Source organism: Aerococcus sanguinicola, assembly GCF_008726925.1.
Classification (GTDB): domain Bacteria; phylum Bacillota; class Bacilli; order Lactobacillales; family Aerococcaceae; genus Aerococcus.
Genome location: NZ_VYWO01000001.1, coordinates 114,634 through 171,969, shown reverse-complemented (window position 1 = coordinate 171,969; position 57,336 = coordinate 114,634). Strand labels below are relative to the sequence as shown.

Sequence of the window (57,336 nt, the reverse complement as noted above, 5' to 3'; positions counted from 1 at the left end):
GTAGACATACTTAATTGTTGCCCCTGCTTCAATTAAGCCATTGGTCATCCCGTTAATATGACCGTGGTCGAGGGCTGTCACGCCCACCTGGAATTCTCCAGGCTCTACCACATGGTTTACCTTTCCTTTTGGTGCATAATTCATCCCATCATTTGCGCCCAAACTAATTCCTCCTTCATCTTTGTCTGATTTATTTTAGAATAAGTCTTTAAAGCCTAGTTCGTAGAGAGCGTCCCGAGAATCAGCCAAGCAATCGAAAGGATCGCGTCCGTACAGCATGTCTTGTTCCACTAAGAGGTAAGAAATGCCTAAGTCAACCGCCTTATCGATAATCGCCTTGTAGTCCATAGAGCCTTGGCCAATCTCAGCAAATTCTACAATATTCGTGAAGTAATTATAGAAGGTTGCCACATCTTCCGCTTCCAAAGCTTCAAAAGCTTCGTCAGGAATTTCACCAATGCGGTAGTCTTTAATATGAACTAAGTCGGTGCGGTCAGCATACTGTTCTAAGATTGAGATAGGACTCGCCCCACCCCGTTGAACCCAGTGTAGGTCAAATTCGAAGTCCAAGTCTGGGCACTCTTCCGCAATGATATCTAAGAGGAACTTGCCTTCATAGCGGCGGAATTCCACATGGTGGTTGTGGTAGAAAAGACGGATGCCGTGCTCTTTTAATTGCTTGGCATACTTATTGGCTTCCCGGCAGAATTCCAATGCCGTTTCCTTGTTCTTCATATTCTTAAAGGGCAGCATCCCAATCCGAAGCAAGTCAACATCTAAGGTCTTGCAGTCTTGGACAATCTTGTCGAACTTCGTATCTAAGGCATCATTGCCCCCAGGCACGCCTTCATCAATCACGTTACAAGATAAGGAAGCGATTTCCATCCCGAAGTCTTCCTTAGCTCGTTTAATTTCTTGGACATTCTCTTCAGTCATTGGAATTTGGGAAATTTCAACAGCTGAATAGCCTAATTCACTGACCTTCTTTAGGGTCTCATAGGCTCCCAATTCTTCAAACTTATCTCTTAACATCATTGCTTGAACGCCAATTTTACTCATTTAAATATCCCCCTTATAGATCGTTTCTTTGCTTCTCGATGACGCCTTCATGGCATCGATCATTTCCATCGTGGTTAAGGCATCGGACAGCTGGCAATAGTCTTCCGTGTTGTCAATAATGGCCTGGTAGAAGTTCTCGATACAGCGCTGGTGGCTCGGCCCATAGTAAATCTTAGTCCCGGGCAAGCTTTCATTTTCTGCCAAGCAGTTCATCTGGTCGTCAAAAAGCTTGTCATCTTTAATGGTATAGCGGGACTTTTGGGTAACAACCTGTAACTCGATGGAATCATTACCATAATAGGCATTGGTCGCCGCAAAGAAGCCGTGACTGCCATCACTCAATTCATAATTAGCCATGGCGGAGTCTTCGACTTCAATATCATACTCCAGTAAATTGCCGAGCATCCCCCGGCAAGCGACCCAATCGGTATCCGTCACATAATGCATGAGGTCCAAGGTATGGATGGATTGGTTGATAATGGTCCCTGCACCTGCTTCCGCTTCCCGGCCGCGCCAAGCTTTCATCGTATAGTAGTCCTCAGGGCGGTACCAGGCCACAATTCCCTTGACAGCAATCACAGGCGAGGTATCTTCTTCTGTTAAGATCCGCTTGAGTTCCTGGACGGTTGCATTTAAGCGGTTTTGAAAGCAGATGGCAAGTTTAGTCCCATTAGCCAGATCTTTCTGGGCATCCAAGAGCTCACGCGTCCGTTTGGCATCAATTGTAACGGGCTTCTCTAGGAAAACATGGACCCCTGCCTGTAAACACTTCAGCGCCGCCTCATCGTGGAGGTGGTGGGGCAGGCAAATATGAACCACGTCTAAGTCTTCCTGGGCCAGCATTTCATCTAGGTCGGTATAGAAAGGCGTCCCTTCAACTTGAGATTTCAGGCTTTCATCGAGATCGCAGACAGCTGTTAATTCAGCTGCCTGGGCATTCTCGATAGCTCTCAAGTGGACCACTGACACCGTTCCTAGGCCGACAAGTCCAACCTTAAGCATGTCTAGCTTCCTTTCTTATTGGCGTTGTTCAAACTTACCTTCTTTAGCAATGTGTTCGTTCAACATGCCGAGGAATTTGTCATCATCGAAGTTCTTAATAGAAACTTCTTCGCCGGTCCAACCTGACATTTGGATAGCATTGGCTAAACGAACCCCATTGATGCCTTCATCCCCTGGTGCAATTAAGTCTTTGCCATTGAGGATATGTTGGGCGAAGTTTTCCATTACGCCAGAGTGTTGGGCACCCCAAACATTTTCTTCTTCAATCGTATCTACAGATTCATAGAGGTCACCGAAGACATCTTCGCCTGCCATCATGCGTTTCACCTTAGCGGCATCAAATTCTTTGTTGATTTCTTGCTCGGTTTCTTTCAAGCGGTAAACGGTTGCTGTTTGAGAATTATCAACAACAATCTTACCCTTGTCGAAGTATAATTCTAAGCGGTCTGAACCGGCAATTTCGTTGGTTGAAGTTACGAAGACACCGGTGGCTCCATTGCTGTAACGTAGCATAGCGTGGACTTGGTCTTCCACCACGATATCACGTTGGTAACCTTCTTGAACCATCGCGTAAACCGATTCAGGTACACCAGCGATCCATTGAATTAAGTCTAATTGGTGGGGTGCTTGGTTGACTAAGACGCCGCCGCCTTCGCCGCCCCAAGTTGCCCGCCAGTCACTTTGGTTATAGTAAGCTTGTGGCCGCCACCAAGTTGTAATGATCCAGTTTGACCGGCGGAGGTCACCTAAATCACCGGAATCTACAATGGCTTTAATCTTTTGGTAGAGCGGGTTATTCCGTTGGTTGAACATGATGGCATAAGTTGCCTCTGCCGTCTTGGCATATTCATTTAATTCCTTAACTTGCTTGGTGTATACCCCAGCAGGCTTCTCATTGAGCACGTGAACCCCCTTGCTTAGGGCATAGATAGCCATTTCAGGGTGGAGGTAGTGAGGTACAGTCGTCACAATCGCTTCAACCTTGCCGGAATCGATCAATTCCTTATAGTCAGCATAAGTTTCAACTTGTGGGTAAAGTTCTTTAGCTAATTTTGTCCGTTCGTCATCAATATCACATACAGCCACTAAATCAATGCTAGGAACCATGCCTTCATCAATAAAGCGTCCGTAAGCTGAACCCTGTGTCCCGAAACCGATAATAGCGAATTTTAATTTGTCTGCCATAATAACATCTCCTTATTTCTATTATATTTAATCGACAGTTATTAACGATTGGCCTTGCGAAATTGACTCGGTGTCATGCCCACACTCTGTTTAAAATAACGCGAGAAATGGGCATTGCTCTCAAAACCACTGGCCAGGGCGATCTCTTGGATCGATAAATCACGGCTCATCATCAAATGATAACGAGCCTGTAAGAGGCGGTACTTCATCAGGAAATTGATCACGGTCATCCCTGTCACCTCGCGGAACAAGTGGGAGACATAGGACTTACTCAGGTTGACACCGCTTGCAATTTTATCTAGATCTAATTTCTCTTGATAGTGCTGGGTTAAATAGGAAGCAATCTCCTGGACCCTGAGCAAGGGCTCTTCCTGGCGGGCGCTGACTTCCAGAATCGACTCATGGTCCATCCGGTCCAAAGTCATAAGCAAATCCACAATTTGTAGCTTAACTTGCTGTTCATGGAAGCTATAAGAGGAGTCCAACTGGGTGAGTTCAGCCAAGGCTCGCATCTTCTCCGAAACGACTTCCTTATCTGAAGACTGGGTCATCCGGTAGAGGCTGCCCTGCCCCTCCTTAAAGAGCTCTAGGAGACGGCTCGCGTCCAAACTAGCTAGGAGGGGCTGGATCGACTCCCGGGTAAAATGCACCACATGGCGTCTGTAGACCTCTCCTTGGTCCTTGACGAAAGCCTTGTGCAGGCCCATGCCGTCAATCAGCAAAATATCTCCTGGCTCAAGTTCATAGAACTGGCTACCAATCTGAAAATAACAACAACCAGCGATAAACTGGTAAATTTCAAGTTGGCGGTGAGTGTGAAACTCTAACCACTCATCGCCACCCTGCAGGTTATAGCCCGCATAAATTTCTTCATCCATTCTGCCACCTGCCTCGTACAAGTTTATTATACCTAAGAAAGCGCTTTTAATCATTAGATATGTTTGTTGAAAAGTCTTTTATTTTTGACTGAGCGTGCTATTTGTGATGTTTTGAACATGATTTCTTGCAAAAAAAGACTGGAAAAATCCAGTCTCTATTAACATTTATTTTAATTCAAACGGCAGTCATGCCCTATTTCTGCAATTCCGCATTAGAGGTCATGATATGGTCAATAATCCCATATTCTTTGGCTTCTTCAGCTGACATCCAATTGTCACGGTCAGTATCTTTCTCGATCACTTCGATATCTTGACCCGTCGCTTCGGAAATAATCCGGTTCAAGTTCTTCTTAGTCTTCAGAATATGACGGGCTGTGATTTCAATCTCTGTGGCTTGACCTTGGACACCACCGAGTGGTTGGTGGATCAAGATTTCAGAGTTAGGTAAGGCGTAACGCTTGCCCTTCTCCCCTGCCATGGCAATAACAGAGCCCATGGAAGCTGCTAAACCGGTCACGATCGTTACCACATCTGCTTTTACAAAGTTCATGGTATCATAGATAGCAAGGCCGGCTGTCACAGAACCACCTGGTGAGTTCACATAGATGTAAATATCTTTTTCAGGGTCTTGGGCATCGAGGAAGAGCAATTGGGCAATAATAGAATTCGCCATATTGTCATCCACGCCCCCACTCATCATAATGATGCGGTCTTTTAACAAGCGAGAATAAATATCATAAGCACGTTCACCACGCGAAGATTGTTCGATTACTGTAGGAATTAAATTCATAAATTAAAACTACCTCCCTATACATTGTTTAATTCTATCATACACGGTTGGTCAACAATGGTCAAGCAGAAAGTCTCAAAAAAGATTTGCAATCTCTATAGAAAAATTGTATAATAATCTTGTTGTTAATTTTTGCGCCCATAGTGTAATGGATATCACGTAAGATTCCGGTTCTTGAGATGGGGGTTCGATTCCCTCTGGGCGTATTTTGTGAAAGCTAGTGAGCTTTGAAAGTTATTATATATAAATATCAATGAAGGAGACCGCAATGGCCTCCTTTTTTGTTATCTAATCATTCACAAAAAACTGGAACATCTACACCAAAAGCGTTTTAGATCTTTCTAGTTTGAAACTTGTCAAAACTTATCAGCTCCTACTAATGGTAGCCCAACAAGTTAAGCCTTTTTCCAACAATCCCCCTACCTTTTAAAACAAGGGAATAAGTTTAGATTTTACGTGTTAGTTCTTTATAGAAATTCTCACGACTTCCAACTTGGATAATCTCTACTGTCACAATATCTTCATGGATCGTATAGGCAATTCGATACTGCGATTTTGGATAGCGGATTGGTCGAGTGTAAATATCTTTCAATCCCCCTTTTTTCCTATCTCCGCAATAGGGATCTTTTGCTATGACTTGATAAATTTCTTGCCCAATCAACTTAAGCAGACCTTTGTCTTTCATTTTCTTTAATTCCCGCTCTGCACTCTTTCGGAAAAAGATTTTATAGCCCAAATTCACGGTTGAAATCCTCTTCGGTCATTTGTGTTGCTGGTTCGTCCATGAGTTCATCTAAACGTTTCTCCATGAGCTTCTTTCGGCGTTCCATCTCTTGAATAATGGCCTTGCCGTCTTTGTAACCCTCATTAACAATCTCTGTTAGTAATAGGTCATCATAGTCATCAAGAAAGCGCGGGACACTTTCTACTCGTTCAAAGAAAATCCCATCTTCCTGTAAGTGGGGCTTAAAGCTCTCCCCTTCACTAATATTAAAAGCTTTTGGAATAGTAATCATCAAAGAATTTCCTTGCCTTCTCGCCTTAACTACCATAATCTCATCTCCTCTTTTGTAATTATTTTAGTAATTACATTATATCTTGATAAGGCCTGATAGTCTAATACCTTTTACCCTTGTCCATTCATTTGCTAAGACTTAGTCGCTTTTCGGTCGAATATGCCTTTTTGACTTCTAGATGCCTACCTCACGATACCTATCCGTTCAATTAATTAATATGTGGAAGACTTTAACTCATTCATTTTAGACATTGGCTCACCTCTCGAAATTAACCATAAGAAAAGCACCTAAGCTGTTTATTGATTGGTGCTTTTAACGGATGGGTTCAAGATCTTTAGAAATTATTTGCCATTCTTTTTCTGCTTCGATTGCCTATTGTTGAAGTAACAAAAACCTCAGCAAAGACTTCAAATTTTTGCTTTCTGAAAGCTTTTCTTGTACATATTTAGTGAGATCATCACTTAAATTATAGCTAGCGTTATTCATTATTTCAATTATATCTATCAAATTAACGCCTACCAGTCATCACTTGAAGTCCGCTTACACTCAATTCCTTGATCCACATGCTTCTTCAAGTTTTTTTAAATTAATTCTCAATCAGTAGGCTCGTAATCCGATGCTCAGACTCTTCTAATTTCTTTACGATCACTCAGTTAGTCTTTACAAAATAATTTATCGCATCTCATTTGAATCAACCGCTTTAATCCATTAATTTAGCACAAATTAGTTGAGACTTTCATCCAATCATTTCTCTTCAATAATGATTAAAAAAATGCTAAAATAAGTTTGTGAAAACATTAATTAACTTTAAGGAGGAATTCTTATGAATCGCGTTTTCGCTAGTCCATCACGCTATGTCCAAGGCAAGGGTGCCCTCAAGTCAGGCATTGATTACATCAAATCCCTAACCGAGCGTCCACTCCTACTCTGTGACGATACCGTTTGGGAAATTGTAGGTGAAGCCTTCAACCACTTCCTCACTGACCAAGGCTTAGAAATTGAACGGGTAGCCTTTAATGGTGAAGCTTCTGTTAACGAAATTGACCGCGTTTCTCAAATTGTCCAAGATAAAGGCTGCGACGCTGTCATTGGCTTAGGCGGTGGCAAGACCATCGATTCAGCCAAGGCCATCGGGGATAATACAGATATTGCTGTTATCGTCATCCCTACTCTGGCTTCGAGTGACGCTCCAACCTCTGCCCTATCCGTTATCTATAGCGATGAAGGTGTCTTCGAAGGTTACCGCTTCTATGACAAGAACCCTGACCTCGTCCTAGTGGATAGCGCCGTCGTTGTCCAAGCTCCAGCCCGTCTTTTTGCTGCAGGTATTGGCGACGCGATGGCTACCTGTGTGGAAGGCCTCTCTGTCATTAAAGCCCAGGGTAAAACCATGGCAGGCGGTAAAGCGAGTTTAGCCGGTCAAGCGATTGCTGAAAAATGTCAAGAAACCCTCTTTGAATATGGCGCGCTCGCCCTAGCTGCAGTGAAAGAACACCGCGTTACCCCTGCCGTTGAAGCAGTAATCGAGGCCAATACCCTACTCAGCGGCCTGGGCTTCGAAAGTTGTGGCCTAGCAGCCGCCCATGCCATCCACAATGGCTTCACTGCCCTCACTGGTGACATTCACCATATGCAACATGGGGAAAAAGTCGTCTACGGCACCCTGACCCAGCTCTTCCTTGAACAAGCGGATAAAGCAGTGATTGACCGCTTCATCCACTTCTACCAATCTGTTGGCTTACCTACCACACTAGCTGAACTCAAACTTGACCAAACGTCTTATGAAGACCTGGTCAAAGTTGGGGAACTGGCTCTCCAAGATGGCGAAACCATCCACGAAATGGTCGGTGACTTCAGCCCAGAAGACATCGCAGATGCTCTCATTGCCGTAGATGCCTATGTGACCAGTCTCGATTAAAGCATCCCCTTAACAAAAATTAGCCCCTTAGTAAAAAGCTAGGGGCTAATTTAAATTACCAACAAACAAATGGGCTAAAATAACCCCTAAAGGAGGATTAGAATGTCACTTGCTAACTATGTTATCTATCCTGCTATCTTTACCCCTGATGAAGACGACCCTGAACTTTTAAATGTGGAGTTTCCTGATGTACCTGGCGCTTTAACTTGCGGGAAGGGCCTTAAAGAAGCCATGTTTAACGCTTCTGAAGCGCTAGCCCTCATGCTCTATGACGAAGTCGAGAAGCCCCAACCATCCTCTCTTTCAGACATTCAACAACCGTCTCCCGGAGCTCAAGTACACTATGTAGGTGTTGACTTAGACCAAGCTGCCAAAGACATTACAACACCTACTGTTATGAGAAACACAACTATCCCTGCCTGGTTGAATGCTGAGGCGACTAAACAAGGTATTGACTTCTCACAAACTTTAACTGAAGCCCTCAAGGAAAAACTAGATATTTAACGCTCAAAAGCCCACTTTTTGCTGGGCTTATTTTTTAAGCTTCAGCGACCTATATGTCGTTATAACGAATAAAATTTTCTTAGCCTCCAAAGCGACTGGAAGAACTTTTAGGATTCCCCCGGTCTGGGCGGATCAATGCATTCGCCAACACTATCTCTGTAGAGGATCTGCCTCCACCTGCCGCCTAACTTCCTCCCCATAAGCCCCCATCAGGTTGCGCGTCAGAGGCCCCACTTGATAAGCCGCCTGGCCGACTTGGCGGACAGGCATAATCCCCATCAAGGCATTGGTCACAAAGACCTCATCAGCTTGATAGAGAGCTTCTAAGGGGATGTTTACTTCCTTAATTGGGAAGTTGTCGATCAAGTAGGAACGGACGGTGCCGGGGAGGAGGCCCGCGCTCTTCTTGGGTGTGTAGATCTCACCCGCCCTAACCATAAAGAGATTAGAAGTGGCGCCTTCACAGACCAGGCCCTCTGCATTAGTAAAGACCGCCTCCCTGTAGCCAGCCGCCTTAGCCTTCCGGAGGGCATAAAGATTGTCCCCGTACTGGAAAGTCTTATGGTAGATATAGGGCGAGCTGGGGTTGCGCTGGATTTCACTTAAGCAGCAGCTGATCCCTTCTTGATACTGATTGAATGTATAAGGATTGGGGCGTTCTGAATAAATGATATTTTTCTCTGAGACTGCTATCTTCAAAGCATGGTGGTCTAAGGGCTGGTCTGCCAAATAGGCCAGCACATCTTCTGCTTTAAGCGAAAAATCAATTCCTAAAAAATCTACTCCTGCCTGTAGACGGGCCAGGTGGCAGTCGAGAAAGAGTGGACAGCCGGCTTCCACTGCAATCGTTTCAAAGACGCCCAGTCCATAATAGAAGCCGTTATCGAGTTGAATCATGGCTGACTCCTTTCCCACCTTGAAAGCTTTGGACGAGGGCTTGGCCTTTGAGCACCGTTTCTTCATATTCGGCTCGTGGATTGGATTCACAGGTGATGCCTCCACCTAGGCCGACTTCATAAGTGCCAGACTGGTGAACTAGGCTGCGGATAATTATATTGAGCTTCATATCCAAACCAGGACTAATATAGCCCAGACAGCCGGTATAGATGCCACGGGCAGAAGCCTCCAGTTCGTCAATAATCTCCATGGTCCGCTGCTTGGGTGTCCCAGTAATCGATCCACCTGGGAAAGTGGCTTCTAAAATTTGCTTTAAATCAGTATCAGCAGCCAGGTGACCAACAACGGTCGATACTAAGTGATAAACCGTAGCATAGGCCTCCACTTCAAAGAGTCGGTCTACTTTGACCGTCCCTGGTTGACAGATCCGGTTGAGGTCATTGCGCTCCAAATCGGTCACCATCAAGAGCTCGGACCGCTCCTTGTCTGCTTCCAGCAGCGCCTTACAGTAGGCTTGGTCGACCTGGTCATCCCCCGTCCGTGGGCAGGTTCCCTTGATGGGCCGAGTGGTGACTTGTCCTGATTCCACTTCTAGAAAAAGCTCAGGCGAGGAAGATAGGACTTGGAAATCACCAAAATTAAAGTAAGCCGCATAAGGCGCAGGATTGACCTGGCGCAGGGTTAGATAATAAAGTAGAGGATCCTGGTCACAAAGCAACCAAATCCGCCGCGTGAGATTGGCCACATAGCTATCCCCTGCTTCCACATAGTCGATAATTGCTTGGACTTTTTGCACATAGTCTTCGGGGGAGCAGTCCGTAATCAGCTGGTTGATGGGGTTTCCTGCAGGCAGAGGCCCAGCTTCTTCCAAAATTTCTTCAAAAAGGCTCTCCCAGTCGTTAAAAAAACCGTCCGCTTCCTGCTGATCCCGCAGTGTGATTAAGCTTAATTGACCCTTAACATGGTCCTCGACCAGGTAAGTCTCATAGAAGGTCCAGATGGCATCAGGATAGGCCAAGCGCTTCTCATGTTGGCTAGCCAGTCCCTGCAAGCGGCAACCAAAATCATAGGCGAAGTAGCCTAGTGCTGGGTTGACAGTCGGCAGACCTTCAATCGACAGAATAGCTTGCTCGTCCAAGCAAGTTTGGAATTGGGAGAGAAAGTCTCCCTCAACTGCCTGGTCATTCAAGAAAACTTGCCCCGCCAAATCTTTTAGAATGATCTTAGGGTCTAAAGCCAAGATGGAATACCGCCCTTGCTTGTCCTGGCTTGAAGAGTCAAGGAAGGCACAGGGCCCCTGGTCAGCTACATGGGAAAAAATTTGAGTCAGTTCGGGATAGTCTTGGTAGTGTCTGTAGTGCATTTTTATGCCCTCCACTCTCTGGCAATTCGGATAAAGCGGGCTAAGATGTCGTGGCCGTGTTCCGTTAAAACGGCCTCAGGATGAAATTGGACGCCATAGATACACGTATTGGCATCAGCCAAGGCCATCAAGCAGCCGTCCGACGTCCAAGCCTCAACCGTCAAGTCTTCCGGTAAAGTGGTTGGATCCACAAGCAAAGAATGGTAGCGGGTGACCTGAAAAGCTTGGGGCAGTCCTTCAAATAAGCCCCGGTCCTCGTGCTTGAGGGCGTGGAGCTTGCCATGTTGAGGACGGGGTGCGCGAACGACCTGGGCCCCGCTGGCATAAGCGATCACCTGGTGGCCAAGGCAAATGCCTAAGACAGGCAGTTTCCCTCGAGCTCTACGAAAAAGCTCTACCGAGGCTACCGCATCCTCGGGGCGCTTGGGACCTGGCGAGATAATTAGGCCTTCATAAGCCATCAGGTCAAGCTTAAGCCCATCCCTCTCTAAATCGCCAGCTGATACAATTTCTAAATCAGCCCCCAGCTCCTTAAAATAAGTGGCTAGGTTATAAACAAAAGAATCGTAATTATCAATCATTAAAAACATGGCTTATCTCGTTTCTATTTTTTTCAATGATAAAGTCTTGTCTAGCTGGAACTGCTTTGAGCCCATCCTAAGCAGCCAGACAGGATCAAAGAAAAGGACGCCCTAGCTTCATCATTTTGAATCAATCGATTTCTGATAAGCTGGGCGTCTTCTTCCAATCTTTTTAATTTTATTTAGTATACCATGGTTTAAGCTAGGTCACAATGTATCTTTCAATCAAAAAAAGGCTGGAGAATTTGCCCCAGCCTCAGTTCGCCCCAATATGGACCATGATCGTATCCAGGACGTCTTGGTGCAGGTCTTCTACCAAGTGGTCCACCACATGGCCATTGCGACTTTCAAAATCCAGGCAGCGGATTTGAACCGTGTCAACGATGCCCTGGACTTCATTTTTCTCGGTCTTTATTTCCAGGTCCATGGGATATTTTGGGGGACGTTCGGTAATCGGCATAGCCCAGACAAAACCGGCACTCTCCGTCATCATCGGGCTACTGACTATGAGTACAGGCCGCGTTTTGCCTTTTTCATGGCCGCGTGCCGGGTCGAGGTCAATGACTGCAATATCAAATTGTTCTACCATTCTTCACCTGCTGTTTCTCCATAATCCACCAAGCCTTCTTCATAAACACCGCCATTTTGGTAGAAGGCTCTGATCCGCTCTTGTCGCTTACTTGGCTTCTTGGTGACTAGGATCGCGTCAGGGTGGATTTCTAAATCCAGGCGGTCGCCCACTTGCAAGTGCGAGAGCTCCAAGGCCCTCTGGTTCAGACTAATCCCTTGGCTATCCCCACACGCAATCACTTGAGCAGAAACTTGTTTAGCCATCATAACCAATCCTCCCTTATTCATCACATCAACTGTATCCTAACACATGAGCGGACAAATGTCATCGTTGTCCAGGCCAAGCAAGGGAACTTTAAACTTAGTCGCTTGTCTTGCCATGGTAGAGGAAGTATTGGAAGGCTTCTTCCTGGTTAAAGCTGAAGGGTGGGTCCGCAATTAACCCCTTGTAGTCGTAGAAGCTAACATCACAGTCGCTATCGGTATGGAGGATGAAGTCATCTACGCCATGGTCGCGGAAGACTTCCAGGCCTGCCCGCCAGAGCTTACCCCCGATCCCCTTGCCTCGGGAGGCCGCACTCAGGATGAAGAGTTGGAGGACAGCTTGATAATCCTGCTTATGACGATGGTCTAAACAGCTATTCGCCTCACGCTCACGATCTAAGACTTCAAGCACTGTCGGGTCATTTATCCCCAGTTCTTGGATATAGGCGTCCCAATCAAGAGGTGCCTGGAGCTTATCTTCGCCCTGGACATCCCCGATAAAGATTCCCAAGCTCTTACCATCATAGTCCGCTACCAAAGCAAAAGTCCCCATCCCAAGCCGCATCTTGGCATCGATATCAGCCAGGCGGTCGGCGAGGTCGGGATCCTCTTCCATCACTTCCGGGTACCAGGTCTCTTGGATCATAGCCTTGACGGCATCATAGTCCGTTTCTCGGTAGGATCTTATATTTAATGACATCGTTCTCCTCCTGTATTTATTATTTATTCTCATCGTAAAGATACAACCTAGTCTAACAGAGGCTAAGCTGAAAAACAATTCTCACGGCTTCATATAGAAAATCAGTTTTATTAAAGCAAACCATTTCATTAGCATTCATCCCTTTCATTAGCATTCATCCCTCGCTTTATGAAATGAGCAAAAGAAATTACTTGCTCATGTCCAAAAATAAATAAGATTTATTTTATACTAGTCGCTAAAAGTTATCCACACTCCATAAACTAGCTTTCCTACATCTTGCTTTTCAAGATCTAGAAAACCAAGATGCTTAAAACCACTGGCTACTAAGGACTAAGTAACAAATAACTAATTAAAAAAAGACTAAATAAACAAATAACGAATTTACAAAATAAATTAAATTAATTAAAAACCCGCGTGCGCGCGAGAAAATCATTCCTCAAATTTAAATAAAATCAACAAGCAAAATATCCGCTTTCCTCGCCAAAAGCTTGTCCATTCAACATCGCGGGCACTTGTCAAGGCTGATTTGCTCCATCCCATGCTCACTTTCGACGCATTGCTGCTCACTAAGAACGAATGCAAAATAACCTGGGATGGCTTATAGTGGGGATAGCCCCCATCCGATTCCTCCCAGATAGCCTGGTTGGTCGCCGCTCTGTCTTTTCCTAGCTTGCCATAAAAATCAAAATTGCCTGTAAGAAATCGCCCTTAGTCCGTGTATTCATAGTGAAAGGAGGACAGCCCATGTTTAAAGACTTTTGGACCATCCAACAAATCAAAGGCCGCAAGGAAAGCGGCATCCGTGCTGTTATTGACCACTATGGCGGACTTCTGATGGCCGTTATCCGGCGCCATTCCCATGGCTATGAAGCCGACCAAGAGGAGTGCTTTAACGACACCCTCTTGGCCATATGGGACCATATTTTTGACTATGACCCGAAGAAATCTTCCTTCAAGAATTGGGTCTGTGCCATTGCTCGCTACAAGGCCTTGAACTTGGTGCGGGCCAAGGGACGAACCAAGCAGGAAGAAGCCTATGATGACCACTACTCGCCACCTGACAAGGGAATCCTGGACCAGCTGATCCTGAAAGAAGACCTGCAAGACCTGATTGCCAGCCTGTCTGAAGAAGACCAGGCCATCTTCCTCGCCCTCTTCTACGAAGGCCAGGAAGTCAACGAGGTTGCCCGAGCCCACCAACTGAGCCCCAATGCCCTCTACCAGCGCGTCCACCGAGGCCGAGAAAAATTGAAAGGAGAAAGAGACCATGACTAAGAATAAGCTTTACCAATTGCTCAACCAGACCCAGATGCCCTTATCCGACTACCCGCAAGACGACCTATCGGATGACCAAAAGGACCAGTTGTATGCCCAGTTCAAAGCGTCTATCGGTAGCCAAAAAAGCAAAGTCCCTCAGCTTATTTTAGGCTTAGGGCTCGTCGCTGCCTTAGCCCTAGCCGTCCTCAGTCCCTGGGGGCAACAAGCCTCTGCTTCAGTCAAGTCGCTCATCGATACCAGCCATTTCTCACTCAGCGCAAGTCAGGGTAACTTAGACGGACAGACTTACCCCGTCGGCCAGCTCATTGACATGGGGGACCACCGTGTCAAGTTGGAGGACGCCCTCTTGGATGAGGAATCAGTCACCGCATCTTTTCTGGTCGAGTCCCCGCAAGCTTTAACGGTGGAAGACACTTATGACTTTGTCGGCATGGCGATCGCCGTCAATGGGGAAACCACTCGGATTAGTTCAGCTGCAGGCTCTTCCCGCTTGCTAGCTAACGGCCTCTACCAAATGACCATGACCTATCGCTTCGACAAGCCCCTCCAACTCCAAGCGGATAACCAGATCTACCTGCAAATCTCTGGCCTCGTGAAAAATATCCAGGAGGTCATCTCCATGACTGACGCCGCCTTTGACTTGAGTGGCCGGCCGGAGGACTTGAACGGGGGCAGCCGCTACATCAACCTGGACCATAGCGCGCCCAAAGACCCAGACCAAGTTCAGATCCAAGCCCTCAAACTCCACCCCCTAAAAACACAAATCCAGGCCCTCATTCCAGAAAAAGACGCCCAAAATAGTCTAATTGAAGCGGACCTCATCCTCCCTGATGGGCGGCGCCAAAGCTTGACCGGCGCCTCTGATATGATTCCGTCTACTTCCCCTGGCATGGTGGCCTTCCACAGCAACTTCGACTTTTCGAGCGCGACTTCAGACGACTTGACCTATGAGGACCTCCTTCAACAAGAGAGCCTCCAAGTTCAACTCTTCAAGATCCCACTGCCAGAAAGTTCGGGTAAGATGGACGCGAGCCAGAGACATACCTTGGGCGAACCGGTGACCCTTGACTTAGACAAGAAGGATTAGACTGGCGTTCCATTGTCACCGCAAGATGCGCTCCAAGACAGGAAAGAGCCTTGCCCAAGAATGCTCTGAGATTCTTTAAGTTAACAAAATACCTAGCCTCCTAGGGACTCAAACGGAAAGTTTCTGTTAAGTTCCCTCAGGAGGCTCTTTTATTTCATGTCTGTCCCTCTCGTCCCACTAACCGACAAGCCCAAATTCTAAAAGCCAAAAAATTTACATAAAATTTACATCTTTTTTACAAAAAAAAACAATCCTCAGGTATGATGTTAACTGATCATATTTAAAGATTATTTTGGAGGTTATTTGTTATGAAAAAATGGCTTAAATCTGCTGGGGTCTTATTAACTTCAGCCCTTATGTTAACGGCTTGCTCATCTGGTGGCGGTGAAAGTTCAAGCGCTTCTTAAAGTGGTGGCGAAGAACAAGCTGATTCCAAGTTGGTCATCTATTCCAACTCTTTGAGCGACGGACGGAGTGACTGGCTGCAAGCTAAAGCAAGCGAAGAAGGTATGGAACTGGAATTCGTTGATGCGGGGGGTGGCGATATTTATAACCGTCTCCTAGCTGAGAAGAATGCCCCACAAGCTGATGTAACTTTTGGGATGGATGAAGGCTACTTCAAGAAGTTAGATGAAGAAGGCATTCTCCATAATTACACCCCTGACTGGGTCGCTGATATTCCAGAAGAAATGCTTCAAAATAAAGAAGCCTATGCCCCTCTGGTTGAACAGCGGATCTTCATGATTGCAAACCCTGAGTATATTGATGAAGCCGACCTTCCTAAGACCTGGGAAGAACCGGCCAAGGATGACGCCTTCAAGGAAAAATACCGTGTACCAGCTAGTGTTGGGGGCGGGACAAACCAAAAAGCGGCCATGAGTGTCCTCTTCAACCACCGCGATGAGAATGGTGATTTAGGGATTTCTGAGGAAGGTTGGAACACGCTCCAAGCATGGTTCGACAATGGCTATATGCCTTCTGAGTCCGAAGAAGCCCTGCAATTGTTCGCCGATGGAACCACTCCGATCTCTTTCTACTACTCTTCAGGCATCCCAGCTGCTGAAGGAGAGTACGGCTTCAAAGCCCAACCGATCGATACAGAAGGCGGCGTCTTCTCTATGTCCGAACAGATCGGTATCGTCAACAAAGGCGATGACCACAACTACGAAACAGCTGAGAAATTTGTCAACTGGTTCGGTTCTGCTGACATCCAACGGGAATGGGCCAAAGAATTTGGGACCTGGCCGGTTAACCCTAATGCCCAAGATGGTGCGTCTGACCGCATGAAAGAATTGATGGAACAAACCACCCCGAAACACGTGGACTGGGACTTCATCAATGAAAACATCGATGCCTGGATCGAAAAAATTGAATTAGACATCTTACCATAAGCAAATTAAGAGGCTAGGACCAAGGCGCTAGCCTCTTTAAAAAAGGAAGGATTCCTGACGAATCGATTCCGCAAGTTAGCCCTGATAGCCACTTTACGAACTTGGAAGAGCTTTGACGAGACGCTTTCCGTGTTTGCACCAGTGATTCAGGGCTAATTAACTTTTGTCACAGTTTTGACACTGATTAAAAAGGAGAAAAATATGTTATTAGTAGAAGATTTACAAGTGAAATATGGTGACTTCGTTGCCATTGATGGGGTCAATCTCGAGATTCAGGATGGCGAATTCTTTACCCTGCTCGGCCCATCTGGCTGCGGGAAGACGACCACCCTTCGAGCGATTGCCGGCTTCCAATTTCCTTCTAAAGGAAAGATTATCTTGAATGACCGCGACCTCACCCATGTCCCCGTTGAAAAACGCGAACTAGGTATGGTCTTCCAATCCTACGCCCTCTTCCCTACCATGAGCGTCTATGACAACATTGCCTACGGGTTGGAAGTCAAAAAAGTAAACAAAGCAGACATTGAAAAGCGGGTTATGGAATTAGCTGAACTGGTCGATATGACCCCTGAGCAACTGCAAAAGAATGTTTCCGAATTATCAGGAGGCCAGCAGCAGCGGGTGGCCATCGCCCGGGCCTTGGCCATGCGCCCCGACGTGGTCCTCTTTGACGAACCCCTGTCTAACCTCGATGCCAAACTGAGGAAGCAATTGCGGGTGGAACTCAAACGCATCCAACGGGAGACAGGGATGACAGCTATCTATGTGACCCACGACCAGGAAGAAGCCCTAGAGCTCTCCGACCATATCGCCGTCTTTAATAAGGGCTTTATCGAACAAATCGGCACGCCGGAAGAGATTTACAATCATTCGGCAACGGAATTTGTCTGCGACTTTATCGGAGAATCGAATCGATTAGATGACGCTCTCGTTCAAAGCATCAATGAACAAATCCCCGGCATGCTGGATCCCAAGCAACGCCATTACATCCGTCCAGAGAAAATCCGCTTCTACACTGTTGATGGCGACCAGGGCGCCCGGCTGACAGGGACCGTCCAGCGAGTGGGCTATAAGGGATCCTTCAGTAGTCTCTTTGTCGATGTCAATGCCGGAAAGCTCGTCGAAGTCATCAACAAAGAGGACCGGAATGCCAGCTTTGGCATCGGCGATCGCGTGGACTTAATCCTTCATCCAGAAGACATTTTAAGTTATGAGGTGGTCTAAGATGGATAAGTTATTCAAGAAACAATCGAATGGGCTAAATCTCTTTAAAATCATCTTTATTGCCTTTTTAATTTGGTTTGCCCTGACCTTCTTAGTCTATCCACTGGTTGGTGTCTTTTTACAAACCTTCGTCCAGGATGGCAGTTTCTCTTTTACCGCGATTGATAAGATTTTGGATTCCGAACGTGCCCTCAAGTCTGTCGGCAACTCCTTCTTATTGGCAGTGGTTCTGACCTTCACCGTGAATATCGTGGGTACCTTTATCGTCTTAGTCACCGAATACTTTGACATCAAAGGGGCCAAAATCCTGAAAGTTGGCTTCATGTCAACCTTAGTCTTCTCTGGCTTGATTGTTGCCAATGGTTGGCTCTATCTCTATGGCCAAGAAGGCGTGATTACCCAATTCTTAACAAACTTCTTCCCGGACATAAATAGGGAATGGTTTACTGGCTTTCCAGCAGTCCTCCTGGTGATGACCTTCGCCTGTACCTCTAACCATATGCTCTTCTTAAGTAATGCGGTCCGTTCCTTAGACAATAATACCATTGATGCCGCTAAGAACTTGGGCGATAGTCAGTGGTCCATCTTGAAAAAGGTTGTCCTTCCTACTTTTAAACCGACTTTCCTCACGCTAATTGTCATGACCTTTGCGACTGGCCTGGGTGCCTTCTCTGCCCCCTTAATGGTAGGTGGGAAGGACTTCCAGACTATCGCCCCCATGATTCTAACCTTCTCGGGACGCCCCGCCTCGCGTGACATCGCTGCCTTGCTGTCCATTATCCTCGGGGCTGCCCAAATTATCTTGCTCTTTGTGATTACGGCTAACGAACGCAAGGGGAACTACCTGTCGATTTCAAAAACGAAAGGGCGTTTAGTGAAACAGAAGATTAACAACCCAACCGCTAATTGGATTGTCCATATCCTCTCTTGGCTGCTCTTCGTCATCTATACCCTGCCCATCGTCTTCGTTATTCTCTTCTCCTTTATGGATACCTCATCCATTGCGGCCTCTAAGCTTTCCCTTTCAGGCTTTACTTTGGAACACTACAGCAAGATTATTACCAACCCAGCCACCTATGAGCCCCTCTTACGGTCAGCAGCTTTCTCTGCCTTTGCCGCCATCGGTTCTGTGCTCTTAATGCTATTACTGGTTCGCTGGATCATGCAGAAGAAGGCTGGAATCTTTAGAACCGCTATGGAATACACTTATTACATTCCTTGGCTCTTCCCCACCATCATGATTGCTTTGGGTTACATCCTTACTTACGACCGGCCCCATCCCCTGCTCTTTGGGCAATCGGTGATCGGCTCGCAATGGATTCTCCCTGTCGCCTATATGGTTATTCTTCTGCCGAATACCATGCGCTACCTGAAGAGCGCCTACTATTCCTTCGATTCGAACCTAGAAGATGCTTCGAAGATCCTAGGGGCTTCAAGCATGCGGTCCTTCTGGAAGGTCATCCTGCCGGCCCTCCTACCGACCGCCCTTGCTTTAGTTGCCCTGAACTTCAACAGCAACCTGGCTGAATACAACATGTCGGCCTTCCTCTTCCAACCCGGTAGCGAAACTTTAGGGATCATCATCCGGGCTAACTCCGACCCCTCCTCCACCATTGACGCCAAGGCTATCAACTTGGTATACTCAGTACTCTTAATGGTGATTAATACCCTTGTCATCTACTTCGTTTATGGACGAGGTGCCAACCGTGCAATGGGAGGAAAGAAGTAAAATGAAAGCAGCACCTGAAAATAAATTTAGCGATTGTTTACAAAGCAGGGATTTCCTGATCATGGCCCACCGCGGTTTCTGGGGTGGCAATGTGATCCAAAACACCCGCCAAGCTGCCATCCTAGCTAAGCGAGCGGGTGCGGATGTGATTGAAATCGATGTCTGCCGGTCCAGTGATGGGGTCTATTATCTCTTCCACAATGAGAATGAGCCGGCCCTCCTCGGCATGATGGGCCGGGATTTCTCTGAGCTGCCGGCCAGCTTGATTGACCAATTGGAATATATCAATTCGGTAGGTGATCCCTCCGGCTTCTATCCCGAACGCTTGGCCGACTTCTTGGCCTGGCTGCCTGAAGATTACTTGGTCAACATTGACCGGGCCTGGGCCTACTTTAGAGATGACGCCTTCATTGGCCTCATCCAAGACTCCGGCAAGGCAGACCAGCTCCTCTTCAAGTCCCAGGTCGAAGCGGGACCCCTCGAGGCCTTGAACCAGCTGGATGAACCCTTGAATTATATGGCCATTATCCAGAAGCGGGACCAGCTGGCAGAACTTAGCCAGTATGACCAGGTCCGACTAGTTGGCTTGGAATTGATTGTTAAGGGGGAAGCCAATGACCTCGTCGATCCCGACTGGCGCCAGGACTTATTGGCGAAGAACTATCTTCTGACGGTCAATTCAGAGAAGCTGGGCAAGCAGCCCCACCTCTACCTCGAGCTCAGTGATGAATCCGCTCTCTTATCGGAGGCTGGTTATGGCGACTGGGAGGACATGGTCCAACATGGCAGCAACGCCTTCATCACGGACTGGCCCAACTTTATGGCTGACTTCCGCAGACAGCGGCAAGGCATGTGAGTCCATCCATGCAGATCATTGAACAATTCGTCCAAGGCAAGGCGGGGCCCCGCTTATGCGAAGACATCATCTATACTTCCGATGCCTTCATCGCGGTCATCGATGGCGAATCCGCTAAGGCCAGCATTCAATTTGACGGTCAAAATCCAGGCAAAGTCGCTGGCCAAATCATCCGCCAGGTCCTAGCTGACCTGCCTCCCAAGGCCAGCAGCGACCACTTCATCCGAGAAGTTAACCTGAGCATCCGGGACTATTATGCCGCTAAGCAGCTAGACCCCAAACTCAAAGCGGTAGGTCTCCAAGCCGTAGCCGTGATCTATAGTCTCCAGCGCCAAGAGATCTGGTTGATTGGGGACTGCCAAGCCTTAGTTAATGGCCAGCACTACCAGAAGCCCCGACCCGCCGACCAGGTCCTCTCCGACATGCGCCGCTTAATCGCTTATACCGAAATGCGGATCGATAAGCAGGACCCTGCCAGCTACTTCGCCCAAGAGGACAGCGCCCGCCTGCAAATCCTGCCCTGGTTGGTCCGGATGACAACATTCGCTAACCAAAGCGACAGCCCCTATGGCTATGCCGTCCTCAATGGCAACCCTATCCCCAGAGACCTCATCCAGATTATCCCGGTCACTTCCGACAGCCCCAGCGAGATCGTCCTAGCCAGCAACGGCTATCCCGAACTTGCCCCGACACTAGAAGCAAGCGAAGCCAAGCTCCAAGAGCTCTTAGTAGCCGATCCCTATCTCATCGACCATTGGCCAGCAACCAGGGGGCAAGCCCACTTTGCCTCCTTCGATGACCGGGCTTATGTGCGCTTTCGGATTTAGGACCTACTGGCCGAGCTTGATAAAAAACAGCCAGTCCTTCCCCTTTACTCCAGCTATTGCTGGGTAGAGGGATGGGCTGGCTTTTTCTGCGGCTTTTTCTTGGTTTTGATCGGGAATTTAGTTGATCATTATGGGGATAAGGCTAGGGTCACAGAAGCTTCCATAATGCTTGCTAAGCTTTAATTAAGATAATTGTCTAAAGAAGTCATGGTAAGCTGGATCGTAATTGAGAATATAGATACCTTTTTTGGCACGCGTGATGCCTGTATAGATCAAATCGTGTCGTTTAACTCGCTCATCTTCGCTTAAATTCTTTCGACTTGGAATCACGAGCACAACATAAGGCGACTCCCAGCCTTTAAAGCTATGAATCGTACTCATCTTAACAACCCCAGTATTTCGATAGAATTTCATCTTATAGGGTTTATCGTAATCCGTTTTCTGATCAAGATTTTGATACTTGGAATCGTCAATATCACTTATGGGAGGAAAGGTTGTCGATATGTCTTTAAAAATTTCCCCCATTGCTCGCATCTTATTTTCTAAACTGCGCAATAACTTGCGATCAGTCGATAGAACAGCTAAGTCATTGATAGAAAAGTTTGAATCCGCATTACCAACTGCCTCCATATATCTATAGACTTCTCGAGCTGCAAGATCCGCATCAAAATCATGGGCACTATAATTATAGATAATTTTTTGACTAGCTAATGTTTCATCTTCATTAATAAATATACCGTCATCACTAATAGAAATGGTCTTATCTAAATAAGCATCTACAAAGTGATTAGCCAGTGTTGTAATCATGGGATTACTGTGGCGGTGACTAATATCAAAGGAATTCCAACGTCCAGGGATAGGGGTACGGGGTAATTGGTAAGTCATACTTGTATCATCAACCTGCTGCTCCATCTTTTGCCCGTAAATATTTTGGTTTTGATCAGCAAAGATAACAAATTCACCGTCGCCAGCTAAATAACTAGCTTCAAGGACTTTAAACCACTCATACTCAAAATCTTGGCCTTCATCGATAAAGATGGCTTGATATTTTTTATCAATTTCTTTTAACGAAGCGATCCAATAACGATTCCCATCTCTTTTCCAGCGAAATAGGCTATTGAAATGTTGTAAATCGACGCCTAATTCATGCAAGTTCTTACCTGCTTCAGCTACAATTTTGTCGTGTAAGTAATTGCCAATTGTAATGTTGAAGTAAGTCACTAGGATGGCCTGGTTGGTCTCTAAACGCTCTGCAGCATTAGCTACCCTTTTAGCCAGTAAGGTCGTTTTCCCGCTACCAGCACTCCCTCTTGCCTTTTGCTTGCCGGGGCGACTTTGGACAAAATTTCTATATTTTATATTTTTAAAGTCTTTTTCTGGTTCATTTTTCCCATTTTCGCCTGGATTTAATATCATACGAAAGTCACAAGTCTCTCGGGAGGAGAGGCAAAGATTTTCTTTATAGATGGGTTCAAAGAATTTTTTGAGACCTGACTGGTTCTGAAGAATTTCTTTACCCCAGACTTTAATATATTGATTTTTTATTTTTTGCTTAGCGATGTCAGCCTGACTATAGTTCGATAAAAATAAAGCACTTCTAATCAGGCAACCAAATCGCTGTTTACCCTGTTCGTCTTTCGAATCAATACTTTGTTGGGTTAGAGGGCTGGCATATTCCAATAAATCTCTCCGATACTCTTCTACTTGCCTAAACGGATAGGCATGAACCCTTTCATCTTTTCTAAGTCTCCAAGTCATCTCCCCATTATTATCTATAACCATATATGAGGATGGTTGATAATCTTTCACCTCAATAATCCAAAGTGACCGGTTGGGTTCCAAAACAACAATATCTGGTCTCTTAAAGAAAAGATTTGGTTGGACATAGATCTCAAAATCTCTATAGGGAATGCTTTCTAAATAGCTGACCAAACAATCTACCATTTGTTTTTCCCCAGTCGTTAAAGGGACTTTGAATTTTAAAATTTCATTATAGTCAGGAATCAATTTAACAGTCATTTGCCATGCTCCTCTTCTAAATCTAAAGATTAAATTAGATAAATTCTAAAATAATTCAATAATTTAAAATTATCTTATCATAGGAAGTCATCCAATTGTTTATTCACTCCTGAATAGTACGATTGAGCTCCTTATTAGAAGAATTGAAGATTTTAAATTGATCTGGCTTTAGCTTAGTTCTCAATTCTTTGTAACAAAATATGTTTGATTGTTTGATTTCCGCTATCTTTATTCACTTATCCAAACAATTAAAAACATTTTACCCGCTTATCTATTGAATAAAGCGTTTTCATATGTTAGTTTAATAACAGTATGTTATTTAATGTTTGAATGAATAAGGGAGGAAATCCATGATGCTTTCATCACGTAATTGGAAAGAACGGAAGAATCGGTCACAGCGGCAAGAACCCCGCTATGCCCTGCGCAAGACCTGCTATGGCTTAATCTCTTGTACGATTGGGCTCATGATAGCGAGCCAGAGCCAAACAGTAGTAGCTGCTGAAGATTCGGCCAGTGAGACCTACTCGACAACAAGTCAAAGTCAAGACACCGCGTCTGAAGACTTAAGAGAAGCAGAAGCAAGTTCACGAGAAGCAAGCAGCCCTGCCCCTGAACAGGCCAAGCCGGAGGAGACAGTTAAGGAGGAAGTCGACCCCACTTCTGCAGAGGGGGAGACGGAAGCTCGTGCTAGCAGAAGTGCGGATACAGAGAGCTTAAGTCCAGAAGAGCAAGCAGCTAATGAGTGGCAACAAGTTACTGAAAAGGGCAATAAAGAAATCGTTGAAGAGGAAGGCACGCGCTATCTCCGACTGAGCACGGAAGCAGAAAGTCTCTACGTTAAGGAAGGCATGAAGGCCAACGAAGACGGCAGTGCCAATTATACCCTCAATTTTGTGGATCGGACGGAAGGCCCTGGGACGCAATTTGGGCTCTTCCTAGGCCGTGACCAAGCAGACCATCACCTCTACGTTGGTTATGATCCAGAAGGTTGGTTCTGGTCCTACCGAAGCCCTGAACGTGAGGATAAGCTCGTCAACCACCGCACAGAAGCCCCCTCAAGAGATGAGAAGAACCAAGTCCTCATCAGCCTTAAAGCCGATGGGCAATTAAATGCCAGCAACAATGGGGTCAAACTCTTCGACACCATCAACTTACCCCAGAGTGTCATGGACAATTTGAAGGCCAATCCCCAAGCCTACCTGCAAGTCAAAGCAACTGACCAAGGTTCAAGTATCATCGATGTCAAAACTGATAACCAAGAAGACGTGTCTCTACCAGTGGATGAGGAAATCGAAACAGGTCCTGCCATTGCTGATGAGGATGTGACCTACGATACCCTAGAATCAGAAGACCTACAGATAAAGATTGACCAAGCCTTTCCCCGGATTCACTCTTACCACTACAAGGGCGGGCAATTATACGGACAAGTTCAGCCCACCAATGTCATCCGCATCAACCACCTGGACTTCGTTCCTGAGGTCAGCTATCAAAAGATTGATGCCAGCACCGCGCAGTATGTTTTGGATGTTCAATCAGAGGATCGTTTAATTGATGCGGCCATTACCTATCAAATCAAGGTCGATGACAACAAAGTACACTTTGACGTTGTAGATATTCATAACCGCCACAATATTATGCCTGGTCAATCGATCGACCATCCCCTGCAATTAATTTTGACAGTTGATCTTCCAGGCAATTATTTAGTTTCTGCCTCCTCCAAGGAAGCCGGATCCCGCTTTGATGGCGCCCGGATGTCAACCAATACCCACCAGTCAGGAGATGTTCACCTGGATGTGACTAATCCGATGATCGATGTTCCCTCGACGGGCTTCATGTACGGATTTGTCTCCAATCCTAAACTCGCCGCAGGAGTCTGGAGCAACTCCCAGTATAACTACGGTGGAGGTGGTAATGACTATACCCGACTGACTGTCGGCAAAGAAACTTATGGCGATACAAACTATTTAGGCATCACGAGTTCACCCTATATCTACCAACTTTCCTATGGCGACAAGGTGCTCCCTGAACGCACTTGGGATTTACCTAAGGCTACCATCGTCCTCTCCACTGACCGCAACGATGACCAAGTTGTCGACTGGCAGGATGCAGCGATTGCCTACCGAGATGTAATGAACAACCCCCAAGGATGGGAAGATGTGCCGGATCTTGTTGCTTACCGCATCGCCATGAACTTCGGCAGCCAGGCCCAAAACCCCTTCCTTATGACCTTAGACGGCATTAAGAAAGTTTACTTACATACCGATGGCCTCGGCCAATCCGTTCTCTTAAAGGGTTACGGGTCAGAAGGTCACGACTCTGGGCACTTAGATTACGCCAATATCGGTCAGCGGATGGGTGGCGTGGAAGACTTCAAGAAGCTCCTCCATTGGGCTAAAGATTATGGGGCTAAATTAGGCATCCACGTCAACGCCTCAGAAACTTATCCTGAATCTAAGTACTTTGAACCTGAACGCTTGCGCAAGAATCCTGATGGCTCCTATGCATATGGCTGGAATTGGTTGGACCAAGGCGTTAACATTCAAGCGGACTATGACCTAGCCCATGGCCGCTATGACCGCTTCAAAGATCTTAGAGAACTCATCGGTGATGACTTAGACTTTATCTACGTTGACGTCTGGGGCAATGGCCAGTCAGGTGATAACTCCGCTTGGGCCACCCACCAGTTAGCCAAAGAAATCAATGACTTGGGCTGGCGGGCTGCCTTCGAATGGGGCTATGCCGGAGAATACGACTCGACCTTCCAACACTGGGCAGCCGACCTCACTTATGGTGGCTATAGCTTGAAGGGCATCAATTCTCCGATTACCCGCTTTATCCGCAACCACCAAAAAGATGCCTGGGTCGGCCACTTCCCAAGCTACGGCGGCGCTGCTGTCGCTCCCCTCTTATTCGGTTATGACATGATGGACTTTGAGGGTTGGCAAGGCCGCAGCGACTACAAGGGCTATATCCAAAACTTATTTGAAACGAATGTGCCAACCAAATTCATTCAACACTTCAAAGTAACACGTTGGGAGAACGGGGAGCCCGTTAAAATGTCAGATAACGGGGAAACTTATTATTGGACCCCTGAGATGCGCATTGACTTAGAAGACGATGATAAGAACCATTTAACCATTGAACGGGCCTCAAACGATGTCAACCACCCCGACTACCAACGGCGTATCATGACCTTGAATGGACGGAAGATCTTAGATGGTAACAGCTATCTAATCCCCTGGAAATGGGATCAAAACGGCCAATTACTTCCAGCAGACAAGCAAAAGATGTATTACTATGCTGGCCAAGACCAGGCTACAACTTGGACGGTCGCTGACACGCTAGCTGCTGATCAAGTCTATGTTTACGAGCTCACTGACCTCGGCCTAGCCAATCCGCAAAAGGTCGACGTATCTGCCGGTCAGATCCATCTCCAGCTCAAGGGAGGCACACCCTACGTCCTCTATACCCAGCCCCAAAAACCGAAACAAGTCACTTATGGACAAGGTGAGGCTGTTATTGACCCCGGATTCAATAGTGGGACCCTCTCCCACTGGCATATCGAAGGGCAAAGCGATGGGGCCAAGATCGAGCGTTCCCAAGGTGACAACCCCATGCTTAGCTTCACCAATAAGCAAGAGGGCGTTAGCCTAAGCCAAGAGCTGACCGGCTTGAAGGCAGGCCAGAGCTATGCTTTGAGCCTCGGTATCGATAACCGGAGCAACCAGCCTCTAGAAGTCATTATCCGTCAAGGGGATAAAACCTGGCGACAAGTTGCTGGCCAATCCGTCGCCCCTAATTACGTCAAGGCCTATGCTCACAATACACTGCCAAAGAATGCTACGGTCAACAACACATCCTATTTCCAAGACGCCTTCCTCTACTTCACCCCTGCCGATGACGTTAGCCCAATCTACTTGACCCTAAAACGTCCGGCAGCAGATCAGAAGACCTATGTCGATGACATCCGAGTAGTTGAGAACCAGTCAAACCTATTCGACAACCAGCATGACACAAAAGATGCCCGTGTCTTCTTCCAAGACTTTGAGCAAGTAGCCCATGGGATCTATCCCTTCGTCATCGGACCAATCGAAGGTGTTGAAGACAACCGCACCCACCTTTCCGAGAAAAATGCCCCTTACACACAACGTGGCTTTAATGGGAAGGTCATTTCGGACGTAATAGATGGCAAGTGGTCCGTTAAGACCAATGGCTTAGTGGGTGCCAACAACTTGGTCTACCGGACTATTCCGCAAACCCTTCGCTTTAAGCCAGGTCGCGATTATGAAGTGAGCTTCCAATACGAAGCCGGTTCAGATGGAACCTATGCCTTTGTCATTGGGAACGGCGAATACAAGGGGCCTGAAGACCTTATCATTCATCCGCTCAGCAACACTTGGGAAGATTCCTCCGAGCCAAAAACGGTAACGTTCTCCTTAACAGGTGCTGATAACGGCCAGACCTATATTGGGATCTTCTCAACAGCCAAAGCAGCAGATACTAAAGGTAAAAGCGGTGGCGAAGCTAACTTCGCCTCTTACAAAGACTTCATGCTAGATAATCTAAAAGTCACTGCATTATTGTCAGAAGAAGAATTGAAAGCAGAAGTCCAAGAACGCATCCAAGATCGCTTAGACCAAGCTCAAGTCCACAATCCAGAAGCCTATACTCCAGATTCCCTAGCAGCTTACCAAGAAGCCCTGGAAGCTCTCCAGCAAGCCGACATCGATCAACTCTCGCGCGACCAAGTCGACGCGCTCATCGAAGAACTTGACCGAGCTGAAAGTAATCTGGTCCGTCGCCCTGTCACTGAGGAAGAAGATCCAGGCAGCGCAGACGGTAGCGAAGACCAAGAGCTTGAACCTCGTCCGGATGATTCCTCCTCTGACCAAGAGATTGAGAACGAAGACACAGATCAAATGCCTGACCAAGATCAAGCAAGCGGCGACCAAGTTGATCAAGAAGCTTCGGAAACAAGCGACTCAGCTGCAAATGAAATCAAAGACCAAGCACACCCTTCACCTTCCCCTGCAGTCAAAGCAGAAGATGAGCCGACAAGCGACCCTCTTAAGGAGAGTCCAGAAAGCTCAAGGGACCAAGCTAAGGAGCCAAGAAAGGTTAAGGTCTCCAGTCGCTTAAATACAGAAGGCCAAAGCAAAGGCCTTAAAGGGTTAGGATCCCCACGGACAAGCACTCCGTCCCCTGCCTACCAGCTTGCAGGTGACAAGCAAGGCAATGAATTACCCGCAACAGGCGCAGGATACACTAGCCTGCAAGTCCTCATCAGCGGACTGAGCGCCCTCTCTCTCGGTGCCTTCTTCCTTACTAGAAAAAGTAAGGAAAGAAAATAGAATAGGAAGATTAGCTGAATAAGAGATTAAAGCCCGGCTCATGGTTGAGTCGGGCTTTTTGAGTGAATATTATTTCTCAAACAAACACTTATACACGAATAACAAAGCTAAAAGAATTAATATCCCCTCGATACTTGGACTTGGAATATTCAATCGCGGTATTGTCTTCTAGGCGAGCTACTGATTTAAAGTAATAGAGTGGATCTTCGGGAGCAACATTGAGCAAAGCCGCCTCTGTTTCTGTTGCTTTTGTAATTTCTAAGTGGCGTTTGATTTGGGTAATTTCTTTGTCCATTTCTTTAAGTGTATGGTAGAAACTCTGGCTAGTAAAATCAACGTGTTCTAATGCTTCATTCCCTTCATAAGGAATATAGGTAGTCACCAGAACGACTGGCATTTCATTACTGAAACGAAGACGAATGAGCTTAATCACAAGTGCTTGATCAGGTATTTCTAGTGCTTCAGCAACTTCTTCGTCAGCGGAAACAACCATCTGACTAATTACCTGAGTCGATGGATCAAGACCTTTTCGTTTCATTTCATCATTATAGGATTCAATAATATGAGTGAAACTTTGATCAATTTTATTGCTAATAACCTTGGTGCCCGCCTTCTTCTTACGATGGAGATAGCCTTCATTAACTAGGGTTTGGATAGCTGTCCGAATAGTTGTTCGGCTGACTTCATACTCCTTCACTAAGTCCAATTCCTTGGGGATTAAAGAATTTTCTGGATAGGTCCCATTTTCGATTTTCTTACGCAGGTCATTGGCAACTTGTTCGTGTAATTTACTCATAGAATCTCCTTTTTCTGGTCAAAATAAAAATCGATGAACGCATGCTCATCGATTTGTTATACCGTTAAATTTCGATTTTGTCAATCTTTTCTCTTTCTAACCGGTCTTTTAGCTCGTCAATAATATGAATTCCAGAACTGCAACCGATTCTTTCTGCCCCAGCAGCAATCATTTCAAGGAAGCTATCAGCATCACGAATTCCTCCAGCAGCCTTAACTTTTACTGTGTCCCCAACTATTTCTTTCATCAAGCGTACATCTTCAACCCTTGCACCACTGGTACCAAAGCCTGTCGACGTCTTAATAAAGTCAGGCTTAACCTCCCTGGCGATTTCCGCTACTTTTCTTATTTCATCCTTAGTTAAATAACAATTTTCAAAAATAACTTTAGAAATAACCTGTGCTTCTCGACAAATGTCAACAATTGCTTCCATTTCTTCCTGAATATAAGCATAATTTTTATCTTTTAATTCTGTGATATTAATAACATAGTCAATTTCATCTGCCCCATTCGCAATAGCGTCCTTAGTTTCAAAACACTTTGCAGCTATCGTTGTTTGTCCTAATGGGAAGGCAATTGCCGCTCCAACATGGATATCTGTGCCTGATAAGACTTCAGCACAGAGCTTAGTTTGAGTTTGATTAATAGCCACCATCTTAAAATGATAGCTTTTAGCCTCTTCACAAAGCGCTTTAATAGCCTCTGAATCAGCATAAGCTTTTAAATTTGTATGATCAATCAAACGGCAAAGTTGGTCAAGAGTATATTCAGCCATAGTTAATCCTCCTAGATATGTAATTACATAATAATATTAAAATCAATTATACAAAAAGTCAACACTAAAAATAAAAGCGCATACATTCATTTAAATTAAGTCTTTTAAAATTTACTTTTATTTAATAATCAGATTGACATTCCTCTTATTATGTAATAACATAAAATAAAGATAATTTTTGAAAGGGGTTTCTTTATTATGAAATTACTACTTGCAACACATGGAAACTTTGCTGAAGGTATCTTACAGAGTTATGAAATGATTGCTGGTGATAGCACTGGTATTTCCACTGTCATTTTAAATGATCTAGGGATTGATGACTTCCGTAACCGTCTCCATCAAACACTAGATGAACTCCTAGCGACTGACGAAGTACTGGTACTTGTTGACCTACCGGGCGGTACTCCCTATAACGAAAGTTTAGCCTACCAATTCGAACATGGCCAGGGCCTAGGTGTCATTGCTGGCTTGAACCTTCCCATGTTAATTGAAGTTGGAATGGGACTACCCAGCTTATCTCTAGAAGACTTAAAGGCAACTGCCCTAGAATTTGGTCAAAATGGTATCCAATCAACGGATGATCTACTTGCTGACTAAGAACAACAAGCCTTAAAGGAGGAATTCCCATGACAATTTCACTTGTACGTGTCGATGACCGGGTTATTCATGGCCAAACCACAACCCGTTGGACCAAAGCCCGTCCCTGCTACGGTATTCTCGTAGTTAGTGATAAGATTCATGCTGATAAATTACGCCGCCGTGTTCTAAAAGCAGCGGCAGGAAAATATAAATTAGGCATTTATACAGAAAAACAAAGTCCAGATCGCATTCAAAAAGCCATTGATTCGGATAAAAATTATTTCTTAATCAGTGATTCACCACAGAACTTTGCTAGTTTACTTAAAGCAGGCGTTCGCTTTGGTGATGAACTCAATATTGGGCCTATGAATACTCGCCCTGGGACCAAGGTTTTAGGGCGAACGGTTGCCATTGATGAGGAAGATTATGCAGCCTTTGACTATATTGAGTCACAGGGAGTTAAGATTTCCTTCCAATTGCTCCCAGATGATGAGAAGAAATCATGGGCAAGCATGAAGAAAAAATTTGATAGCTTATAGGAGGGATCATAATGGATACAAGTTTATTTCTACCCGCGCTTCTCACTGCTATATTTTGTTACTTAGGTGCCATTGAGTCCTCTCTTCTACTAGGGATGACAGGTGGCTTCTACATTGTCGGACGACCTCTTGTAGCGGGCTTATTAGTCGGTCTAGCTTTTGGTGATGTTCAAGCTGGCGTTCTCTGTGGTCTAGCTGTTCAAGGCGTTTTCATCGCTAACCTATCAACCGGAGGAGCCACCAACTCTGAAATCACCTATGCTTCTTACGGTGGGATTGGCCTAGCCTTAGCAACCACCAAAGACCCAGCCATTGCAGTAACCTTATCTGTTTTAATCGGACAAACTTTCGGCCTCATCTTCTACAATACCCGGATGGCTCTCTACTCCTTCTGGAACAACCGGGCGCAAAAAGCTGCTGAAGAATTAGACGACCGTGGAATAGTCCTAAACCACTTTATTTTGCCACAGATTACCACCTTCCTTATCCGTGCGGTGCCTATTTTCTTAGCAATCTACTTTGGTCGCGACCTCGTTGATGCCCTCTTGAAGAGTGTTCCAGAAATTGTTACTCATATTATTTCAGTTCTCGGTGGCGTTCTTCCTGCTCTTGGGATTGCGATGCTCATGGCCATTGTTATCAAAGAAAAACTCCATCTCATCTTCTTCTTTGCAGGCTTCGTTCTCCTAGCCTTTGCAGATTTAAGTATGATTGCTCTCGTCTTCATTGCTGCATTGGTCGCTTACTTAGTTTACCTCTCCTCACAGAATAGTGGACAAGTAGCCAGTGCTGTTACAGAGGAAGCGACGAGCAGGCAGGAATCGTCTGCTAGCTCATCAAGTTCGCCAGTTAGTATAGAAGGTGAAGATGACTGGTTTGAAGATGACGATCTCTTTTAGAAAGGAGTGTACAAAATGTCTACCGATATCCAACAAAAACTAACTAAAAAAGAATTACGACAAATATGGAGACGCTGGGCCTTTACCCACCTTTCCTCCATGTCCTATGAGAAGATCCAAGGGCATTCCTGGGCTTTCTCCTATCTGCCCTTCGCTAATAAATACTATGCTAATGACCCCGAAAGCAAGCGCCGCTTACTCGTCCGCCACTCCATGTTCTATAACACAGAACCTCAAACGGGCCAGCTTATCAATGGGATCGTTACTTCTCTTGAAGAACAAATTGCCTTAGGTGAAGATGTTGACGAACAAATGCCGGTAAATATTAAAACCTCTCTAATGGGTCCACTAGCCGGGATTGGGGATTCGATCATTCAAGGGATCATTGTTCCTCTGCTCCTCTCCATTGGTATGGGACTCGCAGCCAACGGGAGCGCCATTGGGCCAATCTTCTATATCATTGCTTATGGCATCGTGGGGACTGCAATCTCCTACTTCAGCTACATGTACGGCTACCGTCTAGGAGTTAACGCCATTGATGCAATTATCGGCGAGAATGCTTCACGCATTACCGAAGCTTTCAACGTCTTAGGGATCATGGTCATTGGTGGCTTATCTGCTTCGACTATCCACCTCACCACCCAACTCAATATCCCAATGGGGGAAGAAGTCCAAGCCTTACAAGAAGTCCTCGACGGTATCTTCCCTGGTATCCTTCCTCTTGTCATGGTTCTCTTTGCATGGTGGCTCATCTCTGCTAAACAAATGACCGCAACTAAAGTCATCTTAATCTTAACAGCCATTATTACAGTAGGCTGTTTAATTGGTATTTTCTAATAGGACTGAACACTTGGTCCGGATACCTACAAACATAAAATAAGCCAGCTATACTTCTGACTATCTTCTCTTTAGAGAAAATAGTATAAGAAGTGTAGCTGGCTTTTAGATTCTAACGACCGCATCCAAGTAAAAGGTACATTCCCAACTTAGTATTTTTTCACTTTCATAATTTTCCGCTCTTCTATCATCAATTTTTTAATTTATTATGTGTCTAATTAAGGTCAAATAGAGCTCTCAGCATTTGGCGTCTCATAGAGCCGAAGCACAGGCAGCTTTTGTCCGCTAATCTACCAGAGAAAGAATCAATAACATTTTATAGGGGCTTAGAGCTGTCACACTGTGAGTCACACCTTTTGGGAAGACAATTTGTTGTCCTACTTCAATGTTAAAGGCTTCTTCACCAACTTCGACTTTTGCCTTCCCTTCTAAAGGAATAACGAGTGCATCGCCTGGCGCACAATGTGGTTTTAGCCCTTGACCTTCATCAAAAGCTAAGGCCATCATTTTATGTTCTTTACCAGAAACAAAATCAATATTAGCAATGCCGCCTTCAAGATAATCAATCGTATTTTTAAGGGAAATAACTTGGCCTTTTTCAATATGTTTCATTTGCTTCTCTCCTTAATTTTCTGTAAATTCAAAAATAATACTATCTTTCACAGCCTCAATAGCTATGGCTTTGTTCTTAGGATACAAGACGGCTTGTCCCTTTTCCACTAGCTGATTGGCTATCTGTACCTGTCCGTTTATACAGAAATATAATTTATTGCTGGGATAAGACTCCCCACTAATATCAGTTTCCTCAGCCAAACTCAATAAGACTAAGCTCCACTCTTTCGATTGAGCAATAATTTTACTAAGGGTTTGGTATGGTCGAATAGGGATTAAGTCTTCCTGATTAAGTAAACACGCTTTTTTTAAAGCAGTGAACATTGTCTCACTCTTTTCTTCATATTAAACTTTTTGATGAACCATGACAAGATAATGGATACCTGATCGCTGACTCAATTCTTGCATCATTTTAAAACGTATTTTATTTTCGCCTTTCATGCCATTACGAAAGAAGTCAGCAGCACGACTAGGACCTTCATCTCTAATAACCGTTTCTTTATCTAAAAGAAGCATGTTTCCTTCTTCTTCTACAAGTCTTTGGAAACCCACTTCTTGAAACTGCTCATGCCAGGCCTCCACAGTCAATGGATGTACGTGCCGATTGGCAAACTTGCTAACGATTTTTTTAGCTAGACTTTGTTCCTTTGCTATAGCTACATCATGCGTTAACAACAACCCACCTTTTTTTAGGATCCGGTAATATTCTTTGAGACAGGCTGATTTATCTTCGTCATTTAGCATAGTCAGCATGGCTTCATTAATTACCACATCGAAAGAATTATCTGCAAAATCAAGTTTCTTAGCATCCATCTCTAGCAGGTTAATGACTGCATCCAGACCTAAAACATTCAAATTGTCTTGAGCTTCTTGGATGACTTGAGAATCAATGTCAATCCCTGTCACTTGGCAGCGGTGATCCATATATATTTGGACAAGGTTATCCGCTCGATTGCATGCTACTTCAAGTACTTTTGTCTCTTGTGTCCAATCGACTTGATTCAACAACCAATCTGTTTTTTGACCTCCACCTGGTCTTAATTTTGTGCGACCCAATTTTTTTAAGAAAACATGCCCAGGCATTGTGTTAATTTTCTCCATAGAAACCTCCATAAAGTTCTTACTTGATCATCAATTGTACTCATATGAGTCATAACTATTGGGCTGGTTAATTTGATGTGAACGCCTCCTAAAATTTTAGTTTAAATAACTCACAAACAGTTTTTATTTTTATAACTTAATTATACTTTCTAATTTTTACACAATCCACACAAACTTTTAACCTCTTATCAACATCCATTTGCTATATTAAATGTAATCATAGCGCTTATTTTTTTAGGAGGTTCGTCCATGCATACACCCCAATTTTTTTGCACCAAGTCCAGTCGCTTTCTACTCAGCTTGATGGCTTCTGGGGCCATTTTTGTTGCGGCTAATGAGGTTCAGGCAGCTGAGACTGCAAGCCATCCAGGCTCAGTAGATAGTCAGACAAGTTCTATTCTTAGTTCGGGGGCTGAGTCCCGAAGCTTGCCAGCGTCGTCAGTAGAAGCGCCGGGGCAGATTATTGATGATCCTGCGATCCCTAATCAGGGGCGGTGGACCAGTGGCGAGGTCCACGTACACACCACGTCTTCTAATGATGCGAATGCGTCCTATAATGAATTTGAAAACATTCTAAATGCAGCCTACCGAGAAGATGTCGACCAGATTCCAGCTGCCGGTCAAGCAAGTCTCGACCACAATGGCGGCTTCGATTATTTAATGGTGGCGGATCATTTGCGCAAGTCTTCGCGCAATCCTCAAGGCCAGGAAGAAGTTACGCCCCAGTACAAGGTGATTGAGCAACAAGTGGAAAGCTTTAACCAGTTGAAGGAAGCAGGCAAGTACAAAGGGAAGATCTTCTATTCCGGCTTTGAATGGGATATGTTCCAACTCGACCATGGGACAGTGGGGATTATAGAAGCGGGAAGCAACCGCGTCCCGATTGAAGCCATCCAAGAGTTCGAGTGGAAGTTTGCCTATGATACCCCAACCGAGGTCTTCCATAACAATGAACAGGAGAAATTCGGTGACCGTCAGAATGAGAAGGCAGATATTAATAATACCTTCAAGGGGCTCCACTGGCTGCAAGAGAACTATCCTAAGTCTATCGTCATCGCCAACCACCCTTCCCGCCACGCGGAAGGTAGTGGCGAGGTGCGGATTGAACACCTGCGCAAGATGCACGACACAGCACCCGATGTTTTTATTGGGCTCGAGGGGATGCCGGGCAACCAGCTAGGCTACGACCGGGCTGAACTCCCGAACGGTTATACCTTAGGGGGCGCGGATAAGATGATTGCAGAAGTCGGTGGGGTCTGGGATGCCCTCTTAGGAGAAGGCCGCCACCTCTATAATTTCGCCAATTCCGATTTCCACTTCAAGGTGAGTGACAACCGGTTCTACAGCTCGGGCTACTGGCCCAGTGAGTATTCACGCACCTACACCTATGTCGAGGGGAATACTTTCGAAGATGTGGCAGATGGCATGCGGGCCGGACAGTCCTTCAGTGTCTACGGGGATTTGATCACAGGCCTTGAATTCAGCATCGAACAAGCCGACCAGAAAGCAGTCATGGGCGGTGATTTGAAGGCCCAGCACGGTCAAGACGCCAGGCTCGTCATCCGCTTTAAAGAAGGTACGGTTAATAATTACAAGCCCATCACGCCTGACCACCAGTCAGTTGTGACTAACCAACCTCAGCTCGACCATATCGATGTGATTTCTGGGCGCATTTTGGGCCCGAGCGCTGATAAGACCCAGGCGACCAATCCAACAGCAGAAGTTATCTACCGCATCGACCGCGACCAATTTGGTGAAAAGGATGCAGAGGGTTACTACACAGTGATTCTTCCTATCCAAGTGGACCAAGACCGCTATTACCGACTCCGGGGGACCAACCACGGCTTGAATGTACCAGGTGAAACAGACGCTGAGGGCAACCCCCTCCCCGACTACCACCTGACCAAACCGCAGCAAGAGGAAGGCGAATCGGATGCTTCCTACGTGGAACGGATGGCTGTCCACCTCAACGAGGTCAACGACCGCAACTATAGTGACTTATGGTTCTACTCCAATCCCATCTTTGTCTGGGCGCAAGCGCCCGAAGCCCCTACTGAACCAGATAGCGGCTCAAGCTATAACCCCTCTCAAAGCAGCCTAGGGACAGATACGGCTCCTAAGCCAAGTCACGATCAGCCAGCTCCTCAGCAGACCGATCTCCAACCAGAAAAAGCAGCGAAAGCAAAGCAAGACCCTACCAATCAACCAACGCTTGGCCAAGGCAAACAGATGCCAACTTCTATCGAAGAAGGCAAAGCGAAGCCTGACCATCAAGCTAACAGCCAAGCCCCTCATGGCATGGGCGCCTTAGCTACAGCAAGTCATCAGCCAGCTGAACCCACTCAAGTCGCTAAGAAGCCATCCACTCAAAGCAAGCTTCCCCAAACAGGGGCCTACACCATTGCCGGACTCGGACTCAGCTTGGTCGCTATCGGCAGTCTGCTCAGCTTCAAGGCTAGAAGGCATTAGGACTTTAACAGTATAAATTTTTCAAAAACTTAACCTAGCAGCTTCACAACACAAGGGTGAAGCTGCTTTTACCTTTCTCCCACAAGAAAAAAACCGCCAAGCCTAGTCCTATAAACTAAACCTGACGGGTTCTGATCAATCTGTCTTAAGTTCTAAAATAATCCAATAGGTGCTGCCACACCTCAGCGTCAAAGACCTTCAAGAAGAAGTGATCGCTGCCTATGCCATAGCCCAGCATCAAGCCAATGACAAAGAGGCAGACCAGGGCCAGGAGATAGAGTCCCCAGCGTTGAACTTTGCTGAGACGCCTTGTATGCTTAGTCATCGAAACACCTAGTCGAAGAAGTCGGCGGCTGGGCGGCTGCGCAATTCATCAGCATCGATCCGCTTGATATCGGCGCCTAGGGCATGGAGTTTGTCTTCTAAGTGGTGGTAGCCCCGGTCCAGGTACTGCAATTGGGAGACCACGGTGGTGCCTTCTGCAACTAAGCCAGCAATAATCAGAGCGGCAGCGGCTCTTAAGTCCGTGGCTTGGACATTGGCGGCCTGGAGTTGGCTGGGCCCCTCGAAGCTTACCGTATCCCCGTGAATCTTGAACTGGGCATCCATGCGGCGGAGTTCTTCCAGGTGCATGAAGCGGTTCTCAAAGACGGTCTCCTCCATAATAGAGTTGCCTTCTGCCCGGATTTGGGCAATGGTGAAGGGAGCCTGGAGGTCGGTTGGGAAGCCAGGATAAGGCAAAGTTTTAACATTAGTTGCCTTCAAGTGGCCGTCTGACTTGATGAAGACAGCGTCCATCTCTTCCACAATTTCGACGCCCATTTCCCGCAATTTGGAGATCAGGGGCAGGTTATGTTCCACCAGGGCATCCTTGACGAGGACTTCGCCCCCAGCGACTGCTGTAGCTAGGATAAAGGTTCCTGCTTCAATCCGGTCAGGAATCACACAGTGGTCGGTGCCATGCATGGTTTGGACGCCAGTAATCTTAATGGTGTCCGTCCCCGCCCCTTGGACTTGGGCGCCCATGCGGTTGAGATAGTTAGCCAAGTCAACGATTTCGGGTTCTTTAGCGACGTTCTCAATCGTCGTTACCCCTTCTGCCAGGACGGCAGCCATCATAATATTCTCTGTAGCTCCGACACTCGGAAAGTCGAGGTAGATATCGGCCCCCACGAGCTGGTCAGCCTGGGCCTCCACATAGCCGTTCGTCATCGACACCTCTGCTCCTAAGGCTTCGAAGCCTTTGATATGGAGGTCAATCGGCCGAGTCCCAATCGCACAGCCACCGGGCATGGCCACCTTGACATGGCCAAAGCGCGCCAAGAGAGGCCCCATGACAACAACAGAAGCCCGCATCTTGCTGACCAATTCAAAGGGGGTTTCGGTCCGTAATTGGCCGGCTGAAACCACTTCAATCTGTTGCTTGCTTTCATCGAATTGAACGTCAGCATCCAGGTAGGACAGCACTTCTTTCATAATGTAAACGTCCGACAAGAGCGGGACATTGTTGATGACATTCTTCCCTTCAGAGGCTAAGAGGGTCGCAGCAAGGATGGGTAAGACAGCATTCTTTGCCCCATCAACCTTAACTTCTCCCTGGAGGGTCTTGCCTCCCCGCACAATTATATTCTCCATGTAACTGGAAACACCACCTTCATCAGTATTCAATTAACTATTATACACAAAAAAATCCAAGTGATAAAGCCTTCCCCCTTATGTGGGAGAGACTGACTTGGATTTTTTGAACTGGCTTAGAGGGTACCGAAGAGACGGTCACCCGCATCCCCGAGACCAGGGACGATATAGCCGTGCTCATTTAGTTTTTCATCTAAAGCAGCTGTATAGATATCAACTTCTGGGTACTTGTCTTGGATGGCCTTGACCCCTTCTGGAGCAGAAACCAGGCAGACAAAGTCAATGTGAGCAGGGTCAACATCACGTTTGACCAAGGAATCGATGGCCATGAGGGCAGACCCCCCAGTTGCTAACATGGGATCGACAATAATCACTTGCCGGTCTTCGATGTCATTAGGCATCTTGAAGAAATATTCTTGGGGTTCCAAGGTTTCTTCATCACGGAACATCCCAATGTGGCCTACCTTAGCAGCGGGAACTAGGGTCAGAATACCGTCTACCATGCCCAAGCCTGCTCTCAGGATAGGGGCAATGGCAACTTTTTTACCAGTGATCATTTTTTGTTTGGTGACAGCGACTGGCGTTTCCACTTCCACTTCTTCCAGTGGGAGATTGCGGGTAACTTCATAGCCTAAGAAGACCGTAATTTCATTAACGAGTTCACGAAATCCCTTACTGCCTAAGTCCTTATCCCGTAACAAGGTCATCTTATGTTGAACCAATGGATGATCAATCACGTGTAATTTTCCCATTTTATGCCTCCAATAATCTAGTTTCGTCGTCATACTTCTCTAATTACTTTACCACTAATTCAGTTTATTGCAAGGAAAAATAGCTGGCTTTGCCCCTGAAAATGTGACCTAGTCAAAGACCTGTACGCTAGCCTTCTTTAGGCGGTTGCGGTAGCCAGCTGAGCTTTCGCCTTCATCGATCCATTCGACGAGGATAAGGTCGATTCCCTGGCTGTCATCGGCCACCCGTAAGGCATCGAAGAGGCGCTGGGTGGCCGTCTCTAGGCTAGGCCCCAATGAATAGGTCTGGGCCAGTTCTGGAAGACCTGCCAAGCAGGCTTCTCGTCCCGCACAGAAGATAGCCTGGTCTGCATGGTCCTGGATCACTTCCGCCATACGGTCAGCTGTTACCGCATAGACCGTCTGTTGGGGGCTGTAGTGGCGGTATTTCATCCCAGGGGCCTTGGGTTGTTGGTCAGCTTCGACTGTTAATTGGTCGGGATAAGACACCTTAACGCCCTCCAAGACCGCTTCGATCTGCTCCTTGCCGATCTGGCCTGGGCGCAGGATGAAGAGGCCGCGTGGGTCAGACAGGTCGAGAACCGTCGATTCCACCCCGATGCGTGTCGGCTGGCTCGCCAAAATACCTGCAATCTTGCCATCGAAGTCGTGGCGAACATGGTCTAACTTGGTCGGACTAGGTTTTCCAGACAGATTGGCAGAGGGCCCGACCAAGGGGAAGCCAACCGCTTTAATCAATTTCAGAGTCAGGGGATGGTCTGGCATCCGCAGGCCGACCGTATCCAAGCCCCCCGTAACAGTCGGCGCAAAGACCCCCTCCTTGACCGGCAAGATAAGGGTCAGAGGCCCTGGCCAGAAGGCAGCCTGGAGTTTTTTGACCCAATGGATTTGGTCAGCAGTCAGGTCTTGGACATAGTCGAAGAGGTCGGACGGCTGGGCCAGGTGGACAATCAAGGGATTATCACTCGGCCGGCCTTTCACCCGGTAGACAGACTGGACGGCTTGGTCGTTATTAGCGATAGCCCCCAAACCAAAGACAGTCTCCGTGGGGAAGGCCACGAGTTTGCCTTCTCGTAATTGTTGGGCCGCTTCATCTATGCGGTCACTTTGGTAAATTTCCGTCATTTCTTGGCGCTCCTTCCTTAGACACCACCAGGAAGCGGTCGTGTCCGGCAAAATCTTTTTCAATCTGAGCCTGGTAGTTAGCAGGCAGTTGGTCCTTACAATAGGCGAGGAGCCGGTCCCCCTGCTGGTAGCCAATTTCCGCGATCAAGTAGCCTCCTGGTCTTAAATAAGTATCGAGTTCATCAATTAAGCGGTAGTAAATGGCATAACCCTCTGCCTCCGCAAAGAGGGCCAGATCGGGCTCATAGCGTTGGACGTCCTCAGCGACCTCCTCTAGCTCCTGGCAGCCGATATAGGGCGGGTTGGAAACAATCAAATCAAAGCGTTCGCCTAAGACGGCCTGGTAGAGGTCACCTTGGACTAGGCGCAGGTCTGCTTCCAAGTTTCTGGCATTAGCCTCTGCTACAGCTAGGGCTTCTTCAGAAAGGTCTGTGGCTGTTAGGACTAGGTCCGGACATTCCTTCTTCAGGCTAATGGCAATGGCGCCTGTCCCCGTTCCAATATCCAAGACTTCCGCCTGGCGCGGAATAGCCCCCCGACAATAGAGGGCCTTGGCCCGGTCGACCAAGAGTTCCGTCTCCTGGCGGGGGATTAAAGTCGCGGAAGTCACCTTAAACTTATAGCGGTAGAAATAAGCCTCTCCTAAGAGATACTGATAGGGGTAGTGGTCCCTAGCGATACGCTGGATGCCAGCTGCATAAGTCGCATAATCGGCTGCTGGCATGGCTTGGAATTGCTGGCGGTACCAGTCACTGGCCTCCCAGTCCATCAGCCCCAGGAGATAGTGGTAGGCAATGGCTTCTTCAAAGCCCCTCTCCCTTAAAAAAGAAGAAGCCCCTAAGAGAGCTTCTCGGTAGGAGCCATTAAATACTTTGTTCATTGAGTTCCTCTAATTTCTGTGCTTGGTCAGCCAGGATGAGGGCATTGATGATTTCTTCCAGTTCACCTTGCATGATCCGGTCCAGCTTCTGGATGGTCAAGTTGATCCGGTGGTCCGTCACCCGGTTCTGAGGATAGTTATAGGTCCGGATCCGTTCTGACCGGTCCCCTGTCCCTACCAGGTTCTTCCGCTGGCTATCATATTCACTCTGTTGCTCCGCTTGAACGTGTTCATAGACCCGTGAGCGCAGGATCAGCATAGCTTTCTCCCGGTTCTGTTGTTGGGACCGTTGATCTTGCATGGCAACCACAATCCCCGTTGGAATATGGGTCAGGCGGACAGCTGAGGCCGTCTTGTTGACGTGCTGGCCCCCGGCACCTGAGGCATGGTAGATGTCGGTCCGGATATCGTTGGCATCAATTTCAAAATCGAGGTCTTCCAATTCTGGCATCACGCCCACCGTAGCGGTTGAGGTGTGGACCCGGCCCTGGGATTCCGTCTTCGGTACCCGTTGGACACGGTGAGCCCCACTCTCGTACTTGAGCTTGGAGTAGACCTTGTCGCCCGTAATTTGGAGGATGATTTCCTTGTAGCCCCCAATGTCATTGCTGTGGGCTTCCACTACAGAAATCCGCCAACCCTGGCTCTCTGCATAGCGGGAGTACATTTCATAGAGGTCAGCTGCAAAGAGTTGGGCCTCATCGCCCCCAGCAGCCCCACGGATTTCCATGATGATATTCTTGTCATCATTAGGGTCACTTGGCAGCATGAGGACACGGATTTCCTCTTCTAATTGCTCGCGTTCTTCCTTGAGGGCCTTGAGTTCTTCCTTGGCTAATTCGAGGAGTTCCTCATCCGATTCATCAGCCAGGATTTCTTCCGCGCCTTCAATCTGGTCCACGACATCCTTATAGTGTCTGAAGGCCTCAACTTTAGGTCTCAGGTCGGCTTCTTCCTTGGACAGGTCACGGAAACGCTTGGCATCATTGATGACATCCGGGTCGCTCAATAATTCGGCCAATTCCTGGTAACGGTTGATAAAAGTATCAATTTGGTCTAATAGCATGCAATCTTCACTCTCTTTTCCTTTTTATACTCTCTTGACAATCTTGCCATCCTGCATGGGTGGTTGCTTGTAGTGCTTGCGGCAAACAGGATAATAGGACTCATTGCCGCCAATTTGGACCTGGTCACCGTCATAGCAAGGCACGTCATTGTTCACACGGAGATTCATGGTCGCCTTCTTCTCGCAGAACCAACAGATGGTCTTCACTTCTTCAATTTTATCGGCTAGAAGCAGGAGTTCTTCCGACCCGCTGAAGAGTTTATTTTGAAAATCATTCTTCAAGCCAAATGCCATAACAGGGATATTTAAGCTATCCACAATCTGAGCGCACTGGCGGATGTGGTCCGCGCTCAAGAATTGACTCTCATCGATGAGAACACAGAAGACAGCTTCTTCCTGGTTCTCCTTAGCCACATAGTCATAGATATTGAAGGTCTCGTTAATGGCCACAGCTGGTCGTTCATGGCCCACCCGGCTAGCAATTACGCCCTGGCCGGACCGGGTATCCACTGCACTCGTCATCACGATCACCCGCTTAGCCTGTTCTTCATAATTATGGGCTACCTTGAGAATTTCAATCGATTTCCCACTATTCATCGCCCCATAGCGAAAATATAATTGTGCCAAAATACCACCTATTCCTTCCCGACTGATTATTTCGTCAGATAAATACCTTATTAATGATACTTGGCAGCCGGCACTTAGTCAATATTTGCCCCCAAGTTATTCCACTCAGATGGCACTAGCGAACGCTTAAATTATAACATGTTTGCATAAATTTATACATTTTGCCCCTTCAAACTATGGTATCATAGGAAAGAAACAGGGCCTAAGACCCGACACTCAGACAGAAAGGAATTTATCCATGCGTTTGAAAACTCAATTGGCTGCTTTAGCCGGCCGTGCCTCTTACTGGGGGCTCCATACCTTTACCAAGGGCGGGTCGAGTTTGCCTGGCAAGATTGCCAAGAAGATCGATTCGAATGTCTTAGAGGAGCTCGCTAAAGACTACCGCATTGTGCTGATTACAGGAACTAATGGGAAGACGGTAACGACTGCCCTAGCAGTCAATATCCTCAAGCAGGTCTACCCTAATATCTTGACTAATCCAACAGGGTCTAACATGATCCAAGGTATTACCTCAACCTTCGTCAGCCAAGCTTCGACCAAGTCCGGCCAAGAAAAAATTGCCATCCTCGAGGTGGATGAGGCGAGCCTGCGCCATGTGACTGCCCAAGTGACTCCCGAATTGATTGTGGCGACCAATATCTTCCGCGATCAGATGGACCGCTATGGGGAAATCTATACCACCTATGACCTGATCCTAGAAGGGGCCAGCAAGGTGCCCCAAGCCCAGCTGCTCTTGAATGGGGACGCCCCCATCTTCTCTTCTAAGGAGACAGCCAATGACCGCGCCTATTTCGGCTTTGCCAACGCCAATAAGGAAGAAGATTTCCTGGCCCATTATAATACCGACGGGATCATCTGTCCCCAGTGTGAACAGGTCCTCCACTACCACATGGTCACTTATTCCAACCTGGGCGACTTCTTCTGTCCCCATTGCGGTTTCAAGCGGCCCGACCTCCAGCATGCGGTGACGGCCATCCATAACTTGACCCCAGACCAGGCCAGCTTTGCCATTGACGGTGAAGACTACAGCATTCCCGTCGCCGGCCTCTACAATGTTTATAATGCCTTGGCCGCCTATTCGATTGCCAAGCACTTTGGCCTTGACCATCTAACGATCAAACGCGGTCTAGCCTCCGCCCAGCGGATCTTCGGCCGGCAAGAAACCATTCAAATTGAAGATAAAGAGGTCCGGATCAACCTGATCAAGAATCCAGTAGGCCTTAATCAAATCATTGAACTGATCAAGCTCGAGCAGGATGACTTCGACCTCATCACTATCCTCAATGACCAGCCGGCTGATGGCCAGGATATTTCTTGGATCTGGGACGGCAACTTTGAAGACTTGGCCCAGCTGGACAAGGTCCAAGACACAGCCTATGCCGGCATGCGGGCCGAAGATTTGAAACAGCGCTTAGTTGTTGCAGGCTTCGACAAGGACCAGCTAGACCCTGTCGCAGACGCAGTTAGCCTGATTCAGTACATTAAAGACTCATCATCTCACACAGTTTATATCTTAGCCACCTACACGGCCATGCTCGAACTCAGACGGGCCCTGGCTGCTAGTGGCTATGTAAAGGAGCGGATGCAAGCATGACCCTTAGAATCTGCCATCTCTACGGCAACCTTATGAATACTTACGGCGACAATGGCAACCTCCTCATGCTCCAATATCTGGCCAAGGAGAAGGGAGAGACCGTCGAAACGGACCTGGTCTCCCTCAATGACCCCTTCGATCCTGAAGCCTATGACCTGGTCTTCTTCGGAGGCGGCCAAGACTATGAGCAGTCCCTAGTCGCCAAGGACATCCAAAAGAAAAAAGCTCCCCTGACCCAGTACATTGAGTCAGGCGGCGTGGTAGTGGCCATCTGCGGCGGCTTCCAACTTCTAGGCCACTACTACATCAATGCCCAACACCAGCGTTTGGAAGGTCTGGGAGCCATTGACTACTACACCGAAACTGAAGCCAACCGCTTGATTGGTGACATCGAGATTTACAATGACCGCTTTGACCTCAGCCTCAAAGGCTATGAAAACCATGCCGGTCGGACCTATCTCGGCCCCGGTGTCCAAGCGCTCGGCCAAGTCCAATCTGGCTTCGGCAATAATGGTCAAGACCAAACAGAAGGCTGCCTCTATAAGAACACCTTCTGCTCCTACTTCCACGGTCCCCTCTTGGTCCGTAACCCCCAATTAACAGACATCATTATTGACCTCGCCCGTTCTGGCAAATAAAAAATGCCTTAGCCCAGCTTTTTAAGTCTGGTCTAAGGCATTTCCTTTAAGAGCTATTCTTCTGAATCCCATTCCGCTAGGAGGTCCTCTTCATAGAGGCCGGAGACTTTACGGTACCATTTGAAGAAGTAGGTAAAGATCAGCTTAAGGATGGCATAGCTTGGGATAATAATGATAATGCCCAGGATACCGAAGAGTTTCCCCCCAGCGATCAAGAGCAGCATGATGGTGACTGGGTGGATGTCCAAGTTAGAGCCCAAGATATGGGGTGAAATCACCCGGCCCTCAATGGTTTGTTCAATCATGAAAACGACAAGGACCTTGACCACCATGATGGGACCCTGAACAATAGCAATAATCACCGCCGGAATCATGGCTAAGAAGGAGCCGAGATAAGGGATTAAGTTCAGAAAGCCTGCGAGGACACCCAGGATAATACCGTACTGGAGCCCGATAATCGAATAGCCCAGCATGAACATAATAGCTACTGAGATACCGACCATAATTTGCCCGCGCACATAGGCTGACACTTGTTGGTTCATCTCAAAGAGCAGCTGCATGGTCGATGACCGGATGGGATTAGGTACCACCAAGGCCAAGTTTTGCTTGAGCTTGGGCCCATCCTTTAACATATAGAAGAGGATGAAGGGGGCTGTCACAATCGCCAAGATAAAGTTAGAGAGGACACCCACAATCGATCCGATCGAATCAATGGCCGAGTTAAAGATCGTCGACCAGTTAATGGAATTGCCCTGGATGAAGTTGAGCCCCCAGTCATTCAAGAGCTTGACCCCCTCTTCGAATAAAGGATTGTGGTAGAAGCGTTGCAGGGGCTGGTCATAGCTAGAAATTAACTCATCCCAATTAGACACCAAGGACTGGGATTGGGCAAAGAAGATTGGCGTAAGATAAGTTAGGATGAGGACCACAATGGCCATAAGCACGAGGACCAGGATGGCCCCCCACTGCCGCTTGAGCCCCCGCTTCTCCAAGTGGTTAACGATCGGTACGGTCAAGTAATAGAGGATGGCTGCCAGAACGATTGGCAGGGCAATCACACTCACAAAATCGATCACCGGATGGAAGAGATGGGCGATCCGACTAAAGATCAATAGGAATAAGGCAATTAGGATGAGTACCAGCAAGAGTTGGAGCCAGCGGTTACTCAAGAAGGAACGGAAGGAGTGGTAGTTAATCTTCTGCAATTGGTCACTCCGTTCCTGCCAGTACTGGTTCATTTTATCATTTGGGCTTCGCTTATCAGCCATCAAAGTCCCCCCTTAAGGAATCGATTTACTTTTATATATTTAAGTATACAATATTTTTTGAGGTCAGTGAAAAGCCAACCATTAATTTATAGTAAAATTAAGATTGAAAGGTGGATTTAATATGGATCAATTTTATCTCGGGGCCTATACGGATGGCTCCAATACCGGCATCCATAGCCTGACTGTGGATCCTAAGTGCAACCAGCCAGTGTCTGACCGGCTTCTTCTTGAGGAAGCTGACCCCTGCTATTTTTGCTTATCAAGAGACCAGCGCTCGCTTTTTACCCTGTCGAACCAAGCAGGAGCGCCTGGCCTTAGCCACTACCGCTGGACAGCGTCAGGCTTTGAACAAGTCGACCGGCTTGCTTTTCTCAGTGAGCCGGCCTGCTATGTCAGTCTGAGCGCAGATGGGCACTACCTGCTCTGTGCCTCATATCGTGAAGCTAGTCTTATCTTAATCAAAGTCCAGGCAAATGGCAATCTTGAACTAGCTGATATTGTGCATCGGTCTGGCTCGGGCCCCCACCCGAACCAAGACCAGCCCCACTGTCATTACTTTAAGCAGTACCGAGACAGCCCCTTCTTCCTCGCCTGCGACCTGGGAACAGATGAGGTCCTCGTCTATCGGATCCAAGCGAATAAGCTCCAAATGGTGGACAGCCTGAAGCTGACAGCAGGCTCGGGGCCCCGCCACCTTGTCGCCCATCCTAGCCTGCCCTATCTCTATGTCCTGAGCGAGCTATCCTACACGGTGGATGTGGTCCAGATTGACCAAGAAGTCGGCCATTTAACCCCCTTGAAACGTTACCAGACCTTAGACCAAGCGCCCCTGGGCTTCAATTCCAGCGCTGCGATCCGGATATCTTCGGACGGCCGCTTCCTCTACTGCTCTAATCGCGGTGAGAACAGCTTAACCGTCTTCGCTATTAATAAGGATGGCCAAGGCTTGGAGCGCATCCAAGTGATCGCTAGCCAGGGAGACTTTCCACGGGACTTCAACCTATCGCCCGATGAATCCTACCTCCTCGTGGCCCACCAGAATGATGGCCACTTGCGCCTCTTCGACCGGGACCCGGCATCCGGCCTATTGCAAGCCCGAGACTTTGACTACCAGCTCGACCAAGTCGTCTGCGTCCAAAGTATTTCTTAAATTTTCATCAAATTTAAGCCAGGAAGCCTTCATCCAGCTAAAACTTTGATATATTGAAGACTGCTTATTTTATCGCTTAGAAAGGAAAAGCTGCTTATGCTTGAACTCTTAAAAATTATCTTAATCGGCCTCATTGAGGGGATCACCGAATGGCTCCCTATCTCAAGTACGGGCCATATGATCCTGGTAGAGGAATTTGTCCAACTCCAAGTGCGTCCTGAATTCTGGGATATCTTCATTGTCGTCATCCAACTCGGGGCCATCCTGGCTGTTATTTGGATTTACTTCAACCGGCTCAACCCCTTCTCCCCGCAAAAGACCAAAAAAGAAAAACAGGAAACCTGGGAGACCTGGTTTAAGGTGGCAGTCGGTTGTATTCCCGCCGCTGTCCTCGGTCTCTTAATCGATGACTGGATGGAAGCCCACCTGATGAATTGGTTAGTGGTCGCCCTGGCCCTCATTATTTATGGGATTGCCTTTATCTTGGTGGAAAACTATAACAAGACACGGAGGAGTCAGGTCAACAGCATGCAAGAGCTCACCTACCGTCGGGCCTTCGAAATTGGCCTCTTCCAGTGCCTGTCGCTGGTACCAGGGACTTCCCGGTCAGGCTCTTCCATCCTCGGGGCAACCATCCTAGGAACTTCCCGCCCCGTAGCCGCCGACTTCTCCTTCTTCATGAGCATCCCTATCATGTTCGGGGCCAGCTTCCTCAAATTGGTCAAGGCCTTCTTCGAGGGCTTCCGCTTCACTGGCACCGAACTCGGCTATCTGGCAGTAGGCATGGTCGTGGCCTTCCTCGTTTCCGTTATCACTATTAAGCTCCTCCTCCGTTACATCCAAAGCAATGACTTCAAGCCATTTGGTTGGTATCGGATTGTGCTCGGGCTTATCGTCATTATCTACTTTGCTTGGATCCGTTAATATCAGAGTCTTAGCCGCCCAGCTCAGCTGGGTTTTTTTTCATGCAAGAAAAAAGGGAAGACCCTGCTTCCCTAATGACTTGTTTTATCTAATTCTTGGATTCGAAGAATTCCTTGTAGATGGCTGCCACAGCGCGCTCTTCTTCTTTTTCGTTGATGCCAAACATAATGGAATTCTCGGATGAACCTTGGTTAATCATGTCGATATTGACCTGGGCTTCGCCAAGGGCCTTGGTTGCCCGCGCCATGAGTCCAATCTTGTGTCGCATATTCTGCCCAACCAGCATGACTAAGCAGAGATTGTCTCGTTTTTCGACAACGTCAGCAGCCGTCTTGACCTTGATTTCAACTAGGAGGTCTTGGAATTGCTTGGCCGTGATCATTTCTTCTTTGAAGACAATGTCAATGTCGTCGATACCAGAAACAATGTGTTCCAAGCTGATGTTATAATCTTCGAGCACATCCAAGACCCGGTTAATGAAGCCCACTTCCCGGTTCATCATATACTTACTGATATAGATGGAGGCAAAGCCCGACTTGCTGGCAACTCCGGCAAGCGGATATTCCGACTCCGACCGGGTCCGAGTGATCTTAGTCCCTGGGGCAGACGGATTGTTGGTGTTCTTAACCACCACTGGAATTCCTTCTGCGAAGGCAGGGTAGAGGGCCTCGTCATGGACCACGGAGAAGCCAGAATAGGAGAGTTCCCGCATCTCCGTATAGGTGAGGTCTTCAATCGGCACCGGATTTGACACAATATTAGGACTGGCTGAATAGATACAATCCACGTCGGTGAAGTTCTCATACAATGTGGCCTTGACCCCATTGGCGAGGATGGCCCCGGTCACATCGCTTCCCCCGCGTGAGAAGGTCACCAATTTGCCTGTCTTGGTGAAGCCAAAGAAACCTGGGAAAATAATAATTTCATCATAGTCTCTCAAAGCAAAGAGATTTTGATAGGATTCAGGTAGGATTTGCGCATTGCCAGGCTCATCTGACAAGTAAAGCCCTGCTTCTTTGGGGCTAATATAGCGGGCAGGAATCCCTTCTGAACGAAGGTAAGCGGCAATTAACTTGGCGCTGTTGTCTTCCCCGCTCGCCTTCAAAGCGTCCATGAAATAAGATTCTTCTGTCGTGTCCCCTTCAATTAAGGCTTGTAGATTATGAGAAATCTCACTCACAATATCTTCGTCAATGGCCAAGTCCGTTGCGATTTCCTTGTAACGGTTGACAATTTGATTAAAGACATGGGAGACTCCCTTGTTCCCATTGAGCACCTGGGAAGCCAGGTCAATTAAGAGGTCGGTCACCTTGGTGTCTTCAGGGAAACGTTTACCAGGGGCCGAAACGACCACGATACGTCGGTCAGCGTCACTTACAATGATATCTTTAATTTTTTTAATCTGCTCGGCACTAGCAACCGAACTTCCACCAAATTTAATCACTTTCATCAGCATAACCTCATTCATGTTTAATTTTCTCATTTCCTTATAATATAACACAGCTAAACTTCCTAGACAAGAAACTTTCATTGGCTTTTTCAGGAAAGTATTGTTTTTGATCGGGCTTTAGGCTATGGTAGAGGTATTATATTTTCGCCATAACTAGAAAGGAAGACATGACAATGACTGGGGACTTAGAGGCTTTATTAACTGCGGTTGATGACTTGGAGGAGGAATTGATTCAATTGCGCCGAGACTTCCACCAATACCCTGAGACGGCCTGGTTGGAATTCCGGACCACCGCTCGAATTATTAGCTATTTAAAAGCACTTGGCATCCCCGTGCATTACGGACCGGACCTGGTCGATCCTCAATTTGCCTGGGGTCGGCCCGATTATGCGACCCGGCAAGCGGCTATTGAGAGAGCGATTGACCAAGGCGCTGACCCCCAGCTGGTTCGCCAAATGGCCGGCTTTCCCGGGGCTATGGCCCAAGTCGATACCGGACGCCCTGGTCCCCATCTGGCCTTCCGCTTCGATATCGATGCCAATGACCTCCAGGAGACCCTGAAAGCTGACCACTTCCCCAACCAAGCAGGCTTCCGCTCCAAGAATAGCCAGGCCATGCACGGCTGTGGTCATGATGGGCATACAGCGATGGGCTTAATCCTAGCCCGCCTCGTCCACCGCTACCAGGAGGCTTTTACTGGCAAAATCTCCTTTATCTTCCAAATGGCAGAAGAAGGCGTGCGCGGCGCCCGGGCCATGGTAGAGGCAGGCCTGCTCGAGGGGGTCGATTACCTCTTAGCTTGCCATATCCTCCAGAGTCCCCACAATGAGCTGGCCTTCTACAGTGACTGGTCTGGCCTCTATGCCACCAGTAAGTTCAATGTCACCATCCACGGACGGTCTGCCCATGCAGGCCTCGCCCCAGAATCCGGGCATAATGCCATTCTGGCAGCCACTTCAGCCATTGCCAATATGAACATGTTCTTCCAAGATTCCCATGGCAATGGTCGGCTCAACATCGGGACGATCAATGGAGGGACTGGACGCAATGTCATCCCTGATTTCTGTTATTTTGAGGCGGAAACACGGGGACCTAGCCAGGAGGTCAACCAGCACCTCTATGACAAGGCGGTGACTTCCATCCGGGCCGCCTGCGAGATTTACGACTGCCAGTATGACCTGGAGATTGTGGGCGGTTCCATCAATGCCCAGGCCAGCCCCGAACTTGTAGAAGAGGTCTACCAAGCCAGCCAGAAGGTCCCTGACTTTAAGGCCTGCTACCGCCACTATGCCAACCACGGCGCCACTGATGACTTTGCCTATATGATGCAGGCCGTCCAAGACCAAGGCGGCCAGGCCACTTACGCTGTCCTCGCTTGCTCCCTGGCTGCGGGCAACCACAATGATGCCTTCGACTTCGACGAAAGCTGCCTCAAAGCTGGCGTCAAAGCCTTCCTCTCCACCCTCTACCAGATCAGCCGCCGCCCATAAGATAAATGAAAGGCCCTGCTCCAGAACGTCACTGGAGGCAGGACCTTTTTCTTTTTTAGTGTTCTAAGAGTGACTGGTAGAGCTGGATATAGTCTTCGGCCGGACCACGCCAGCTAAAGTCCCGGCTCATGGCCTCTTGGATCAGACCTTGCCAAGCCTTATCATCGTGCTCATAGACATCCACAGCGTAGTTAACAATCTTCAGGAAGTCGCGGCCAGTAAACTGGTTGAAGCTAAAGCCGGTCCCTTCCCCTGTAAAGTGGTTATAGGCTTCGACTGTATCCGCCAAGCCCCCGACTTCATGCACCAAGGGCAGGGTCCCGTAGCGCATGGCAATCATCTGCGACAGGCCACAGGGCTCAAAGGCACTCGGCATCAAGAAGAGGTCAGAGCCGGCATAGATTTGCTGGGCCAAGTGGACATCGAAAGCGATATAGGCACAGAAACGTCCCGGATACTTGTGTTCAAAGTAGCGGAAGGAATGTTCAAATTCATCATCCCCCGTACCCAGAACTAAGATTTGAACCCGGCGCGTATTCAAAAGTTCTTCCGCCTTCTCTTGAATCAGCTGCATGCCCTTTTGTGGCGTCAGTCGGGAAACTACTCCGAGTAAGCAAGCATCTGGATCCTTAGCCAGGCCAACCCTTTCTTGAAGTTTGAGCTTGTTCTTCACTTTGGCTGTCTTGACCGTCTTGGCATCATAATTAACTAGCAGATTAGGATCTGTCTTGGGATTGTTCAAGTCATAATCAATTCCGTTAATAATGCCCCGGATTTTAAAGTGGTTATCCCGTAAGCAAGCATCCAGCCCTTCGCCAAATTCCGGTGTCTGAATCTCGCCGGCATAGCGAGGGCTAACGGTGCTGACAATATCAGAGAAGTTAATGCCTCCCTTGAGGTAATTGACGGCGCCGTAGTGCTCACAGCCCTTGTCATGGAAAGTCGCATCCGTGGTATTGAAATAACGGTAGAGCGCTTCCTTGTCCGTCCAACCCTGGAACTGAATATTATGGATGGTAAGCACCTTGCGAATATCTTGATAGGCCTCCAGCCAGTGGTACTTGTCCACTAAGAGGGCTGGAATCATGGCGGTTTGCCAATCATTAACATGGATAATATTCGGGATAAAGTCTATCTTCTCCATCATTTCAATGACAGCCAAGTCAAAGAAGGCAAAGCGCTCGCAGTCATCCTCATAACCATATAAGCTAGGCCGGTTAAAGTAATCCAAGTTATCCACAAAGTAATAGGTCAAGTCATCCAATACTAAGCGCTTGATTCCTACATATGCCTGGCGCTGGTAGCCCATCTCCACTTGGAAGTTCAAGAGGTCTTCGCAAGCTTCCTTATATTCTTCTGGCATGAGGGTGTAATAAGGAAGAACAACCCGCACATCAATTCCTTGAGCTTTCAGCGCCTTGGGCAAGGCATAGGATACATCGCCCAAGCCCCCTGTCTTAAAGAAGGGGGCCGCTTCTGCTGAAGCAAATAAAATTTTCATTTCTGTCTCCTTTAATGCATGTCAACCGATTAACTTAGGCTTTAATTCGCGTATTCTTAGCCACAACTAGAGGTTTTTCAGGACTGCCCTCTAAGACAGCTCCAGCCTCAACATAGACCCGCTTATCCAAGATGGCATTCTTCACCCGGGCGCCTTCTTCAACCACACAACCCTGGAAGAGAATTGAATTCTCCACTTCAGCCTCTTCATGGATTTGAACCTTACGCGAAATTTGCGAATGGCTAATCTTACCCCGAATATTGGTATGGGTAGCAATCTGCGCATTATGAACCTTAGCATGGGCCCCATAGTAGCTCGGTGCCCCATTATGGGTCCGGGTAATAATGGGCAACTCCGTATGGAAGAGACTGGTAAAGGCCTCGCCCTCGAGCATGGATAGGCTGGTATCGTAATAGGCTTTCACTGAATCAATATTAGCCACAAAGCCCTTATATTCATAGCCTTGAACCGTATAGTCTAAGAGGTATTTTTCGATAATTTGGTCCAAGTTATCGTTGAGGTTTTCCGCATTGGCCTTGTCGATGATTTCGAGCAGGATATTGGATGGCATAATGGTCATATTCATATCGAAGTTCACTTCATCCCCTTCGATTGGCGTTACCCCTTCTTTAGCGAGGTCCGTCACATAACCCTTATCATCGATAGTCAATAGGTTTTCTTCAGGATGGTACTCGACAAAGCTCTTTTCCTTCTTGGCATAGAGCCGCATCACTTCTGCCGTCCCCTCTTCAAAAGCCTCCATCACAGCTAACAGGTTAACGCTAGCTAAGATCTTAGAGCCAGAGATGAAGACATATTCACTATTAGCCCGTTCAATAAAGATCTTATGGTCTTCATAGAAATCTCCAATCCGACTAGCTGCCTCATAGAGGGCCTTCTTGTGCTTCATCTGAGAATAGGTAAAAATCCCCCCAGAATTGGTATCTAGGTCCCAGGCCTGGCCTGACCGGATATGGTCGTAGACCGAGCGGCCCGTCTCATTAATGAAGATGGCCGCCGAACGAATATCGGCATGGGACAAGCTAGACAGGGTAAAGTCTAGCAAGCGATAGCGACAGGCAAAGGGCAGGGCCCCGATTGGCCGACTATCTGTCAGCGGAGCTAGCTTGCTATCATCTTCGGTCATATTAATAATGGCACTTAACTTATTCTTCTTCATTGTCGCTACCTCCCACTACTTCTTCATAGCCGACCACTTGGATTTGGTCCGGCGTCCCGATAACTTGTGCATTATCCGCAATCTGGGCACCCTCGCCCAGGATGGCATACTTAATCACAGCGTTTTGACCGACACGCGCCCCGGTCATCAAGACGGATTTCTCCACTTGGCTATCCTTGCCAATCTTCACATCCTGGGAAATGACTGACCGACTGACCCGTCCGCGGATAAAGGCCCCATCACAGACCATGGATTCGGTCACATCAGCCTCTTCCGTTAATAATTGCGGAGGAGACACCATGTTTTTACTGTAGATTGGCCAATCATTGGACCGGATATTGAGGGGGTGTTCAGGGTCCAGGAATTCCATATTGGCTTCCCAGAGGCTTTCGATGGTCCCCACATCCTTCCAGTAGCCATCGAAGGAATAGGCATAGAGGGCTTCCCCATTATCTAAATAGGCTGGAATGACGTCTTTACCGAAGTCTTCCATCTGTTCAGGGTCTGAGGTCAAATACTCGCGCAATTTATCCCAAGTGAAAATATAAATCCCCATGGAAGCAAGGTTCGACTTGGGTTGTTCAGGTTTCTCTTCGAATTCAATAATCTTTGACTGGTCGTCTGTATTCATAATACCGAAGCGGGAAGCTTCCTCCATAGGCACAGGAATAACCGCCACGGTACAATCTGCTTCGTGGGCCACATGGTCTTCAAGCATGCGCTCATAGTCCATCTTGTAAATATGGTCCCCCGACAAGATTAAGACATAGTCCGGCTTCTGGCTATCGATAAAAGAAATATTCTGGTAGATGGCATTGGCCGTCCCCTTAAACCACTTCTCTCCTCCATCTGTCGAGGAATAAGGTTGGAGGACATAGGCGCCCCCTTCATTGGAATCCAAGTCCCAAGGCACACCGACCCCAATATGGTCATTGAGGACGAGCGGCTCGTACTGGGTCATCACGCCGACTTTTTTGATGCCGGAATTGGCACAATTACTTAAAGGGAAGTCAATAATGCGGTACTTGCCACCGAAAGGAACGGCTGGTTTGGCAATTTCTTTGGTTAATTTACCCAGACGGGTGCCCTTACCCCCAGCAAGTATCATAGCTAATAGTTGTTTTTTCATAATGATCGAGATTACACTCTTTCCCCTCCTTCAACTAGGTCTTCTTTCTTCAATGGTTCTGGCCTCTCCGTCAAAAGCTGATCGGGCTTCAATAGGAAGGTCGACAGGGAGGGCAATACGATAGTTAAGGAATGGTCAAAACCCTGGTAGGGGACCTTCTCTGTCGTATAAGTTTCCTGCTGGTATTCCCAATTGCCTCCAAATTCTTGCATTTCACTGTTTAAGAGGACACGATAAGTTCCTGGATACGGTACCCCCAGACGGTAAGACTTGCGCTCCACAGGGGTAAAATTATAAACACAAACGATAAAATCTTCTAAGTCCCGACCTCGGCGAATAAAGGCGGCCGTCGTCTCCTGGTCGTCATCAGCTTCCAAGAAACGAATGCCTTCTGGGCTCAAATCCAACTGGTGGAGAGCTGTTTCCTCCTGGTAAACTTGGTTCAAGACCTGGATGTAGTGCTGGTATTCCCGGTTATAGGGTCGGTCCAAGTCTTCCCACTCTAACTGGCTGTAGAAACGCCACTCTAAGAACTGGCCAATTTCATTACCCATAAAGGATAATTTCTTGCCTGGATAGGTCATCCGGTAGCCTTCTAAAGTCCTTAAGTTGGCGAATTCATCATAGCGGGTCTGGCCCGGCATCCGACCGAGTAAGGATTCCTTGCCATGAACGACCTCATCATGGGAGAAGGGCAGGATGAAATTCTCATGGAACATATACATGAAGGTGAAGTTCACCAGCTTATAATGGTGGGACCGGTGGATGGGATCCAGGCTAAAGAATTTCAAGGTATCATTCATCCAGCCCATGTTCCACTTGAAGTTAAAGCCTAGGCCCCCTTCAGAAGTGGGCCGGGTCACCCCATCCCAGGCTGTTGATTCTTCTGCAATCATCAGGTAAGAATCATCCCTTAAGAAAATCTCCTGGTTCAAGCGGCGGAGAAAGTCCACCCCTTCCAAGTTGACATTATTGCCATAGCGGTTAGGCTGCCAGTCCCCGATATCATAGTCCAGGTAGAGCATGTTGGAAACTGCATCCACCCGCAGGCCATCCATATGGAATTCCTCCAACCAAAAGATAGCATTAGAAATCAGAAAACTCTGAACCTGAGACTTGCCAAGGTCAAAATTATAAGTCCCCCAACGGTTATTCACCGCCCGCTGGGGATCGGCAAATTCGAAACAGGGACTGCCATCATAATAGGCCAGGGCATCACCATTGCGAACAAAATGTCCCGGCACCCAGTCGACTAAGACCCCGATCCCCGCCTGGTGGCAGGCATCCACGAAACGCATCAGAGGCTCAAAGTCATGGCCAAAGCGCCCAGCAATCGAATAATAGCCCGAAATTTGATAGCCCCAGGAAGCCTCTAAAGGGTGCTCCATTAAGGGCATAAATTCAATATGGGTATAGCCCATTTCCTTAACATAAGGAATTAATTCTTCCCTTAAGTCATCAAAAGTATAGGCTGACCCATCTGGATGGCGGCGCCAAGAAGACATATGAAGCTCATAGATATTTAAGGGCTGGTCGTAAATTTTTTCTTTTTGGCGTCTGGCTAGCCAGTCCTCATCCTGCCAAGTATAGGCGGGCAGATCTTGGATGACTGAAGCGTTCTTGGGCGGCACTTCGCTAGCGAAGGCAAAGGGATCTTGCTTTTCCTTTTTCTCCCCTGATTGGCTCGTCACGACAAATTTATAGAGGTCCCATTCCTTAGCTTCTGGCTTAAAAATAGTCCAAGCCCCTGTCTTCCCGATGGCTTCAAGGGCCTCCTCCTGCCAGTGGTTAAAACTTCCAATCAAGGCAACCGCCTTAGCCCGGGGTG

The 57,336-nt window shown here is 47.3% G+C and carries 53 protein-coding genes and 1 tRNA gene (2 of these 54 cut by a window edge); 21 read left to right on the top strand and 33 right to left on the bottom strand.

All coding sequences use genetic code 11. The annotated features are described in order from the left end of the window. From F6I03_RS00915 to clpP, 6 genes are all read right to left on the bottom strand, one after another. A protein-coding gene (locus F6I03_RS00915; RefSeq protein ID WP_210383785.1) for a Gfo/Idh/MocA family protein crosses the window boundary here: on the bottom strand, positions 1–162 show its 5' portion. The gene continues 921 nt to the left of window position 1, outside the view; only the first 162 of its 1,083 coding nucleotides appear in the window; the start codon lies at positions 160–162; its stop codon lies beyond the left edge, outside the window. A gap of 33 nt (positions 163–195) precedes the next feature. Then, positions 196–1,059: a sugar phosphate isomerase/epimerase family protein gene (locus tag F6I03_RS00910; RefSeq protein WP_070430899.1), complete on the bottom strand. Its 864-nt coding sequence runs from the start codon at positions 1,057–1,059 to the stop codon at positions 196–198. Next, positions 1,060–2,061, bottom strand: a complete 1,002-nt coding sequence (locus tag F6I03_RS00905; protein ID WP_070430900.1) for a Gfo/Idh/MocA family protein — start codon at positions 2,059–2,061, stop codon at positions 1,060–1,062. A gap of 15 nt (positions 2,062–2,076) precedes the next feature. Beyond that, positions 2,077–3,246, bottom strand: coding sequence for a Gfo/Idh/MocA family protein (locus F6I03_RS00900; RefSeq protein WP_070430901.1), 1,170 nt, complete (start codon positions 3,244–3,246; stop codon positions 2,077–2,079). A 41-nt stretch (positions 3,247–3,287) separates the two neighbouring features. Continuing rightward, positions 3,288–4,124: a helix-turn-helix transcriptional regulator gene (locus F6I03_RS00895; protein ID WP_070430902.1), complete on the bottom strand. Its 837-nt coding sequence runs from the start codon at positions 4,122–4,124 to the stop codon at positions 3,288–3,290. 193 nt (positions 4,125–4,317) lie between these two features. Then, on the bottom strand, positions 4,318–4,914 hold the full coding sequence (gene clpP, locus F6I03_RS00890; protein WP_070430903.1) for an ATP-dependent Clp endopeptidase proteolytic subunit ClpP: 597 nt from the start codon (positions 4,912–4,914) through the stop codon (positions 4,318–4,320). A gap of 134 nt (positions 4,915–5,048) precedes the next feature. Between clpP and F6I03_RS00885 the strand changes: the two genes are divergently transcribed. Continuing rightward, positions 5,049–5,120, top strand: a tRNA-Arg gene (locus F6I03_RS00885). 239 nt (positions 5,121–5,359) lie between these two features. On the opposite strand, the gene F6I03_RS00880 is transcribed toward F6I03_RS00885, so the two are convergent. Next, entirely contained in the window at positions 5,360–5,656 is a 297-nt protein-coding gene (locus tag F6I03_RS00880; RefSeq protein ID WP_083290555.1) for a type II toxin-antitoxin system RelE/ParE family toxin, read from the bottom strand. Beyond that, positions 5,640–5,966: an AbrB/MazE/SpoVT family DNA-binding domain-containing protein gene (locus F6I03_RS00875; protein WP_141737850.1), complete on the bottom strand. Its 327-nt coding sequence runs from the start codon at positions 5,964–5,966 to the stop codon at positions 5,640–5,642. The genes F6I03_RS00880 and F6I03_RS00875 overlap by 17 nt, the downstream gene beginning before the upstream one ends. A 787-nt stretch (positions 5,967–6,753) precedes the next feature. On the opposite strand from F6I03_RS00875, the gene F6I03_RS00870 reads away from it, so the two are divergent. Together F6I03_RS00870 and F6I03_RS00865 are read left to right on the top strand one after the other, a co-directional pair. Beyond that, entirely contained in the window at positions 6,754–7,848 is a 1,095-nt protein-coding gene (locus tag F6I03_RS00870) for a glycerol dehydrogenase (protein ID WP_070430905.1), read from the top strand. Between the two features lie 102 nt (positions 7,849–7,950). After that, the gene (locus F6I03_RS00865) at positions 7,951–8,352 is read left to right on the top strand and encodes a type II toxin-antitoxin system HicB family antitoxin (RefSeq protein WP_070430906.1); all 402 of its coding nucleotides are present in this window, start codon (positions 7,951–7,953) and stop codon (positions 8,350–8,352) included. Between the two features lie 150 nt (positions 8,353–8,502). Here F6I03_RS00865 and F6I03_RS00860 read toward each other — a convergent pair whose 3' ends face one another. The 6 genes from F6I03_RS00860 to F6I03_RS00835 all read right to left on the bottom strand — a co-directional run bounded on the left by F6I03_RS00860 (position 8,503) and on the right by F6I03_RS00835 (position 12,727). Continuing rightward, positions 8,503–9,249, bottom strand: coding sequence for an aminotransferase class IV (locus tag F6I03_RS00860; RefSeq protein ID WP_070430907.1), 747 nt, complete (start codon positions 9,247–9,249; stop codon positions 8,503–8,505). Then, positions 9,233–10,612: an aminodeoxychorismate synthase component I gene (gene pabB, locus F6I03_RS00855; protein ID WP_083290557.1), complete on the bottom strand. Its 1,380-nt coding sequence runs from the start codon at positions 10,610–10,612 to the stop codon at positions 9,233–9,235. Before pabB ends, F6I03_RS00860 begins: the two co-directional genes overlap by 17 nt. Before the next feature lie 2 nt (positions 10,613–10,614). After that, positions 10,615–11,202: an anthranilate synthase component II gene (locus F6I03_RS00850; protein ID WP_070430908.1), complete on the bottom strand. Its 588-nt coding sequence runs from the start codon at positions 11,200–11,202 to the stop codon at positions 10,615–10,617. 247 nt (positions 11,203–11,449) lie between these two features. Continuing rightward, positions 11,450–11,782, bottom strand: a complete 333-nt coding sequence (locus F6I03_RS00845; RefSeq protein WP_070626031.1) for a type II toxin-antitoxin system PemK/MazF family toxin — start codon at positions 11,780–11,782, stop codon at positions 11,450–11,452. Continuing rightward, the gene (locus tag F6I03_RS00840) at positions 11,776–12,030 is read right to left on the bottom strand and encodes an AbrB/MazE/SpoVT family DNA-binding domain-containing protein (protein WP_070430910.1); all 255 of its coding nucleotides are present in this window, start codon (positions 12,028–12,030) and stop codon (positions 11,776–11,778) included. Before F6I03_RS00840 ends, F6I03_RS00845 begins: the two co-directional genes overlap by 7 nt. Positions 12,031–12,124: 94 nt before the next feature. Further along, entirely contained in the window at positions 12,125–12,727 is a 603-nt protein-coding gene (locus tag F6I03_RS00835; RefSeq protein ID WP_070430911.1) for a GNAT family N-acetyltransferase, read from the bottom strand. Between the two features lie 744 nt (positions 12,728–13,471). On the opposite strand from F6I03_RS00835, the gene F6I03_RS00830 reads away from it, so the two are divergent. The 7 genes from F6I03_RS00830 to F6I03_RS00800 all read left to right on the top strand — a co-directional run bounded on the left by F6I03_RS00830 (position 13,472) and on the right by F6I03_RS00800 (position 21,119). Further along, positions 13,472–14,002: a sigma-70 family RNA polymerase sigma factor gene (locus F6I03_RS00830; RefSeq protein WP_070430912.1), complete on the top strand. Its 531-nt coding sequence runs from the start codon at positions 13,472–13,474 to the stop codon at positions 14,000–14,002. Then, complete coding sequence (locus tag F6I03_RS00825) at positions 13,995–15,092, top strand: hypothetical protein (RefSeq protein ID WP_070626029.1); 1,098 nt, start codon at positions 13,995–13,997, stop codon at positions 15,090–15,092. The genes F6I03_RS00830 and F6I03_RS00825 overlap by 8 nt, the downstream gene beginning before the upstream one ends. Before the next feature lie 509 nt (positions 15,093–15,601). Beyond that, complete coding sequence (locus F6I03_RS00820) at positions 15,602–16,483, top strand: extracellular solute-binding protein (protein WP_141752301.1); 882 nt, start codon at positions 15,602–15,604, stop codon at positions 16,481–16,483. A gap of 201 nt (positions 16,484–16,684) precedes the next feature. Next, entirely contained in the window at positions 16,685–17,707 is a 1,023-nt protein-coding gene (locus F6I03_RS00815; RefSeq protein ID WP_070430915.1) for an ABC transporter ATP-binding protein, read from the top strand. A gap of 1 nt (position 17,708) precedes the next feature. Continuing rightward, on the top strand, positions 17,709–19,436 hold the full coding sequence (locus F6I03_RS00810; RefSeq protein WP_070430916.1) for an ABC transporter permease: 1,728 nt from the start codon (positions 17,709–17,711) through the stop codon (positions 19,434–19,436). 1 nt (position 19,437) lies between these two features. Beyond that, positions 19,438–20,292 (top strand): glycerophosphodiester phosphodiesterase family protein, encoded by an 855-nt coding sequence (locus F6I03_RS00805; protein ID WP_191622016.1) that lies wholly within the window; start codon positions 19,438–19,440, stop codon positions 20,290–20,292. Between the two features lie 8 nt (positions 20,293–20,300). Next, complete coding sequence (locus F6I03_RS00800) at positions 20,301–21,119, top strand: hypothetical protein (RefSeq protein ID WP_070430918.1); 819 nt, start codon at positions 20,301–20,303, stop codon at positions 21,117–21,119. Between the two features lie 183 nt (positions 21,120–21,302). Here the strand turns inward: F6I03_RS00800 and F6I03_RS00795 are convergent, their stop codons facing one another. Further along, on the bottom strand, positions 21,303–23,138 hold the full coding sequence (locus tag F6I03_RS00795; protein ID WP_070430919.1) for an ATP-dependent helicase: 1,836 nt from the start codon (positions 23,136–23,138) through the stop codon (positions 21,303–21,305). Between the two features lie 350 nt (positions 23,139–23,488). Between F6I03_RS00795 and F6I03_RS00790 the strand changes: the two genes are divergently transcribed. Next, entirely contained in the window at positions 23,489–28,489 is a 5,001-nt protein-coding gene (locus F6I03_RS00790) for an endo-alpha-N-acetylgalactosaminidase family protein (protein WP_070430920.1), read from the top strand. A gap of 88 nt (positions 28,490–28,577) precedes the next feature. Here F6I03_RS00790 and F6I03_RS00785 read toward each other — a convergent pair whose 3' ends face one another. Continuing rightward, positions 28,578–29,285 carry a GntR family transcriptional regulator gene (locus F6I03_RS00785; RefSeq protein ID WP_070430921.1) on the bottom strand — a complete coding sequence of 236 codons (708 nt, stop codon included), beginning with the start codon at positions 29,283–29,285 and terminating at the stop codon, positions 28,578–28,580. Positions 29,286–29,349: 64 nt separating this feature from the next. Continuing rightward, positions 29,350–30,060, bottom strand: coding sequence for a deoxyribose-phosphate aldolase (gene deoC / locus F6I03_RS00780; protein ID WP_070430922.1), 711 nt, complete (start codon positions 30,058–30,060; stop codon positions 29,350–29,352). A 198-nt stretch (positions 30,061–30,258) separates the two neighbouring features. Between deoC and F6I03_RS00775 the strand changes: the two genes are divergently transcribed. Genes F6I03_RS00775 through F6I03_RS00760 form a run of 4 tightly spaced genes read left to right on the top strand, consistent with a single transcriptional unit; the run spans position 30,259 to position 32,914 of the window. Next, the gene (locus tag F6I03_RS00775; RefSeq protein ID WP_070430923.1) at positions 30,259–30,657 is read left to right on the top strand and encodes a PTS sugar transporter subunit IIA; all 399 of its coding nucleotides are present in this window, start codon (positions 30,259–30,261) and stop codon (positions 30,655–30,657) included. Positions 30,658–30,686: 29 nt separating this feature from the next. Then, positions 30,687–31,178, top strand: a complete 492-nt coding sequence (locus tag F6I03_RS00770; RefSeq protein ID WP_070430924.1) for a PTS system mannose/fructose/N-acetylgalactosamine-transporter subunit IIB — start codon at positions 30,687–30,689, stop codon at positions 31,176–31,178. A gap of 11 nt (positions 31,179–31,189) precedes the next feature. Continuing rightward, positions 31,190–32,077 (top strand): PTS mannose/fructose/sorbose/N-acetylgalactosamine transporter subunit IIC, encoded by an 888-nt coding sequence (locus F6I03_RS00765; protein WP_070430925.1) that lies wholly within the window; start codon positions 31,190–31,192, stop codon positions 32,075–32,077. Between the two features lie 15 nt (positions 32,078–32,092). Beyond that, positions 32,093–32,914: a PTS system mannose/fructose/sorbose family transporter subunit IID gene (locus tag F6I03_RS00760; RefSeq protein WP_070430926.1), complete on the top strand. Its 822-nt coding sequence runs from the start codon at positions 32,093–32,095 to the stop codon at positions 32,912–32,914. A 285-nt stretch (positions 32,915–33,199) separates the two neighbouring features. Here the strand turns inward: F6I03_RS00760 and F6I03_RS00755 are convergent, their stop codons facing one another. Genes F6I03_RS00755 through F6I03_RS00745 form a run of 3 tightly spaced genes read right to left on the bottom strand, consistent with a single transcriptional unit; the run spans position 33,200 to position 34,627 of the window. Then, positions 33,200–33,526: a cupin domain-containing protein gene (locus tag F6I03_RS00755; RefSeq protein WP_083309235.1), complete on the bottom strand. Its 327-nt coding sequence runs from the start codon at positions 33,524–33,526 to the stop codon at positions 33,200–33,202. A 12-nt stretch (positions 33,527–33,538) separates the two neighbouring features. Further along, positions 33,539–33,850 (bottom strand): hypothetical protein, encoded by a 312-nt coding sequence (locus F6I03_RS00750; RefSeq protein WP_083290559.1) that lies wholly within the window; start codon positions 33,848–33,850, stop codon positions 33,539–33,541. A gap of 21 nt (positions 33,851–33,871) precedes the next feature. Further along, positions 33,872–34,627, bottom strand: coding sequence for a class I SAM-dependent methyltransferase (locus tag F6I03_RS00745; RefSeq protein WP_070626021.1), 756 nt, complete (start codon positions 34,625–34,627; stop codon positions 33,872–33,874). Positions 34,628–34,876: 249 nt separating this feature from the next. On the opposite strand from F6I03_RS00745, the gene F6I03_RS00740 reads away from it, so the two are divergent. After that, complete coding sequence (locus F6I03_RS00740; protein WP_150983033.1) at positions 34,877–37,096, top strand: LPXTG cell wall anchor domain-containing protein; 2,220 nt, start codon at positions 34,877–34,879, stop codon at positions 37,094–37,096. Positions 37,097–37,241: 145 nt separating this feature from the next. Here F6I03_RS00740 and F6I03_RS00735 read toward each other — a convergent pair whose 3' ends face one another. The 7 genes from F6I03_RS00735 to F6I03_RS00705 form a co-directional block, all read right to left on the bottom strand. Next, positions 37,242–37,421 (bottom strand): DNA-directed RNA polymerase subunit beta, encoded by a 180-nt coding sequence (locus F6I03_RS00735; RefSeq protein ID WP_070430929.1) that lies wholly within the window; start codon positions 37,419–37,421, stop codon positions 37,242–37,244. 8 nt (positions 37,422–37,429) lie between these two features. Next, positions 37,430–38,731: a UDP-N-acetylglucosamine 1-carboxyvinyltransferase gene (murA, locus tag F6I03_RS00730; protein ID WP_070430930.1), complete on the bottom strand. Its 1,302-nt coding sequence runs from the start codon at positions 38,729–38,731 to the stop codon at positions 37,430–37,432. A gap of 116 nt (positions 38,732–38,847) precedes the next feature. Beyond that, complete coding sequence (upp, locus tag F6I03_RS00725) at positions 38,848–39,483, bottom strand: uracil phosphoribosyltransferase (protein ID WP_070430931.1); 636 nt, start codon at positions 39,481–39,483, stop codon at positions 38,848–38,850. Positions 39,484–39,591: 108 nt separating this feature from the next. Then, positions 39,592–40,608, bottom strand: coding sequence for an L-threonylcarbamoyladenylate synthase (locus F6I03_RS00720; protein WP_070430932.1), 1,017 nt, complete (start codon positions 40,606–40,608; stop codon positions 39,592–39,594). Beyond that, positions 40,586–41,488 carry a peptide chain release factor N(5)-glutamine methyltransferase gene (prmC, locus tag F6I03_RS00715; RefSeq protein WP_070430933.1) on the bottom strand — a complete coding sequence of 301 codons (903 nt, stop codon included), beginning with the start codon at positions 41,486–41,488 and terminating at the stop codon, positions 40,586–40,588. The genes F6I03_RS00720 and prmC overlap by 23 nt, the downstream gene beginning before the upstream one ends. Next, positions 41,472–42,554: a peptide chain release factor 1 gene (gene prfA / locus F6I03_RS00710; RefSeq protein WP_070430934.1), complete on the bottom strand. Its 1,083-nt coding sequence runs from the start codon at positions 42,552–42,554 to the stop codon at positions 41,472–41,474. Before prfA ends, prmC begins: the two co-directional genes overlap by 17 nt. A 24-nt stretch (positions 42,555–42,578) precedes the next feature. Then, a complete protein-coding gene (locus F6I03_RS00705) occupies positions 42,579–43,181 on the bottom strand; it encodes a thymidine kinase (protein WP_070430935.1) in 603 nt (200 codons plus the stop codon). A gap of 238 nt (positions 43,182–43,419) precedes the next feature. On the opposite strand from F6I03_RS00705, the gene F6I03_RS00700 reads away from it, so the two are divergent. Next, on the top strand, positions 43,420–44,778 hold the full coding sequence (locus F6I03_RS00700; RefSeq protein ID WP_070430936.1) for a Mur ligase family protein: 1,359 nt from the start codon (positions 43,420–43,422) through the stop codon (positions 44,776–44,778). Next, on the top strand, positions 44,775–45,416 hold the full coding sequence (locus F6I03_RS00695; protein ID WP_070430937.1) for a type 1 glutamine amidotransferase: 642 nt from the start codon (positions 44,775–44,777) through the stop codon (positions 45,414–45,416). Before F6I03_RS00700 ends, F6I03_RS00695 begins: the two co-directional genes overlap by 4 nt. 53 nt (positions 45,417–45,469) lie before the next feature. Here F6I03_RS00695 and F6I03_RS00690 read toward each other — a convergent pair whose 3' ends face one another. Next, entirely contained in the window at positions 45,470–46,684 is a 1,215-nt protein-coding gene (locus tag F6I03_RS00690) for an AI-2E family transporter (protein WP_083290560.1), read from the bottom strand. 121 nt (positions 46,685–46,805) lie between these two features. Between F6I03_RS00690 and F6I03_RS00685 the strand changes: the two genes are divergently transcribed. Both F6I03_RS00685 and F6I03_RS00680 read left to right on the top strand, forming a co-directional pair. Next, positions 46,806–47,834, top strand: coding sequence for a lactonase family protein (locus tag F6I03_RS00685; protein WP_070430938.1), 1,029 nt, complete (start codon positions 46,806–46,808; stop codon positions 47,832–47,834). A 96-nt stretch (positions 47,835–47,930) separates the two neighbouring features. Beyond that, positions 47,931–48,758, top strand: a complete 828-nt coding sequence (locus F6I03_RS00680; protein ID WP_070430939.1) for an undecaprenyl-diphosphate phosphatase — start codon at positions 47,931–47,933, stop codon at positions 48,756–48,758. An 88-nt stretch (positions 48,759–48,846) separates the two neighbouring features. Here F6I03_RS00680 and F6I03_RS00675 read toward each other — a convergent pair whose 3' ends face one another. Continuing rightward, positions 48,847–50,208 carry an aspartate kinase gene (locus F6I03_RS00675; RefSeq protein WP_070431014.1) on the bottom strand — a complete coding sequence of 454 codons (1,362 nt, stop codon included), beginning with the start codon at positions 50,206–50,208 and terminating at the stop codon, positions 48,847–48,849. Between the two features lie 167 nt (positions 50,209–50,375). On the opposite strand from F6I03_RS00675, the gene F6I03_RS00670 reads away from it, so the two are divergent. After that, positions 50,376–51,698 carry an amidohydrolase gene (locus tag F6I03_RS00670; RefSeq protein ID WP_083290561.1) on the top strand — a complete coding sequence of 441 codons (1,323 nt, stop codon included), beginning with the start codon at positions 50,376–50,378 and terminating at the stop codon, positions 51,696–51,698. A 55-nt stretch (positions 51,699–51,753) separates the two neighbouring features. Here the strand turns inward: F6I03_RS00670 and glgA are convergent, their stop codons facing one another. The 4 genes in view from glgA to glgB are tightly spaced (at most 34 nt apart) and all read right to left on the bottom strand, a layout consistent with a single transcriptional unit that may run on beyond the window. Continuing rightward, positions 51,754–53,199 carry a glycogen synthase GlgA gene (gene glgA / locus F6I03_RS00665; RefSeq protein WP_070430941.1) on the bottom strand — a complete coding sequence of 482 codons (1,446 nt, stop codon included), beginning with the start codon at positions 53,197–53,199 and terminating at the stop codon, positions 51,754–51,756. A gap of 34 nt (positions 53,200–53,233) precedes the next feature. Then, positions 53,234–54,379 (bottom strand): glucose-1-phosphate adenylyltransferase subunit GlgD, encoded by a 1,146-nt coding sequence (gene glgD / locus F6I03_RS00660; RefSeq protein WP_070430942.1) that lies wholly within the window; start codon positions 54,377–54,379, stop codon positions 53,234–53,236. Beyond that, a complete protein-coding gene (locus F6I03_RS00655; protein WP_070430943.1) occupies positions 54,366–55,508 on the bottom strand; it encodes a glucose-1-phosphate adenylyltransferase in 1,143 nt (380 codons plus the stop codon). The genes glgD and F6I03_RS00655 overlap by 14 nt, the downstream gene beginning before the upstream one ends. Positions 55,509–55,519: 11 nt before the next feature. Next, a protein-coding gene (gene glgB, locus F6I03_RS00650) for a 1,4-alpha-glucan branching protein GlgB (RefSeq protein ID WP_150983032.1) crosses the window boundary here: on the bottom strand, positions 55,520–57,336 show its 3' portion. 142 nt of this gene lie beyond the right edge of the window; only the last 1,817 of its 1,959 coding nucleotides appear in the window; its start codon lies off the right edge, out of view; its stop codon occupies positions 55,520–55,522.

What these genes read in the sequence shown, in the direction of transcription:
- F6I03_RS00910 (WP_070430899.1), bottom strand. Translation starts at nt 1,059, where the DNA reads ATGAGTAAAATTGGCGTTCAAGCAATGATGTTAAGAGATAAGTTTGAA.
- F6I03_RS00905 (WP_070430900.1), bottom strand. Translation starts at nt 2,061, where the DNA reads ATGCTTAAGGTTGGACTTGTCGGCCTAGGAACGGTGTCAGTGGTCCAC.
- F6I03_RS00900 (WP_070430901.1), bottom strand. Translation starts at nt 3,246, where the DNA reads ATGGCAGACAAATTAAAATTCGCTATTATCGGTTTCGGGACACAGGGT.
- F6I03_RS00895 (WP_070430902.1), bottom strand. Translation starts at nt 4,124, where the DNA reads ATGGATGAAGAAATTTATGCGGGCTATAACCTGCAGGGTGGCGATGAG.
- clpP (WP_070430903.1), bottom strand. Translation starts at nt 4,914, where the DNA reads ATGAATTTAATTCCTACAGTAATCGAACAATCTTCGCGTGGTGAACGT.
- F6I03_RS00875 (WP_141737850.1), bottom strand. Translation starts at nt 5,966, where the DNA reads ATGGTAGTTAAGGCGAGAAGGCAAGGAAATTCTTTGATGATTACTATT.
- F6I03_RS00870 (WP_070430905.1), top strand. Translation starts at nt 6,754, where the DNA reads ATGAATCGCGTTTTCGCTAGTCCATCACGCTATGTCCAAGGCAAGGGT.
- F6I03_RS00865 (WP_070430906.1), top strand. Translation starts at nt 7,951, where the DNA reads ATGTCACTTGCTAACTATGTTATCTATCCTGCTATCTTTACCCCTGAT.
- F6I03_RS00860 (WP_070430907.1), bottom strand. Translation starts at nt 9,249, where the DNA reads ATGATTCAACTCGATAACGGCTTCTATTATGGACTGGGCGTCTTTGAA.
- pabB (WP_083290557.1), bottom strand. Translation starts at nt 10,612, where the DNA reads ATGCACTACAGACACTACCAAGACTATCCCGAACTGACTCAAATTTTT.
- F6I03_RS00850 (WP_070430908.1), bottom strand. Translation starts at nt 11,202, where the DNA reads ATGTTTTTAATGATTGATAATTACGATTCTTTTGTTTATAACCTAGCC.
- F6I03_RS00845 (WP_070626031.1), bottom strand. Translation starts at nt 11,782, where the DNA reads ATGGTAGAACAATTTGATATTGCAGTCATTGACCTCGACCCGGCACGC.
- F6I03_RS00840 (WP_070430910.1), bottom strand. Translation starts at nt 12,030, where the DNA reads ATGATGGCTAAACAAGTTTCTGCTCAAGTGATTGCGTGTGGGGATAGC.
- F6I03_RS00835 (WP_070430911.1), bottom strand. Translation starts at nt 12,727, where the DNA reads ATGTCATTAAATATAAGATCCTACCGAGAAACGGACTATGATGCCGTC.
- F6I03_RS00830 (WP_070430912.1), top strand. Translation starts at nt 13,472, where the DNA reads ATGTTTAAAGACTTTTGGACCATCCAACAAATCAAAGGCCGCAAGGAA.
- F6I03_RS00825 (WP_070626029.1), top strand. Translation starts at nt 13,995, where the DNA reads ATGACTAAGAATAAGCTTTACCAATTGCTCAACCAGACCCAGATGCCC.
- F6I03_RS00820 (WP_141752301.1), top strand. Translation starts at nt 15,602, where the DNA reads ATGGAACTGGAATTCGTTGATGCGGGGGGTGGCGATATTTATAACCGT.
- F6I03_RS00815 (WP_070430915.1), top strand. Translation starts at nt 16,685, where the DNA reads ATGTTATTAGTAGAAGATTTACAAGTGAAATATGGTGACTTCGTTGCC.
- F6I03_RS00810 (WP_070430916.1), top strand. Translation starts at nt 17,709, where the DNA reads ATGGATAAGTTATTCAAGAAACAATCGAATGGGCTAAATCTCTTTAAA.
- F6I03_RS00805 (WP_191622016.1), top strand. Translation starts at nt 19,438, where the DNA reads ATGAAAGCAGCACCTGAAAATAAATTTAGCGATTGTTTACAAAGCAGG.
- F6I03_RS00800 (WP_070430918.1), top strand. Translation starts at nt 20,301, where the DNA reads ATGCAGATCATTGAACAATTCGTCCAAGGCAAGGCGGGGCCCCGCTTA.
- F6I03_RS00795 (WP_070430919.1), bottom strand. Translation starts at nt 23,138, where the DNA reads ATGACTGTTAAATTGATTCCTGACTATAATGAAATTTTAAAATTCAAA.
- F6I03_RS00790 (WP_070430920.1), top strand. Translation starts at nt 23,489, where the DNA reads ATGATGCTTTCATCACGTAATTGGAAAGAACGGAAGAATCGGTCACAG.
- F6I03_RS00785 (WP_070430921.1), bottom strand. Translation starts at nt 29,285, where the DNA reads ATGAGTAAATTACACGAACAAGTTGCCAATGACCTGCGTAAGAAAATC.
- deoC (WP_070430922.1), bottom strand. Translation starts at nt 30,060, where the DNA reads ATGGCTGAATATACTCTTGACCAACTTTGCCGTTTGATTGATCATACA.
- F6I03_RS00775 (WP_070430923.1), top strand. Translation starts at nt 30,259, where the DNA reads ATGAAATTACTACTTGCAACACATGGAAACTTTGCTGAAGGTATCTTA.
- F6I03_RS00770 (WP_070430924.1), top strand. Translation starts at nt 30,687, where the DNA reads ATGACAATTTCACTTGTACGTGTCGATGACCGGGTTATTCATGGCCAA.
- F6I03_RS00765 (WP_070430925.1), top strand. Translation starts at nt 31,190, where the DNA reads ATGGATACAAGTTTATTTCTACCCGCGCTTCTCACTGCTATATTTTGT.
- F6I03_RS00760 (WP_070430926.1), top strand. Translation starts at nt 32,093, where the DNA reads ATGTCTACCGATATCCAACAAAAACTAACTAAAAAAGAATTACGACAA.
- F6I03_RS00755 (WP_083309235.1), bottom strand. Translation starts at nt 33,526, where the DNA reads ATGAAACATATTGAAAAAGGCCAAGTTATTTCCCTTAAAAATACGATT.
- F6I03_RS00750 (WP_083290559.1), bottom strand. Translation starts at nt 33,850, where the DNA reads ATGTTCACTGCTTTAAAAAAAGCGTGTTTACTTAATCAGGAAGACTTA.
- F6I03_RS00745 (WP_070626021.1), bottom strand. Translation starts at nt 34,627, where the DNA reads ATGGAGAAAATTAACACAATGCCTGGGCATGTTTTCTTAAAAAAATTG.
- F6I03_RS00740 (WP_150983033.1), top strand. Translation starts at nt 34,877, where the DNA reads ATGCATACACCCCAATTTTTTTGCACCAAGTCCAGTCGCTTTCTACTC.
- F6I03_RS00735 (WP_070430929.1), bottom strand. Translation starts at nt 37,421, where the DNA reads ATGACTAAGCATACAAGGCGTCTCAGCAAAGTTCAACGCTGGGGACTC.
- murA (WP_070430930.1), bottom strand. Translation starts at nt 38,731, where the DNA reads ATGGAGAATATAATTGTGCGGGGAGGCAAGACCCTCCAGGGAGAAGTT.
- upp (WP_070430931.1), bottom strand. Translation starts at nt 39,483, where the DNA reads ATGGGAAAATTACACGTGATTGATCATCCATTGGTTCAACATAAGATG.
- F6I03_RS00720 (WP_070430932.1), bottom strand. Translation starts at nt 40,608, where the DNA reads ATGACGGAAATTTACCAAAGTGACCGCATAGATGAAGCGGCCCAACAA.
- prmC (WP_070430933.1), bottom strand. Translation starts at nt 41,488, where the DNA reads ATGAACAAAGTATTTAATGGCTCCTACCGAGAAGCTCTCTTAGGGGCT.
- prfA (WP_070430934.1), bottom strand. Translation starts at nt 42,554, where the DNA reads ATGCTATTAGACCAAATTGATACTTTTATCAACCGTTACCAGGAATTG.
- F6I03_RS00700 (WP_070430936.1), top strand. Translation starts at nt 43,420, where the DNA reads ATGCGTTTGAAAACTCAATTGGCTGCTTTAGCCGGCCGTGCCTCTTAC.
- F6I03_RS00695 (WP_070430937.1), top strand. Translation starts at nt 44,775, where the DNA reads ATGACCCTTAGAATCTGCCATCTCTACGGCAACCTTATGAATACTTAC.
- F6I03_RS00690 (WP_083290560.1), bottom strand. Translation starts at nt 46,684, where the DNA reads ATGGCTGATAAGCGAAGCCCAAATGATAAAATGAACCAGTACTGGCAG.
- F6I03_RS00685 (WP_070430938.1), top strand. Translation starts at nt 46,806, where the DNA reads ATGGATCAATTTTATCTCGGGGCCTATACGGATGGCTCCAATACCGGC.
- F6I03_RS00680 (WP_070430939.1), top strand. Translation starts at nt 47,931, where the DNA reads ATGCTTGAACTCTTAAAAATTATCTTAATCGGCCTCATTGAGGGGATC.
- F6I03_RS00675 (WP_070431014.1), bottom strand. Translation starts at nt 50,208, where the DNA reads ATGAAAGTGATTAAATTTGGTGGAAGTTCGGTTGCTAGTGCCGAGCAG.
- F6I03_RS00670 (WP_083290561.1), top strand. Translation starts at nt 50,376, where the DNA reads ATGACAATGACTGGGGACTTAGAGGCTTTATTAACTGCGGTTGATGAC.
- glgA (WP_070430941.1), bottom strand. Translation starts at nt 53,199, where the DNA reads ATGAAAATTTTATTTGCTTCAGCAGAAGCGGCCCCCTTCTTTAAGACA.
- glgD (WP_070430942.1), bottom strand. Translation starts at nt 54,379, where the DNA reads ATGAAGAAGAATAAGTTAAGTGCCATTATTAATATGACCGAAGATGAT.
- F6I03_RS00655 (WP_070430943.1), bottom strand. Translation starts at nt 55,508, where the DNA reads ATGAAAAAACAACTATTAGCTATGATACTTGCTGGGGGTAAGGGCACC.